General features: G+C 65.7%; 52 protein-coding genes and 2 tRNA genes (1 of these 54 cut by a window edge). 21 read left to right on the top strand and 33 right to left on the bottom strand.

Translation table 11 applies throughout. The annotated features are described in order from the left end of the window. The 4 genes from ACORQU_RS13685 to uvrB form a co-directional block, all read right to left on the bottom strand. Positions 1-1,552: the 5' portion of a type IV secretory system conjugative DNA transfer family protein gene (locus ACORQU_RS13685; protein WP_491645131.1), read on the bottom strand. Its footprint begins 86 nt before the window's first position; 1,552 of the gene's 1,638 nt are visible here — the first part of the coding sequence; its start codon is at positions 1,550-1,552; its stop codon lies off the left edge, out of view. Positions 1,553-1,629: 77 nt separating this feature from the next. Further along, entirely contained in the window at positions 1,630-1,899 is a 270-nt protein-coding gene (locus ACORQU_RS13680; protein ID WP_491641657.1) for a hypothetical protein, read from the bottom strand. A 229-nt stretch (positions 1,900-2,128) separates the two neighbouring features. Then, a tRNA-Val gene (locus ACORQU_RS13675) sits at positions 2,129-2,203 on the bottom strand. A gap of 104 nt (positions 2,204-2,307) precedes the next feature. After that, positions 2,308-4,326 (bottom strand): excinuclease ABC subunit UvrB, encoded by a 2,019-nt coding sequence (uvrB, locus tag ACORQU_RS13670; RefSeq protein WP_491641656.1) that lies wholly within the window; start codon positions 4,324-4,326, stop codon positions 2,308-2,310. Between the two features lie 175 nt (positions 4,327-4,501). On the opposite strand from uvrB, the gene ACORQU_RS13665 reads away from it, so the two are divergent. After that, positions 4,502-5,053, top strand: a complete 552-nt coding sequence (locus ACORQU_RS13665) for a GspH/FimT family pseudopilin (RefSeq protein WP_491641655.1) — start codon at positions 4,502-4,504, stop codon at positions 5,051-5,053. 78 nt (positions 5,054-5,131) lie between these two features. On the opposite strand, the gene ACORQU_RS13660 is transcribed toward ACORQU_RS13665, so the two are convergent. The 12 genes from ACORQU_RS13660 to grxD form a co-directional block, all read right to left on the bottom strand. Next, positions 5,132-5,208, bottom strand: a tRNA-Asn gene (locus ACORQU_RS13660). Positions 5,209-5,274: 66 nt separating this feature from the next. After that, positions 5,275-5,757, bottom strand: a complete 483-nt coding sequence (locus ACORQU_RS13655) for a type IV pilin protein (protein WP_491641654.1) — start codon at positions 5,755-5,757, stop codon at positions 5,275-5,277. After that, entirely contained in the window at positions 5,754-10,943 is a 5,190-nt protein-coding gene (locus ACORQU_RS13650) for a pilus assembly protein (RefSeq protein WP_491641653.1), read from the bottom strand. Before ACORQU_RS13650 ends, ACORQU_RS13655 begins: the two co-directional genes overlap by 4 nt. Before the next feature lie 11 nt (positions 10,944-10,954). Continuing rightward, complete coding sequence (locus ACORQU_RS13645) at positions 10,955-11,437, bottom strand: pilus assembly PilX family protein (RefSeq protein WP_271646715.1); 483 nt, start codon at positions 11,435-11,437, stop codon at positions 10,955-10,957. Positions 11,438-11,439: 2 nt separating this feature from the next. After that, positions 11,440-12,753, bottom strand: coding sequence for a PilW family protein (locus ACORQU_RS13640; RefSeq protein WP_491641652.1), 1,314 nt, complete (start codon positions 12,751-12,753; stop codon positions 11,440-11,442). Next, positions 12,750-13,223, bottom strand: coding sequence for a type IV pilus modification protein PilV (pilV, locus tag ACORQU_RS13635; protein ID WP_271646717.1), 474 nt, complete (start codon positions 13,221-13,223; stop codon positions 12,750-12,752). The genes ACORQU_RS13640 and pilV overlap by 4 nt, the downstream gene beginning before the upstream one ends. A gap of 8 nt (positions 13,224-13,231) precedes the next feature. Further along, positions 13,232-13,747, bottom strand: coding sequence for a GspH/FimT family pseudopilin (locus tag ACORQU_RS13630; RefSeq protein WP_271646718.1), 516 nt, complete (start codon positions 13,745-13,747; stop codon positions 13,232-13,234). Between the two features lie 168 nt (positions 13,748-13,915). Further along, on the bottom strand, positions 13,916-15,298 hold the full coding sequence (gene ppnN / locus ACORQU_RS13625) for a nucleotide 5'-monophosphate nucleosidase PpnN (protein WP_491641651.1): 1,383 nt from the start codon (positions 15,296-15,298) through the stop codon (positions 13,916-13,918). A 140-nt stretch (positions 15,299-15,438) separates the two neighbouring features. After that, on the bottom strand, positions 15,439-18,651 hold the full coding sequence (locus tag ACORQU_RS13620; protein WP_491641649.1) for a TonB-dependent receptor: 3,213 nt from the start codon (positions 18,649-18,651) through the stop codon (positions 15,439-15,441). Positions 18,652-19,193: 542 nt separating this feature from the next. Next, positions 19,194-19,787 (bottom strand): MarC family protein, encoded by a 594-nt coding sequence (locus tag ACORQU_RS13615; protein ID WP_491641648.1) that lies wholly within the window; start codon positions 19,785-19,787, stop codon positions 19,194-19,196. Further along, positions 19,784-20,524 (bottom strand): SDR family NAD(P)-dependent oxidoreductase, encoded by a 741-nt coding sequence (locus tag ACORQU_RS13610; protein ID WP_491645129.1) that lies wholly within the window; start codon positions 20,522-20,524, stop codon positions 19,784-19,786. The genes ACORQU_RS13615 and ACORQU_RS13610 overlap by 4 nt, the downstream gene beginning before the upstream one ends. Before the next feature lie 2 nt (positions 20,525-20,526). After that, positions 20,527-20,847: a Grx4 family monothiol glutaredoxin gene (grxD, locus tag ACORQU_RS13605; RefSeq protein ID WP_271646722.1), complete on the bottom strand. Its 321-nt coding sequence runs from the start codon at positions 20,845-20,847 to the stop codon at positions 20,527-20,529. 147 nt (positions 20,848-20,994) lie between these two features. On the opposite strand from grxD, the gene ACORQU_RS13600 reads away from it, so the two are divergent. Beyond that, positions 20,995-21,573 (top strand): superoxide dismutase, encoded by a 579-nt coding sequence (locus tag ACORQU_RS13600; RefSeq protein ID WP_271646723.1) that lies wholly within the window; start codon positions 20,995-20,997, stop codon positions 21,571-21,573. Positions 21,574-21,663: 90 nt separating this feature from the next. Here ACORQU_RS13600 and ACORQU_RS13595 read toward each other — a convergent pair whose 3' ends face one another. Continuing rightward, a complete protein-coding gene (locus ACORQU_RS13595; RefSeq protein ID WP_491641647.1) occupies positions 21,664-22,833 on the bottom strand; it encodes a 5-(carboxyamino)imidazole ribonucleotide synthase in 1,170 nt (389 codons plus the stop codon). Continuing rightward, positions 22,830-23,333: a 5-(carboxyamino)imidazole ribonucleotide mutase gene (purE, locus tag ACORQU_RS13590; RefSeq protein WP_491645126.1), complete on the bottom strand. Its 504-nt coding sequence runs from the start codon at positions 23,331-23,333 to the stop codon at positions 22,830-22,832. The genes ACORQU_RS13595 and purE overlap by 4 nt, the downstream gene beginning before the upstream one ends. A 58-nt stretch (positions 23,334-23,391) precedes the next feature. On the opposite strand from purE, the gene ACORQU_RS13585 reads away from it, so the two are divergent. From ACORQU_RS13585 to ACORQU_RS13570, 4 genes are all read left to right on the top strand, one after another. Continuing rightward, positions 23,392-23,658, top strand: coding sequence for a Trm112 family protein (locus ACORQU_RS13585; protein ID WP_271646726.1), 267 nt, complete (start codon positions 23,392-23,394; stop codon positions 23,656-23,658). Further along, a complete protein-coding gene (nadC, locus tag ACORQU_RS13580) occupies positions 23,655-24,515 on the top strand; it encodes a carboxylating nicotinate-nucleotide diphosphorylase (protein ID WP_491641646.1) in 861 nt (286 codons plus the stop codon). Before ACORQU_RS13585 ends, nadC begins: the two co-directional genes overlap by 4 nt. 68 nt (positions 24,516-24,583) lie before the next feature. Then, positions 24,584-25,606, top strand: a complete 1,023-nt coding sequence (locus tag ACORQU_RS13575) for a DUF2272 domain-containing protein (RefSeq protein WP_491641645.1) — start codon at positions 24,584-24,586, stop codon at positions 25,604-25,606. A gap of 57 nt (positions 25,607-25,663) precedes the next feature. Beyond that, entirely contained in the window at positions 25,664-25,996 is a 333-nt protein-coding gene (locus ACORQU_RS13570; RefSeq protein WP_271646729.1) for a DUF3301 domain-containing protein, read from the top strand. 28 nt (positions 25,997-26,024) lie between these two features. Here the strand turns inward: ACORQU_RS13570 and ACORQU_RS13565 are convergent, their stop codons facing one another. The 7 genes from ACORQU_RS13565 to ACORQU_RS13535 form a co-directional block, all read right to left on the bottom strand. After that, on the bottom strand, positions 26,025-26,282 hold the full coding sequence (locus ACORQU_RS13565) for a hypothetical protein (RefSeq protein WP_491641644.1): 258 nt from the start codon (positions 26,280-26,282) through the stop codon (positions 26,025-26,027). 48 nt (positions 26,283-26,330) lie between these two features. Continuing rightward, the gene (locus ACORQU_RS13560; RefSeq protein WP_491641643.1) at positions 26,331-26,777 is read right to left on the bottom strand and encodes a ClpXP protease specificity-enhancing factor; all 447 of its coding nucleotides are present in this window, start codon (positions 26,775-26,777) and stop codon (positions 26,331-26,333) included. An 80-nt stretch (positions 26,778-26,857) separates the two neighbouring features. Further along, the gene (locus tag ACORQU_RS13555; protein ID WP_491641641.1) at positions 26,858-27,475 is read right to left on the bottom strand and encodes a glutathione S-transferase N-terminal domain-containing protein; all 618 of its coding nucleotides are present in this window, start codon (positions 27,473-27,475) and stop codon (positions 26,858-26,860) included. Between the two features lie 173 nt (positions 27,476-27,648). Beyond that, complete coding sequence (locus ACORQU_RS13550; protein ID WP_491641640.1) at positions 27,649-28,395, bottom strand: cytochrome c1; 747 nt, start codon at positions 28,393-28,395, stop codon at positions 27,649-27,651. After that, complete coding sequence (locus ACORQU_RS13545; RefSeq protein WP_491641639.1) at positions 28,388-29,653, bottom strand: cytochrome b; 1,266 nt, start codon at positions 29,651-29,653, stop codon at positions 28,388-28,390. The genes ACORQU_RS13550 and ACORQU_RS13545 overlap by 8 nt, the downstream gene beginning before the upstream one ends. Further along, positions 29,653-30,273 carry a ubiquinol-cytochrome c reductase iron-sulfur subunit gene (petA, locus tag ACORQU_RS13540; protein WP_271646735.1) on the bottom strand — a complete coding sequence of 207 codons (621 nt, stop codon included), beginning with the start codon at positions 30,271-30,273 and terminating at the stop codon, positions 29,653-29,655. Before petA ends, ACORQU_RS13545 begins: the two co-directional genes overlap by 1 nt. A gap of 185 nt (positions 30,274-30,458) precedes the next feature. Next, positions 30,459-31,352 (bottom strand): lytic transglycosylase domain-containing protein, encoded by an 894-nt coding sequence (locus tag ACORQU_RS13535; protein WP_491641638.1) that lies wholly within the window; start codon positions 31,350-31,352, stop codon positions 30,459-30,461. A 238-nt stretch (positions 31,353-31,590) separates the two neighbouring features. Here ACORQU_RS13535 and miaB point away from each other — a divergent pair, with 238 nt between their 5' ends. The 3 genes from miaB to ACORQU_RS13520 all read left to right on the top strand — a co-directional run bounded on the left by miaB (position 31,591) and on the right by ACORQU_RS13520 (position 34,961). Continuing rightward, positions 31,591-33,024, top strand: a complete 1,434-nt coding sequence (miaB, locus tag ACORQU_RS13530) for a tRNA (N6-isopentenyl adenosine(37)-C2)-methylthiotransferase MiaB (protein WP_491641637.1) — start codon at positions 31,591-31,593, stop codon at positions 33,022-33,024. Continuing rightward, positions 33,021-33,839: a shikimate 5-dehydrogenase gene (locus ACORQU_RS13525; protein WP_491641636.1), complete on the top strand. Its 819-nt coding sequence runs from the start codon at positions 33,021-33,023 to the stop codon at positions 33,837-33,839. The genes miaB and ACORQU_RS13525 overlap by 4 nt, the downstream gene beginning before the upstream one ends. 249 nt (positions 33,840-34,088) lie before the next feature. After that, a complete protein-coding gene (locus ACORQU_RS13520; RefSeq protein WP_491641635.1) occupies positions 34,089-34,961 on the top strand; it encodes a CPBP family intramembrane glutamic endopeptidase in 873 nt (290 codons plus the stop codon). Between the two features lie 29 nt (positions 34,962-34,990). On the opposite strand, the gene ACORQU_RS13515 is transcribed toward ACORQU_RS13520, so the two are convergent. Then, on the bottom strand, positions 34,991-35,806 hold the full coding sequence (locus ACORQU_RS13515) for a helix-turn-helix domain-containing protein (RefSeq protein ID WP_491641634.1): 816 nt from the start codon (positions 35,804-35,806) through the stop codon (positions 34,991-34,993). Between the two features lie 85 nt (positions 35,807-35,891). On the opposite strand from ACORQU_RS13515, the gene ACORQU_RS13510 reads away from it, so the two are divergent. The 9 genes from ACORQU_RS13510 to ACORQU_RS13470 all read left to right on the top strand — a co-directional run bounded on the left by ACORQU_RS13510 (position 35,892) and on the right by ACORQU_RS13470 (position 45,534). Further along, positions 35,892-37,298 carry an FAD-binding oxidoreductase gene (locus ACORQU_RS13510; RefSeq protein WP_491641633.1) on the top strand — a complete coding sequence of 469 codons (1,407 nt, stop codon included), beginning with the start codon at positions 35,892-35,894 and terminating at the stop codon, positions 37,296-37,298. Between the two features lie 7 nt (positions 37,299-37,305). Beyond that, the gene (locus ACORQU_RS13505) at positions 37,306-38,217 is read left to right on the top strand and encodes a class I SAM-dependent methyltransferase (RefSeq protein ID WP_491641632.1); all 912 of its coding nucleotides are present in this window, start codon (positions 37,306-37,308) and stop codon (positions 38,215-38,217) included. 7 nt (positions 38,218-38,224) lie between these two features. Next, positions 38,225-39,205 (top strand): PhoH family protein, encoded by a 981-nt coding sequence (locus tag ACORQU_RS13500; RefSeq protein WP_491641631.1) that lies wholly within the window; start codon positions 38,225-38,227, stop codon positions 39,203-39,205. Between the two features lie 12 nt (positions 39,206-39,217). Next, complete coding sequence (gene ybeY, locus ACORQU_RS13495) at positions 39,218-39,715, top strand: rRNA maturation RNase YbeY (protein ID WP_491641629.1); 498 nt, start codon at positions 39,218-39,220, stop codon at positions 39,713-39,715. After that, on the top strand, positions 39,712-40,344 hold the full coding sequence (locus ACORQU_RS13490) for a hypothetical protein (RefSeq protein WP_271646745.1): 633 nt from the start codon (positions 39,712-39,714) through the stop codon (positions 40,342-40,344). Before ybeY ends, ACORQU_RS13490 begins: the two co-directional genes overlap by 4 nt. A gap of 79 nt (positions 40,345-40,423) precedes the next feature. Next, positions 40,424-41,284, top strand: coding sequence for a CorC family transporter (locus tag ACORQU_RS13485; protein WP_271646746.1), 861 nt, complete (start codon positions 40,424-40,426; stop codon positions 41,282-41,284). Continuing rightward, entirely contained in the window at positions 41,284-42,474 is a 1,191-nt protein-coding gene (locus ACORQU_RS13480; RefSeq protein ID WP_491641628.1) for a lipoprotein N-acyltransferase Lnb domain-containing protein, read from the top strand. The genes ACORQU_RS13485 and ACORQU_RS13480 overlap by 1 nt, the downstream gene beginning before the upstream one ends. 46 nt (positions 42,475-42,520) lie before the next feature. Further along, complete coding sequence (locus tag ACORQU_RS13475; protein WP_491641627.1) at positions 42,521-44,539, top strand: glycoside hydrolase family 97 protein; 2,019 nt, start codon at positions 42,521-42,523, stop codon at positions 44,537-44,539. A 71-nt stretch (positions 44,540-44,610) separates the two neighbouring features. Next, entirely contained in the window at positions 44,611-45,534 is a 924-nt protein-coding gene (locus ACORQU_RS13470; protein ID WP_491641626.1) for a peptidylprolyl isomerase, read from the top strand. Here the strand turns inward: ACORQU_RS13470 and ACORQU_RS13465 are convergent, their stop codons facing one another. After that, on the bottom strand, positions 45,535-46,437 hold the full coding sequence (locus tag ACORQU_RS13465; RefSeq protein ID WP_491641625.1) for a DMT family transporter: 903 nt from the start codon (positions 46,435-46,437) through the stop codon (positions 45,535-45,537). A 201-nt stretch (positions 46,438-46,638) separates the two neighbouring features. On the opposite strand from ACORQU_RS13465, the gene ACORQU_RS13460 reads away from it, so the two are divergent. After that, positions 46,639-47,616 (top strand): LysR substrate-binding domain-containing protein, encoded by a 978-nt coding sequence (locus ACORQU_RS13460; RefSeq protein WP_491641624.1) that lies wholly within the window; start codon positions 46,639-46,641, stop codon positions 47,614-47,616. Here ACORQU_RS13460 and ACORQU_RS13455 read toward each other — a convergent pair. Continuing rightward, a complete protein-coding gene (locus ACORQU_RS13455) occupies positions 47,613-47,960 on the bottom strand; it encodes a GFA family protein (RefSeq protein ID WP_491641623.1) in 348 nt (115 codons plus the stop codon). The genes ACORQU_RS13460 and ACORQU_RS13455 overlap by 4 nt on opposite strands. A gap of 102 nt (positions 47,961-48,062) precedes the next feature. Between ACORQU_RS13455 and ACORQU_RS13450 the strand changes: the two genes are divergently transcribed. Beyond that, positions 48,063-49,877 (top strand): DUF885 domain-containing protein, encoded by a 1,815-nt coding sequence (locus ACORQU_RS13450; protein WP_491641622.1) that lies wholly within the window; start codon positions 48,063-48,065, stop codon positions 49,875-49,877. 18 nt (positions 49,878-49,895) lie between these two features. On the opposite strand, the gene ACORQU_RS13445 is transcribed toward ACORQU_RS13450, so the two are convergent. The 5 genes from ACORQU_RS13445 to ACORQU_RS13425 all read right to left on the bottom strand — a co-directional run bounded on the left by ACORQU_RS13445 (position 49,896) and on the right by ACORQU_RS13425 (position 55,986). After that, positions 49,896-51,119, bottom strand: coding sequence for a putative bifunctional diguanylate cyclase/phosphodiesterase (locus tag ACORQU_RS13445; RefSeq protein ID WP_491641621.1), 1,224 nt, complete (start codon positions 51,117-51,119; stop codon positions 49,896-49,898). 48 nt (positions 51,120-51,167) lie between these two features. After that, positions 51,168-52,400, bottom strand: coding sequence for an HD-GYP domain-containing protein (locus tag ACORQU_RS13440; protein ID WP_491641620.1), 1,233 nt, complete (start codon positions 52,398-52,400; stop codon positions 51,168-51,170). A gap of 127 nt (positions 52,401-52,527) precedes the next feature. Further along, a complete protein-coding gene (locus ACORQU_RS13435) occupies positions 52,528-54,369 on the bottom strand; it encodes an ABC transporter ATP-binding protein (RefSeq protein WP_491641618.1) in 1,842 nt (613 codons plus the stop codon). A 70-nt stretch (positions 54,370-54,439) separates the two neighbouring features. Next, the gene (rraA, locus tag ACORQU_RS13430; RefSeq protein ID WP_491641617.1) at positions 54,440-54,931 is read right to left on the bottom strand and encodes a ribonuclease E activity regulator RraA; all 492 of its coding nucleotides are present in this window, start codon (positions 54,929-54,931) and stop codon (positions 54,440-54,442) included. Between the two features lie 17 nt (positions 54,932-54,948). After that, the gene (locus ACORQU_RS13425; protein ID WP_491641616.1) at positions 54,949-55,986 is read right to left on the bottom strand and encodes a lipid A deacylase LpxR family protein; all 1,038 of its coding nucleotides are present in this window, start codon (positions 55,984-55,986) and stop codon (positions 54,949-54,951) included. Positions 55,987-56,131: 145 nt separating this feature from the next. Between ACORQU_RS13425 and ACORQU_RS13420 the strand changes: the two genes are divergently transcribed. Then, positions 56,132-56,986 (top strand): DUF72 domain-containing protein, encoded by an 855-nt coding sequence (locus ACORQU_RS13420; protein ID WP_491641615.1) that lies wholly within the window; start codon positions 56,132-56,134, stop codon positions 56,984-56,986. The last annotated feature ends 141 nt before the right edge of the window (positions 56,987-57,127 follow it).

Raw genomic sequence — 57,127 nt, 5'->3', positions numbered from 1 at the left:
TCACCGGATGCGGGATGCCTTCGTACATGAAGACCTCGGCGTCAAACCCCATGGCCTTGAGTTCCTGCGGCAGCATCAGTGCGCGCCGCTCCTCTGAGATGCTGCGCGTGGTGTCGCGCCCGCGCGTGATGTTGCGTCGCTTGTAGGTGGTGTAGCCCAGCATCTCGGAGTAGTCATTTGCATCCTGCTGCTCGCGCGGGGCATAGAGGATCTGCAGCGCATGATTGGTGATGATCGTGCGCGAAACATCCTTGCCATAGGTGGCGTCCAGTTGCGCCATCGACTGGATGATGGGCAGCAGGCGGATGTTGTAGCCGGCCATGTAGGACACCGCGGTGGCGATGATGTCGACCTTGCCGATGGCGGTGAACTCGTCCATCAGCAGGAGGCATTGATACTTCAGTTCCGGATTGCTCTGCGGCAGTTCACGGGTATTGAGATTGATGATCTGGCTGAAGAAAAGATTGATGATCAGCCGGCTCTCGGCCAGCTTGTTGGGCTGGATGCCGATGTAGATGCTCATCTTCTTCTTGCGCAGATCGGTGAGCAGGAAATCGTCCGCCGAGGTCGCCGCATCCAGCACGGGATTGATCCAGGCGTTGAGCGGCTCCTTGAGCGTACCCATGATCGAGGCGAACGTCTCGTCAGCCTGGGAGAGAAGATTGGAGAACGCCGAGCGCGCGTTGTCGCTCAGGAACTTGCGGCCTGCGAGCCCCCGCAGATAAGCCTTCAGTTCGGTCCCATCGCCGGACGAAAGACGATAGATGCGTCCCAGCGTCGGCGCACCGGAGGAGAACGGGAATCCCGTGGCCAGCTCGTCGTCGCGGTTCTCGAACAGGAACAGCGCGAAGGCCATGAAGGCATTGCGTGCCTGGCTGACCCAGAATTTCTGGTCCTCGGCGCCGTCGGGATAGAGCATCGCGGCGATGCTCATCAGGTCCGAGACGCGGAACGCGGGATCGGAGGAAACGTAGGTCAGCGGATTCCAACGGTGTGTGCGACGGTCCTCGGCGAAAGGATTGAAGAGAAAGACCTCCTGCCCTTGCGACTTGCGCCAACCGCTGGTGAGATCGAAATTCTCCTGCTTGATGTCCAGCACCACCACCGACTCGGCATACTCGAGCAGGTTGGGAATGACCACGCCCACGCCCTTGCCCGACCGGGTCGGCGCGGCCAGGATTACGAACTGCTGCCCCGGCAACCGCACCAGCTTGCCGCCGAACTTGCCCACGATGATCCCGTTGGCCGACGGCTTGAGCATGTCGTGCTTGGCGAGGTCCCCAGCGGTGGCAAAGCGTGCATCGCCGTGGAGGGATTTTTTCTTCGGCTTGAATACAAGCACAAGCGTCAGCGCGTAGACGAGCAAGACGCCGCCAAAGCCAATGTAGCCACCGGCCTTGATCCTGCCGACATAGGGTTGATAACGCGCATCACCCAGCGCCTGCACGTACTGGAGATAGGTATTCCAGTGCAGCGGCGCCCTGACCTTGATCAGGAGCATGGTGGCGTAGCCGGACAGATAGAGCCCTGCGGCCAGCGCCAGAACAGTCAGGACGCCAGCGAAGACGAGTTTCCCCTTGGTCAAGCGATTTCCTCCTTGAAACCGACCCGGGCGGGCCGGCGCAGCAGTCAGCGGGTGGGACCTGAGCGCTTGGGACGCACGGAGCGGCGTCGGCTTGGACGCGCGTCATCTGCGCGCTCCGGTTGCAGATCCTCGAGCAATTGCTCCATGTAGAGCCGCGCCTCTTCGAGCGAAGGCTCGTCGCGCAGCTTGGCGCCGGAGTCGGTGACCACGGCGTACCCGATCACTTCGTCGGGGGCATAGGCGGGGTCCGCGTCGCGTGTCAGGGCGACAACCTGATAGCCATGCTTCTGCAGAATCGTGTGGCGGTATTCCACCCTGGCGTTCCTTCACCGGTGCGACGACACGATCCTAAGCCATCCGGGTGCGCGCCGGCCACCTTGATGCGGCAGACCGGAAGGGGAACTGCCCATACTCCGCAGCCGGCCGCTTCGAAACGGCCATCTCTTCGCGCTCCGCACCAAGACCGTCTTGCCCAAATCCAGACGCAAAAAAGCCGGGCAATGCCCGGCTTTTCTTGTCCCACCTGCCCCGCCAAGGGAAAGGTGGTGGGCGGTACAGGGTTCGAACCTGTGACCCCTACCATGTCAAGGTAGTGCTCTACCGCTGAGCTAACCGCCCGTCGCAATCGAATTGCGCCCTCGTTGGGAGGGCGCGCATCATACCACCCCTTCCGCCGGACGGGAACGGGCCCGTTCGAATTTTCTGCCGTGGCCGCCTTACCCCTAGACCGAGAGGCTCACGGCCTTGAGCTTGCCGATCTCATCGCGCAACCGGGCGGCGTCCTCGAACTCCAGGTCGCGGGCGTGCTGGTACATCCGGGTCTCCAGTTCCTTGAGCTTTGCGGCGATCTGCGACTGACTCAACGCGCCGTAGTTCTCGGCCGGCTCTGCGACCCTGCGCCCCTTGCCGCGCTTGGGGGTCTCGTCGTTGGCCGCGTCGCGCGCGCCTTCCATGATGTCCATGATCGGGCGTGCCACCGACTTGGGCACGATGCCGTGCTCGATGTTGTACTCCTCCTGCTTCTGCCGGCGGCGGTCGGTCTCCTCGATCGCGGCCTTCATGGACGGTGTGAGCCGGTCGGCATAGAGAATCGCCTTGCCGCGCAGGTTGCGCGCAGCGCGGCCGATGGTCTGGATCAGCGAGCCGGTCGAGCGCAGGAAGCCCTCCTTGTCCGCATCCAGGATCGCCACCAGTGACACCTCCGGCATGTCCAGGCCCTCGCGCAGCAGGTTGATGCCGACCAGCACATCGAACTTGCCCAGGCGCAGGTCGCGGATGATCTCCACGCGTTCGACCGTGTCGATATCCGAGTGCAGGTAGCGCACCTTGACGCCGTGCTCGCCCAGGTACTCGGTCAGGTTCTCGGCCATGCGCTTGGTCAGCGTGGTGACCAGGACCCGATCGCCCCAGCCGATCCGCTCGGTGATCTGCGACAGCAAGTCGTCGACCTGGGTGCCGACCGGCCGGATTTCGACCTCGGGGTCGGTCAGGCCGGTCGGGCGCACCACCAGTTCGGTGATCTCGCCATCGGATTCACGCAGTTCGTAAGGACCCGGCGTGGCCGAGACATAGATGCTGCGAGGCGAACGCGCCTCCCACTCCTCGAAGCGCAGCGGGCGGTTGTCCAGCGCGGACGGCAGGCGGAACCCGAACTCCACCAGCGTTTCCTTGCGCGAGCGGTCGCCCTTATACATCGCGCCGATCTGCGGAATGGTCACATGCGACTCGTCGATGACCAGCAGCGCATCGGCGGGCAGGTAGTCGAACAGCGTCGGCGGCGGCTCGCCCGGCCCCTTGCCGGTCAGGTGCCGCGAATAGTTCTCGATGCCTGAACAGAACCCGACCTCGGCCATCATCTCCAAATCGAACTGGGTGCGCTGGGCTAGGCGCTGGGCTTCGACCAGCTTGTTCTGGGCGTAGAGCTGGTCCAGCCGCTCCTTCAGTTCCAGCTTGATGCTGTCCACGGCGCTCAGGGTGCGCTCGCGCGTGGTGGCGTAGTGCGTCTTGGGGTAGATCGTGAAGCGCGGCACCTTGCGCAGGGTCTCGCCGGTCAACGGATCGAACAGGGTCAGCTGCTCGACCTCGCCATCGAACAGCTCGATCCGCAGCGCCTCCACGTCGTTTTCTGCCGGATGCACGTCGATCACCTCGCCGCGCACGCGGAAGGCGCCGCGCTGCAGTTCGTACTCGTTACGCGTGTACTGCAGGTCGGTCAGGTGGCGGATCAGCTGGCGCTGATCGATGTGCTCGCCCTTGGACAGGATTAGGCGCAGGGAGAGATAGTCTTCCGGCGCGCCCAGGCCGTAGATCGCCGAGACGGTGGCCACCACCAGCGCATCACGCCGAGACAGCAGGGTCTTGGTCGCCGCCAGGCGCATCTGCTCGATGTGCTCGTTGATCGAGCTGTCCTTCTCGATGAACGTGTCCGAGGCCGCCACGTAGGCCTCCGGCTGGTAGTAGTCGTAGTAGCTGACGAAGTACTCCACCGCGTTGTGCGGGAAGAACGACTTAAACTCGCCGTAGAGCTGCGCGGCCAGGGTCTTGTTGGGCGCCATGACCAGGGTCGGCTTCTGGATGCGCTCGACCACGTTGGCGATGGTGTAGGTCTTGCCCGAGCCGGTCACGCCCAGCAGGGTCTGCTTGGCCAAGCCGGACTCGAAATTCTCGGTCAGCCGGTCGATGGCCGCGGGCTGGTCGCCCGCGGGGGAGTACGGGGAAACGAGCTGGAAACGTTCAGTCATGGGACCTGCCTTGCACGAGCGAAAAGTATAGACCCGGGCCAGGTGAGGCCCGGATGCAGGGATTTCCTACCCCTAGATGCGGCCTGTCCGACAGCCAGGCACGGAGGCTGCCGATGCCCCGCGCTGGGCCTGCCGGCCACACTCATTCACACCACCACGGACAAAGGATTGCCCGATGAACAGAACCCGCCGCGCCGCAAAGCACACTCGCTGCCGAGGCTTTACGCTCCTGGAAGCCAGCATCGTTGTGACCCTGGTCAGCCTCGGGGTCGCCGTTGCCATCCCTTCCTATCACGGCCTACTCCAGCGACAGCGGGAAAGCGCCACGACTAATCTGATTACATCGTTCATGGCGTCCGCCCGGAGCACGGCGATCAGCTACCACACCCCGACCGTGGTGTGCCCGTACGACGGCCAGAAAGGCTGCCGCGCCGATAGCGACTGGACGCAAGGCTGGATGATGTTCTACGACCCGGACGGCAATCGTCAGCCCGATCTTCCGGATGAGATTCTTCGCGTAGAACATGCCCCTCGCGATGCCGACCTTCGAATCGTCTCCACCAGCGGCAGACCGCGCGCCACCTTCCTGGCCAATGGCAGTGCGGCGGGCAGCAACCTCACAATTCGCCTGTGCCAGGGCAGCACTACCCGCGCGGCCGTGATCGTCAATCGCAGCGGACGCGCCAGGGTCGAGCGCGCGCCGGATGACGGGGCGTGCGCGGATTGAGGTCGAAACAGGTCCCGTCCGGTCCGGGACAAGCCGCACAAAAAAAGGCCTGCATTGCCGCAGGCCTTTTCCTGAATCTGGCGCCCGAAGTTGGACTCGAACCAACGACCCCCTGATTAACAGTCAAGTGCTCTAACCGGCTGAGCTATTCGGGCGGGGGCGCAAATTGTAGACGGTCGCCAGATGTTCGGCAACCGTCCGATTGCATCGGCGAATCGCGGTCAGAAGCAATCCGGGTTGTTGGCCGTCCCGCTCGCGCCCGAACCACGCGCGCCAGCCTGGTTCAGGGTCAGCGTGCCGCAGCTGTCCTTGTTCTGGCCCTGCGTCGTGGTCGGTGTGGCGGTGAGCGTGTAGGTGTTCGCCGCCTGGTTAGAGATGGCGATGGTGTATTGCGCGGTCCCCGTTCTGGGAGATTGGTTTGTCAGCCCATTGACCGCCGCCATGCTGGTGCCATACGAGTTGTTGACTGTGTGATATCGCTCGAGAATCTGCGCCGATTCCACCAGATCCGCCTTGGCCTGCGCGCGTCGCGACTTACGCACCTGGTTCTGGTAGGAGGGATACGCGATAGCGGCGAGAATGGCCACAACCGCAACGACGATCATGAGCTCGACCAAGGTGAAGCCCTTCTCGCGGCCTAGTTGCCGCCCCTCCCCAGTGACAGTACGGATCTCGCCAGTCGCTACTTGGTGTCGCACTTTCATCGCAATTGTCTCCAGGACTGCCTTCCACAGACGCGCTGGATAGTCAGCGACTGGGTCGGATTGATTGGATCGACCACCACCTCGCTGCATGTGCCCGTTGGCGAATCAGGGACGCAGTCAGGATCGGCCGGGTTGCAGTAGGTGGGCAACGTTGGGCTGGGCTGGGTCACGCCTACTCCCTGGCTGGGCGCACCACTCCCCGACGACACACCGCCGGTGCTGCCGCTTCCCACGGGCGTATTGTCAGGTGCGACCGCCACTTGGCCAAGCGCGGCCGCGCCGGAGAGCGGATTCAGCCCGTAGAGCCAGTTGGTGCCGCCTGGCACACAGTCCGAACCGACGCTGGGAATGTAGGTCGGGAAATAGATCTTGCCGCTCTGGATACGCGGATTGCCGATCATCCGCTCGCCGGTGAGCACGTACTTTCCGTTGGTGTCCTTGACCGCCAGATCCATGTACCAGCCCCGCTGCGCAAGGAAATTGACCGCATTGCTCGACACACTGCGCGTCGGTGGCGTGGTGTTGTCATCCGACAGAATCTGCTGCTGAGCAAGGACCCCGCGTCCGGTGACCGTTGACGACCCGTTGTCCCAGATTCCGTACACCGTCTGCAGATCCGTCGTGTTGTTGTCCCCCGTGGCGAAATACCGGCCTGTCCCGAAATAGACCATGTAGCCGCCGTTCGGCCCCACCGACAGCTCGAGCCCGCCCGTGATCGGCTGGCGATTGCCGCTGGGATCCTTGGCGGTGAACAGGGCATTGCCGCTGTAAGCCACATTCCAGGACGCCGCTGTGGCGCCACTGAGGTCGAACTTCCACACGTTGCCCTGCAGATCGCCGCCATAGACACTGTCCACCAGGCCATCGCCGTTGGTGTCGGCCACTGCGATATTGCCCAGCCCGTTCATCGCATTGGTGTTGAGCAGATCCGAGACCTTCCAGTTGGGCTTGACCCTGGCTAGTACCGCGCCGGATTCCACGTCGACCACGAACAGCACCGGGTCCCCGTTGGTACTGTTATACCCATTGCCAAACAGCGCCACCCATTTCCCGTTATCCAGCGGAACGACGACCGGCTGCCCCATAACCAGACCGATATCGGCGGCAACCGCGGGGGTGCTGCTCTTGTCGTTGACCTCCCAGAGCACGTCGTTGGCACCGAACGAATCCGGATTGGTCACGTTGAGACCAAAAGCGCCCTTCTGGCCCGCACCGAGTCCTCCGACCAGGACGGTTCCCCAATTGCCGGTCGTGGCCATCAGGGCGTCGGCGACGGTCAATTTTCCGTCGACGTAGTAGCGATGTGAATAGCTGCGATTGGCCAGGTAACCGAGCCCGGTCAGACGCGTGCGTCCCAGCAGCGAGTTGGGAACATAGGCAAAGGATTCGACACCCGCATCATTGAAGGCATGCAACATACCGTCGTTGGCGCCTACGAAGGCATATTCGCGCTTCGAAGCCTTGCCGTTCACGTAGCTGGTGTAAGCCGTGCGCTGCGCGGCGCTCAACCCACCGGCTGAAGACCAGCCGAAGTCGGAGCGTTTGCTTGAGACCACCGGCGCGGAGTTGATGATGTCTCCCATGATGCTGCTGCGCGTCCGGTAAGGCGCAGAATTGAGGGTCGTACCTTGCGCCGTCTTGTCGCCACGCAAATATTTCACGATCGAATCGGCCGACATGCCGCTACCGAAGTCGACGTTGAATTCCCCTTCGGTGGGGTAGCCCAGCTGCGCCAGCACTTCAGCTCGCGACGATCCGAGGTTGGTAGCGCGGAACTCCTTGACGACGGTTCCCCTGTTGGCCGAGGCGACCGGCGCCAACGCCGTATAGATCTTCCGCGCATCCACACCGGCTGAAGTGCTCGGAAGGAGCGCAGCCGCCGACCAGAGCTGCGTACCAAGCAAGCCGGCAGAGGTGAGCCGGAATGCCTTGAGGTCGCCGATCCAGTCGACGCCATTGGGGCTGGCATAGGAGGGCAAGACCGCGAAGGAGTTGGACGACACCTGCGCACCGGCAATCGCCAGTGAGCCGCTGTTCGCTGAGTCAGCTTGGATAGTGTCAAACGCCTTTTCCAGCTGCGGACGCAGATAAAGCGGATTGGTCACCAGGAAGTAGTTATCGGGGGTGCCGTTACCGTCCGCGTCCCATTGCGCCGCACTCGTGATCACGCCATTTTTTCCGGTATCGGCAAAACCACCGAATTTTGCGGCATACCACAGCGGGTCTTGCAACTGAACCGCCGTCGATGTCGCAGAAGGCGTAAAGGTTCTGGACGCATTCAGCGTCAAACCCGCATTGCAGGGCGCAGTCCCCGTCGCCCCGGGCGTCGCACAACCGCCCGCATCGACGCCCGCTGGCGTATTGAGGGCGTAAACAGACGTGTTTTGCGCACTGTCAGAATCACGCACCTCCAGATAGACGCCGTCCTTGGTTGTGCCCGAGATCACATAACCCAGGTTTTGGTTCGCACTGCCGGCCGCATATTCGGAGGTGAGATTGACGGTGACCGTCTTGTCGGCATTTTGGGTAACGACATAGCGCACGATAGCATCCATATCGAAGTCGTTACCCTGCTCCACATCCTCATAGCTGATGCGGAAAGATGCGTAGGGACGACCGCCGTTGACGTCATCCTTGGTTGTACCGTTCAGATTTTCGATCTGCTCGATATACAGCGCCACGATGGTGTTGGTCGGTTTGCGCGTGTCGCCGCCGAAGGTGCCGCTGACCGTCTTGCCGAACGGCAGGATGGTGATGTTGCCAAACTGAAACTTGGGTAGCGGCGAAGCCAATGCAATCGCATAGGTGTTGATCTTCTGATCACCCGCTGCGGCACTGACGTCATTGACATGACCATAGCGCGCCACGCTCGCCGAATAATACGTGCCGTTTTTGGTTGGTTCTTCCGGCGACAGGCCGCGGATATTGCCAAACGAGGTGGCGAGCTTGGGCGTCGGCGCGCCGTCGGTGACGCCACCCACGTCGCCGATGAACACATTGCGGCTGCCGCCGAACTGCTGGTTCCAGATCTCCTGTCCCTCTGCTGCCGCAGAGAACGCCTTCAGGGTCGAAGGCGTATCGCCAGTGGTTGCGTTCGCGTTGAAGGCGCTGCCCGGTAGGTCTCCATCGTAACTCGGATTGATGTCGCTAATGATGGTCTGATACGGCTTGGCGCAGAACGGATAGCCACCGTTCTTGCGATAGGGATCTACCCAGCTCGGGCTCGGCAGGCCCATTGCGACCTCTTCCGCAGCTCCATTGGAGCTGGCCGGACTGTTGGCGAAGCGCGGCGTCGGTGTGGAAGCACCGGCGAAGTAGCGCATCGACTCATACAACATCTCCGCAATCGGATTGCCCCACATGCGGCAGTTGCCGTTGCTGATCGGGTTCGCGGACCCGCCACAGTTCCCTTTGCCGTTGCCCCAGTTGAACGCAGTATCCGAGTTGTAGTTGTTGGTGACGCTACCACCGTAGGCGCCACCAATCATGCGCAGACTGCTGATGGTCTTGGCGATACCAACGACGCTATTGAACTGCCCCGTCGTCGGATTAATTTCATCCGAAAAACTTCCGATATTCCTCCTCAGCACACCGCCTTCGATGTTGTTAGGCTGGGAGCCGGTGATCAGACCGAAATACATCCGGTTCTCTTCGCCGTAGTCATGCAGGATGCCCGTGGGCTTGTAGTTGCCATTGGGATACGCCTTGCACGTATCGTCCCGCACGGCGGCATTGTTGGTGCAGACCTGCACGCGCACCCGGTAATCCTGACGCGTTACAGGATCAGTGGACGGCGTCAGATTGTAGGTGGCGATTGAGAGCGAGCCATCCACAAAGCCGGCCGTCGGGTTGAGCGGACCGCCGTTGTATACCGGAACGATCGTCCAGTTGCTCCAGCCGCCGCCCCCGAGCGCGGTCCGTTCACGCCGGAAACGTAGATAGAACGCTTCACCACCAGCCGCCTCCTCCATTCGGAAGCGGATGGTATAGCTTTTGCCCTGACCCAGATTCAAGATGCCAGTTGAATAATTCTGGCAGTTGCAGGCGCCATGACCTCCGTAGTAGCCAGCCTGACCAACAACATTGTTCCCATTAAGGATCTGCACGTCGACCGCGTCATCGCCATCCACGGCGAATTCGTACCGGCCAGTTTCTAATAGGCCAGTCTGCAAGGTATTGAAAGTACCCTGCATGATGGTCAGAAAATTGTCGTTGGCGCCGTAAGGATTGCAGTTACTTGCGCAGTTGATCGTGCTGCTCGAAATAACGCCACTGCCGAACTGATACGCTGGTTTGGCGTAATTAGTTTCCATCGTATCAAATGCTGCACGATCACCGGGATGACCCGGATAGGCCTGCGGTGTGCCGGCGCTTGTGCAGTCCACACGCTGGTTACTGCTGTTGAAGCATTTATTGCCGGCAACCGGGGCCTCGATGGAGAGCCAGTTGTAGACACGAGTGGATGTATTTTGCAGCACGCGGAACAGCGGGCCGTTGTAGCCGGAACTGGCGAAATCCTGGGTGGTGGTGATCGCAAACAGATGGTACTTACCCGAGCTTGGCAGTCCAAGCGGTGCGTACTTGCGGATGTCATACCCGTCGCGGTCGATGCTCTGGTATTCCTTGCCCCAGCTGTGGCCGTCCTGCGGGAAGAACGAACCCTCCAGCACTGTCTTGTCGGCATCATCCACCGCGCGGTAGCCGCCATAGAGCACCTTGCGCAGGGCATCCATGCGGGAAGTGGTCAAGTAATTGAGGAAGTCACCGCTCCAGTAGGTGCCGCCACAGGTCTTGTCCGCGGTGTAGGACTGGGGGACAAACTGCCCGGACGCGCTCTCGCCCGTGGTGCCGGACCAGGCATAGCAGACATACGAATTGAAGTACCCGTAGTAATCAATCTTGTACTTTGACTCGCCTTCGGCGGGGTTTGGCTTGAGAACGTAGCCGCGGTAACCGACGTCCAGGATGCCGTCGCCATCCAGGTCGGAGGTATCGTTGTAAGCCGAGAAGTAGATCTTGTGGTCCTTGCCCATCACCAGCATGTTCAGTGGCGGCAATGCAGTCTTGGTGAACAAGGGCGCCTGGGCTACGGGAAGCTGGGTGGGCGTGGCCTGGGTCAGGGCCTTGCCGACGAAGACCAGCAATCCGAGCAGCAGCAGCGCAGGCAGGAGATGGCGGATGCGCATGACGTGTGCCTTCAGGGCTTGATGAAGATGGTGTCGACCGCAGCGGCCGAACTGGAATCGGCCACCGAGTCGCGGTCGCGACTGAACGCCGTCGTGCGGAACATATTGCATAGTTCCTTGTCGGCGCCTGCCTTGGCGCTGCATTGCGCGGTGCAAATGCTGATGTTGACCGTGCGTGTATCGCTCACTGTCGTCGCCGGAATTGCGTTGGCCCATACAGTGGGATCGACCGGGTTGGCACAGTCTTCATATGCGTAGGAGGTGCCATTGGTGATGTCGGCCTCACGCTGGCGAATATTCCCCTCAGCGCGTTGAAACGCCATGTTGGCGGACTGGAAGTTCGCAGACATGCGCTCCTGCATGGTTGCAACCTGCATCCCGACGATTCCGATCAGGGCCAGCAGAATGAGCATGATCAAGGCGATGTACAGCGCCGCACCGGATTGCGCACGACGTGGGGCCATGATGCGAGAATGGCGCTTGGGAGAGGTCATGATCAATTTCCGAACAGCCGATTGCGCAGGGCGATGGTGGTGTCATAGCCATGCCGGTAGTTACCGTCGGCCGGTGTATTCATCGTCACCCCCATGACATTGATCGCTTGGACCGGCTGGCCGACGACCGCCCGGTCGTTTGTTCCCCGGATCAAGAGGCCCAGCTGGACGCTCCCAACTCGTCGCCAACGCTTGGCGCTGGTGATTCCGGCCGCTGTATTCGGCAGCGGAGTTCCGATATCAGCCGCCGAAGCGGTCTTGTTGATCAACCCGCTGGCAAAGGCAGCTGTGAGCGCCGCAGAGTCCTCTCCGTAACGCAACTGCATCGATTCCACGCCTTCAACCATTTCTTCCTGCACCGCCTGCAATGCCCCCCCCGCCGGCGCCGTCCAGCGCACGCGATACAGCGACGGGACATTCGTCGTCGGATTAAGTGCGACGAAATAGGCCATGGTTTCGGCCCGATATAGCCAGGTCTGATTTGGCGCGTATGAATAGTTCTCCGTCACCAAGGCGTTATCGCTGGCAACCGTATAGCCGAGCGCCGTCTGGTTGAGCCCAGTGACGTTGACATTCATGGAGGTGTTGCCGGGTGCGGCAGACGCCTGGAACACCGAAGTGGCTCCGCAGTTGCCGATCGCGAATAGGCCGGCCGATCCGCCTGTGGCGACCTTGCTGCTGTCGGCGGCACTTTCACTGGGGTAGCCCAGGGCGGAATTCCCGGTCGTGGTGACCGCCATTGATGTCACCGTGGTCTGGATCGGCGACATGTAGCGCAGGACGATGATGTCACTGCCACGAATGGGCTTGGGATTGATGGAGTTGTCGGTGAGCGCCGTTGGGAGCGCAGGCGTCCAATCCCCCGCGCCGCCCGCCGCCGGCGTGGTGGCCACGGTCAGAATGTCGTCGGGCGAGGTATTGTTTGCCTCGAAGCCTTGGATCGAAATATCGAAGCGCAACGGAAATGCCAAGCTAGAGGCATCGTTGGCCTCGCGCTGGGCGCTGGTCATGAACAAGGAGCGAATATTGCCCCCCGTGATCTTCCCAGCGGCATCGGTCGAATACAGCGACTGATCGTTGACGCAACCGGCATGACCCGCCATGCGGATATCCCGCTGCAGGAAATCCAGGGAGAAGCGCGCATTTTCCTGGTTGCGGGCAACGCCCTGCGACAGTCTGTAAGCGGCGCTGGATGCGCTGAAGACCTGCACTAACCCCAGGATCAGGATCAGGCCGATGGTGATGGCGATCATCAGTTCGATGAGCGACAAGCCGGCCTGATGGCGACGCAACGCGGGCATGGTCCTGGACGTCATAGGCGGCTCTTCAGCTCGATCTGGCTCTTTTGCTTAGCGGCATCCTGCTCCCAGTAAGCGTCCGTCCAACGCAAGGTGACCGTGACCTCACCGTCCGCGGCCAGCGCAACCTGGGCGTCCCCATCAGGAAAGGCGCGACGCACCTCGCAGCGCCAACGGGCGATGATCTCGTTCGGTGTCGCGCTGGATGTCCGCTTACAGGCGTCTTCGGTGCCCGTGATGCTACCGAAGCTGCCGTAGGTGATGCCGTTGTAATAGGAGGCCTGCGAGCGCTGGGTGCGCATCATATCGACCAGTTCATAGGCCAGGTTGGTCGCGATCGTGCGGTCCTGCGCGCTCTTGGTGAAGCGCACGCTCATGGTCTGCAGCATTGCGAAACCCAGCAGGCCCAGCCCCATGATGAGCACGGCGATCATCACCTCGATCAGGGTGAAACCGGCATGCCCGCGACGCCCGATGCGCCTGCGCAATGAGTGGCTCATGGGCAATTCCCCTTCTGTGACCGCACCTGTCCGGTACTGGTCATTGTGATGGTGTTCCTCAGCTGCTGGCCGGCGGGGCACGGATTGCTTGCAAGCACCATGGCACCGGCCGCGGTGGACGGAACGCCTCGCGCGTCAAAGCGCAGTGGCTTGACGCCGACCGTGACGCTGATGGCGCCACTGTTGGCGAAATAGCTGATCACGGTTTCGCCTGCATCAAGTACCCCGTTGCGATTGGGGTCACTCCACACCAGCCAGCCCGCGTTCCAGTCATTGCCGCAGGCAGTGCCGTTGGCGCTAGGACACATGCCGGCGGCTAGCGTGCTCTTGATGGCCTCGCTACGGGCCATCGCGATGGCCGCCGTGAACTGGTTGCTGGTCGTGGCCAGACGATTGGACCGCAGTGTGTTTTGGAAACTGGGCAACCCAATGGCCAGCAGCACCGCCGCAATGGCGACCACGACCATCAGCTCAAGCAGCGTGAAGCCGCGCAATTTGAAAGAACGCCCCATCCCCAGATCCCTGTATGCCCATTCCGGCTCATACAGCCTACCCGGGCATCACCGTGCGACACAGGCCGGTTCGATGAACGGTAGCAAACCCGGGACGGACGCACGGGCGCTTCGCCGAGACGTCGCCCCCCCCCTTCCGAGAAACGCGGCGACGCCAGGCAGGCCGGGTCAGGTCACTACGCGATAGCAAGGCTTGTAGTCGCCGGCGATCTTCATGCGTCGCTGGGCGACGAAGGCCTGCAGCAGTGCGTCGAGAGCCGCCATGATATCGGGATCGCCATGGATCTCGAACGGGCCGTGTTCCTCGATCCGGCGCATGCCGTCTTCCTTCACATTGCCGGCGACGATGCCCGAAAACGCACGGCGCAGGTCGGCCGCGATGGCGTGCGGGGCGCGCCCGTGGTGCAGGTCGAGTTGGGCCATGGCCTCGTGGCTGGGCACGAACGGCTGCTGGAACGCCAGCGGGATATCGATCGCCCAGTTGAAGTAATAGGCATCCTTGACCGCCTTGCGATGCTCACGGACCTTGGAGATCCCCTCCCTCATGACCTGGGAGACCGCCACCGGATCGCCCACGATGATCTGGTACCGCGACGCGGCGGCCTCGCCCAGGGTCATGCGGATGAACTTGTCGATCTGCTCGAAATAAGGCGCGGCCACCACCGGCCCGGTGAGCACCAGCGGGAATGGCAGGTCGGCGTTTTCCTCGCGCAGCAGGATGCCCAGCAGGTACAGGATCTCTTCTGCGGTGCCCACCCCGCCCGGGAAGACGATGATGCCGTGCCCGATGCGGACGAAGGCCTCCAGACGCTTCTCGATGTCCGGCATGATGACCAGGTGGTTGACGATCGGATTGGGCGATTCGGCCGCGATGATCCCCGGCTCGGTGATCCCGATGTAGCGCGTCTGCTTCTGGCGCTGTTTGGCGTGGCCAATCGTGGCACCCTTCATCGGCCCCTTCATGGCGCCGGGTCCGCAGCCGGTACAGATGTCCATCCCGCGCAGGCCGAGCTCATAGCCGACCTCCTTGGTGTAGAGGTACTCCTCGCGGGAAATCGAATGCCCCCCCCAGCACACCACCAGGTTCGGCTCGGCGGGCTTGAGGATGCGCGCGTTGCGCAGCTGCCCAAACACCGCATCGGTGATCCCCGCCGAAGTCTCCAGGTCGGCCGCGTACTCCTCGCCCAGTTCGATGGCCATGTAGGCCAGGTCACGCACCACGGCGAACAGCAACTCGGCGACGCCACGGATGATTTCGCCATCGACGAAGGCCATGGCCGGCGCATTGACCAGCTCGATCCGCACGCCGCGGTCGCGCTGCAGCACCTGGATGTCGAAATCCGGGTACAGATCCCGCGCGGCACGCGGGTCGTCGGAGGCACTGCCGCTGGTCAGCACGGCCAGCGCGCAGCGCCGCAGGAGCTCATGCATGCCTCCGGCGGAGGCATCGCGCAGGCGCGCCACTTCGGTCCGGGAGAGGACATCGAGCCCGCCGCGTGGATAGATTCGGGTACTCACTACCGGGAGCGCCCGGGCTGCCGCTTCAGTCATCTGCGTGTTCCTGATTCTTCTCTTTGTCTGACAGATGACTTTAGCGCAGGCTGGCATTGTCGGATATGTCGCCACCGCCAGACGCAAGAACGGCCGGGTCTCCCCGGCCGTTCGTCTTGCGATCCAGCGTGGCGCCGAGCTTAGAACTCGTAGCGGAAGCCCACCTGGGCCGACCACTGCGAGATGCCCTGATCGAAGCCATCGGCGTCGCCGTTGGCCACGGTCGGCTCGTCGGCGCTGCTGAAGTTGTACACATACTTGCCGTCGGAGATGCCCACCAGACGTGCAACGCGCGCGTCAGCGTAGAAGCCGTAGTCGATCACGTGGCCCCAGTCCTTGTTGATCAGGTTGCCGACGTTCTGGATGTCCAGCCACACCTGTGCCTTGTGCCCCTTCATGAAGCCCGGGATTTCCTGGCTGATGCGCAGGTCGAAGGTGTTCACCCAGCTTGAGCGGAAGCCGTTGGCAGGCGCATAGCGGCCCTTGTACTTGGCAAGGTCCGGGTGCTCTTCAAGCCATGCGTAGAACTTCTGCTCCATCGCCGGATCGGCCACATAGGCACCGTTGGTGATGGACCCGAACAACACATCGCCCTGACCGGACGGCACGTAGAACAGATCGTTGTTGCTGCGGTTGTCGCCGTTGGCGTCGCCGTTGAAGACGTAGCTGTAAGGACGGCCGCTGCGGCCTTCGTACACCAGACCGACCTGGGTCTGGTAGTCACCGAAGAACTTGTGGTTCCAGTTCAACGAGCCAGAGAAGCGATCGTGGATCTCGTAACGCGAGGTCTTGGCCACGTCTTCGCCGGAGTTGAAGCTGTACTGGTAGGTATAGCCGGAACTGGCCGTCGAGCTGGTCAGCGGACCGACTTCCTCGGCGTCGGTGTAGGTGTAGCCCAGGCTCCAGGACCAGTCGCTGTTCGCAGTCCAGGGCTTGGTCAGCGAGACGGTGAACTGGTTGGTCTTGCCCTTGCTGGTGTTGTCGATCAGGTACACATAGCCGAAGTCGCGATCACGGTCATAGCGCGAGCTGGTGAAGGCGGCCTGATTGGGATTCCAATACAGGGTGCGGCCGTCCGGACCTGTGAATCCTGGGCCCAGGTTGAGGCTGCGGTAATACAGCCCGTTCTTGACCTTGGTCATCAACAGCTCGGCCGAGGCAACGATGCCGTACCAAGGGGTCTCATGGTCAATCGCCAGGTTGGCCTTCCAGGTGGACGGCAACTTGAAGTCCTTGCCCGACGTGAAGTTGGCATCGAACACGGTCGAGGACGGGTCGGTCGGTCGCGGCTGGTTGAGCCCGTCGCCGCTGAATGGCAGCGTGGTGTAATCCGGGCCGTCCCCGCTTAGGCTCTCGAAGTAGGCGATGTAGTTCGCCGCACCCGCGTTCGCGTAGCTGTTGCCCACCCACACCGACGGGGCAGCACCCTGGAACAGGCCCACGCCGCCGCGCAGCTGGGTCGGACGCTCGCTCTCGAAGTTGTAGTTGAAGCCGAAGCGCGGCTGGATCAGGAACGCATCGTCAAACACCTGGGTGTTGTCGTATCCGAAGGTCTCCTGCACGCCCGGAGCCACTGGCGGTCTGGGGCTGGTGCTCGGCTTGTCCGCACGCAGGCCAAAGGTCAAGGTGAGGTTGTTCGTCGCATACCACGTGTCCTGCACGAACAGGCCCAGGTTCTTGTCGTGGAAGTCAGCGGCGATCGAATTGGGCGCGGTCTCCGCATGGAGCGCGTAGGTGCTCCAGCGACCGGCCTCGAAGTTGTCCAGGCCGTAGAAGGTATAGACGCCGTAGGACTGCTGGCCGAAGTAGTTGTAGATGTCATTGTCGCTGTACTGGGCACCGAACTTGATGTCGTGGTCGCCCAGGGTCAGCGTGCCCGCCCCATAGTAGTCCCAGGTCTTGGTTTCCAGGACATTGTTCTGCGAGAACTGCTCGGTCCCCAGGTAGATCGAGTCGCCGGAGGGCGAGGTCAGGGTCTCGTCACCACCGAAGAAGATCTGCACGCTCGGTGCAGTGGTCGGCGTGTTGCGAACCGCCGAATAGTCGCGATACGAGACCTTGAACTCAGTGGAGAAGTTGTCGCTCCAGTCGGAGAACAGCTGGCCGACATAGCTTTCCACCGTCTTGTCGTGCTGGTACCAGTAGGAGCTCAGCGAGATGCCGCTGTTGCTGATGCCATTGATGCGCAGCTTGCTCTGGTCTAGCTTGCTGTAACGGAAGTTGGCACGGTGGTTTTCGCTGATGTTCCAGTCCAGCTTCAACGCGTACTCTTCCAGATCGGTGTCGCCATTGCTGTCCAGCGTTCCGGCATCGATGCCGTAGCCGGCGGCGATGCTCTGCGCACGCGCGATCTGATCCATGGTGATCCCGCCATCGCCCAGCGGCGTGGTGCTCGGATCAAAGCCCGGGGCCTTCTGTTTGAACTTCTCGTAGTTGGCGAAGAAGAACAGCTTGTCCTTGACGATCGGGCCGCCGAAGGTGGCACCGTAGGTCTTCTCCGAATCGAAGCCGTTGAACTTCTCGCCTTCCGGATCGTCGCCGAACCAGCTGCCATCGCGCATGTAGCCATAGATGGAGCCGTGGAACTCGTTGGTGCCCGACTTGGTGACGGCGTTGACCGTGGCGCCGGTGGCGCTGGTCAGACTGACGTCATAGTTGGACAGGTCGATGTCGATGGCCTCGATGGCCTCCATGGACACCGGCTGGCGGCGGGTCGGCATGTTGTTGCCTTCCAGGCCGAAGGTATCGCTGGCCGAGACACCGTCGATGTTGATCGAGTTGTAGCGCGGGTTCTGACCACCGGCCGAGATCATGCCCGACGCGCGATCGACGAACGCAACGCGCGGATCCAGACGCATGAAATCCTGGATGTTGCCGCCGATCGAGGGCAGGTCCTCGATCTTCTGCTGGTCCACGCTGGTACCGGAACCCATCTTGGTCGCACTGAAGACGTCCGAACCGCCGGCATAGCCGATGGCCTGGACCGACTCCAGATTGGTCACATCACCGGTCAGCGATGCATCGACCGTGTTGACCTGGTTCAGGGTCAGGTAGACGCCGTCCTCGGTCTTGGTGCCTTCACCGGGCTTGGTGATGGTGACCGTGTACGGGCCGCCCACGCGCAGGCCGCGGGCGGTGTAGCGGCCGCTGGCATCGGTGGTGGCGCGGCTGACCGTTCCGGATTCCACGTGGGTGATGGTCACCTCGGCGCCGGAGACGGGTGCACCACCCGGACCGATGACCGTACCGCCGACGCCAGCGGAAGTGCTCTGCGCCATGGCGGGGGCGGTGGCCAGTACGGCCAGGAGGCCAAGGGCCAGTTTGGAAGTCCGGATACGGCGATGTTGGGTCATTGCGTCTGCCTCGAAGGTTTGGGCGGTCAGAAAAAAATCGTGCTGGCCGGCCACGCTTCTGGCGTGGCTCTCATGGACTTGCTAGTGATGTGCCCCTGGAACGCGTGACAGGCACGACTGTCACGGGTTAACGACAGGTTAACACGTTAAAGCCAAGTTGTGACGGCTTCGTGACGATTTTTCGCAACGCAACATACGGCATCCGATCGAGCAGAAAATTCCTGCCCAATCATGACGTTACGGAAAAATAAAGCCAGGCGCGGCGTGCCGTTCGCGCGTGCGCTGCATGCCTTTCGACGAATGCTGTGACAGAGCTGCCATCAGAGGATCGGCCCCTGCGGGAAGCGTGCCCCCACCGGCTTGACCCTCGTTGCGTGCGCGATGACGCATGGAAAGGAAGCTGACGTTTGAAGCCACGTGCGGCGAAAGTCGACCCGCTTCAGGGGCAGCTTCGGAGGCGGGCCGCTCCACCTGTGTAACGCCACACCCTGATCGTCAGCCTGCACGCTCGGATCTGGACCGCAAGGCGCGGCGACTGAATGTCAGGAGAGCGCTTCGAGATAAGTCCCGATGCCATCGAGCAGCATCTGCACGGAGATCGCCACCAGCAGCATGCCCATCAGGCGCTCGATCGCGGTCAGCGCGCGCATGCCCAGCCATTTGTAGACCAGGGTGGCCGAAAACAGGATCACCGCCGTTCCCAGCCAGGCGATGCCCAGGGCCAGGCTCCAGCCGAGCAGACGCTCGGGCTCGTTGCTGCCCATCAGCATTACCGCGGCCATGCCGGACGGACCGGCCACCAGCGGGATGGCCAGCGGGACGATGAAGGGCTCGCCGCCCGGGATCTCACCCATCAGGCCTTCCGGCCTGGGGAAGATCATGCGGATGCCGATCAGGAACAGCACGATGCCGCCTGCGATCTGCACCGACTCCTGGCGCAGGTGCATCCACTCCAGGAAGTACTTGCCGCCCCACAAAAAGCCCATCAGCACCACCAGCGCGATCAACATTTCGCGCAGCAGCACGATGCGCTGACGTTCGGGCGGCAGCGGGCGCAGCACCGACAGGAACACCGGGATATTGCCCAGCGGGTCGAGGATGAGGAACAGCAGCAGGGCCGCGGAGAGGATGGTCATGCGAGGGGGTTCCAGACCTGGCCGCGCCGGGAGGCGCCGTCAGGCGATAACAGGGTGACGCAGTGGCGTGCGTAATCGCCGGCATCGGCCAGCGCCGGGTCGGCATCTTCGGCGTAGGCCCGGGCGCGCAGCATCGTGCGCATGGGCCCGGGCTGCAGCGCGGCCACGCGCACCGGGCTGGTGGCCAGTTCCTCGTGCAGCATGTGCACCAGCCCACGTAGTCCCTGCTGGGCCAGACCGTAGCCGCCCCAATAGGCGTGTGCGATGCGCCGCGGGTCGTCCAGCGCGAAGACCAGTGAACTGTCGGGCACGGCGCGCAGGAGTGGCAGGCAGGCCTGGCTGAGCCACCAGGCCGCGGTGAGGTTGACGTGGATGGCCCGGGCAAATGCGGCCGGATCAGTGTGCTCCAGCGGGGTCAACCCGCGGAACTCGGCCGCGCAGTGCAGCACGCCATCCAGCCGACCCAGCTGCGAGGCGATGCGCTGCGCCAGTTCGGCGTAGTCGTCGGGGGCGGCCCCTTCCAGGTCCAGCGGGTACATGACCGGCTCCGGCCCTAGCGCCGCGCAGACGTCATAGACGCGATTGAGCTTGGGGGGCCGGCGCCCGAGCAGGATGACGGTCGCACCGGCCTGGGTGCAGGCCTTGGCCGCCGCCTCGCCCAGCCCCCCATGCGCGCCGGTGATCAGGACAACGCGCCCGGCGAGAACCTGTGCCGCGCGCGTAGGCACCTCCAGCAATGTCACTGCGGCAGCGCCTCGGCGACGATCCGCGCCAGTTCGCCGGACTCGTGCAGCTCCAGCGTGATGTCGCAGCCGCCGATCAGCTCCCCATGGATGAACAACTGCGGGAAGGTGGGCCAGTTGGAGAAGCGCGGCAGGTTGGCACGCATCTCTGGCTCTTCGAGCACGTTGATCGCGCGCAGGCGGTCGGCGCCGGCTTCGAGCAGGGCCTTGACCGCGCGGCTGGAATATCCGCACATGGGAAATTCCGGCGTGCCCTTCATGAAAAGCACCATCGGATGGGTGTCCAGTTCCGCCTGGATACGTTCCAGCACCGGCATGTTGCGTTCTCCTGCTTTGACAGCATGCAAACTGTCGTCGAGTAAACTCACCGGCGCTTTCCATCGCCGCCGCCAGCGCCCAATTGTAAGCCTTCGCGCCCCGCTGCCGGCATTCGACTTCACCGCCAAGCCTCAAGGAATTCCGCCATGGCCATCGAACTCCCCGCCCTGCCGTACGACCGTACCGCCCTGGAACCGCACATTTCCGGCGAGACCATCGATTTCCATTACGGCAAGCACCACAAGACCTACGTGGACAACCTCAACAAGATGATCGAAGGCACCGAGTTCGCCTCGATGCCGCTGGAAGAGATCATCAAGAAGTCCCAGGGCGGCATGTTCAACAACGCTGCCCAGATCTGGAACCACACCTTCTACTGGAACTGCCTGTCGCCCAAGGGCGGCGGCGAGCCGACCGGCAAGCTGGCCGAGCTGATCAAGGCCGCCTTTGGTGACTTCGAGAAGTTCAAGGAAGAGTTCACCAAGACCGCCGTCGGCACTTTCGGCTCCGGCTGGGGCTGGCTGGTGCAGAAGAAGGACGGCAGCGTCGGCCTGGTGAGCACCTCCAACGCGGCCACCCCGCTGACCGGCGAGGACAAGCCGCTGCTGACCTGCGATGTTTGGGAACACGCCTACTACATCGACTACCGCAACGCCCGTCCGAAGTATGTCGAGTCCTTCTGGGCCTTGGTGAACTGGGACTTCGTGGCCAAGCAGCTGGCCTGATCGTCACCATCGCAGCAACGGAAAAGGCCGGGGCGACCCGGCCTTTTTCATGCGCTTTGCTTCCGTTGCTTTCGTTGCTCCTGCCGCACGTCAGTCAGCATCAACGCAACCGGATCCCACGCCGGACAGCACCGCCACCACGGGCTGGACCTGGGCCTGACGCGACAGGGCTTCACCCGCTGCCGCAACGGCCGACGACAAGGCCTGTGGCGTGTCGGCACGCAGCGTCGCGTGCCCGACCTTGCGTCCGGCGCGCGGCGACTTGCCGTAGTCGTGCCAGTGGCCGCCTGGCTGGGCCAGCACGCCGTTGGCATCGGGCATTTCGCCCAACCAATTGAGCATGCAGGCATGGCCACGCATGGCCAGCGCGCCCAGCGGCAGGCCGAGCACCGCGCGCAGGTGCGCCTCGAACTGCGAGACCTCCGCCCCTTCGATGGTCCAGTGGCCGGAGTTGTGCACACGCGGCGCCATCTCGTTGGCCAGCAGGGTCTCGCCCTGGCAGAACAGTTCCAGCGCGAACACCCCGACATAGTCGATCGCCTCGGCGACGCGACGGGCGTAGTCGATGGCCTGGGCCTGCACGGCCTGGCTGGCCTGCGCCGGGGCCAGGCTGGCCGACAGCACGCCGTCGACATGCCAGTTCTGGGTCAGCGGAAAGGCCTTGAATTCGCCATCGCGGCCACGCACGGCCACCACCGAGACCTCACGGTCGAACGCGACGAAGCCCTCGAGGATCAAGCCAACGGTCGAGGCCTGAGCGCCCAGCGCATCCCATGCCGCCTGCGCATCGGCAGGTGACTTGATCCGGAACTGGCCCTTGCCGTCGTAGCCGAAACGACGCGTCTTGAGGATGCACGGCGTGCGGATCTCGACCAGCGCCGCGTCCAGGTCCTCGCGAGAATCGATCGTGGCGAACGCTGGTACGGGGATCCCCAATTCCCGGAACAGAGTCTTCTCCGACAACCGGTCCTGGGCCACGCCCAGCGCGCGCGGGTTGGGATACACCGGCACGCGCTCGGCCAGCCATTGCGCGCTGCTGGCCGGCACGTTCTCGAAGTCGAAGGTCACCACGTCGACCTTGGACGCGAACTCCGCCAGCGCCGCTTCGTCGTCGAACCCGCCCACCTGCAGCGGCGCGCACTGGCCGGCGCAGGATTCGGCCGAAGGATCGACCACGAGGAACTTCAGGCCCAGCGGGACGCCCGCCAGTGCCAGCATGCGGGCCAGCTGCCCGCCGCCCAGGATGCCGACCGTGGTCATGAGCGCGGATCGTCCCGGTCCATTACGTCCTGTGTCTGCCTGGCACGGAAGGTGTCCAGTGCCTGCGCCACGTCCGGCTCATGCGGCGCCAACATCGCGGCGGCAAACAGCGCGGCATTGGCCGCACCGGCGTTGCCGATGGCGAAGGTCGCCACCGGGATGCCGGCCGGCATCTGCACGATGGATAGCAGCGAATCCATGCCATTGAGCGCCTTGGACTGCACCGGCACGCCCAGCACCGGCACGGCGGTCTTGGCGGCGATCATGCCCGGCAGGTGCGCGGCGCCACCGGCGCCGGCGATGATCGCGCGCAGGCCGCGCCCAGCGGCCGCTTCGGCATACGAGAACAGCACGTCCGGCGTGCGATGCGCCGAAACGACTTTCACTTCGTAGGCGACACCGAGCGCATCAAGCTTCTGCGCGGCGTGCTGCATGGTCTCCCAATCCGAACGCGAGCCCATCACGATGCCCACGTGCGGCGCTGACTGGTTGGCGGTCATTGGCCGTCCACGGCTGCAAAACGATATTCTAGCGATCTTGATCGCCAACGGACCTTCCATGGACCGCAAACTGCTCGACATCCTGTGCTGCCCCGTCTCGCGCCAACCGCTGGGACCGCTGGAGGCACGCGGCCTGGACGCGCTCAACCGCGCCATCACCGCCGGCACGCTCAAGCGCATCGACGACACCGCGCAGGCCGAGCCGCTGAAAGAAGCCCTGGTCACCCGCGACCGCAAGACCGTGTACCGGGTCGAGGACGGCATCCCGGTGCTGCTGCCCGAGGAAGGCCTGGCCACCGTGCAGGTCGCCGACTTCCCGGCGTGAACACCGCCGCGGCCCCGCTGCCACCGCCCGAGGCGGCGATCCTGGACGATGTCCGCCGCGCCCTGGCCGAGGATCTCGGGCCCGGTGATGTCACCGCCGCGCTGCTGCCCGACAACGCCGATGCCGCCTACCTGCTGTGCAAGCAAGAAGCGGTGATCTGCGGGCGGCCATGGTTCGATGCCTGCCACCAGCTGCTCGAACCCGACGTCGCCATCGATTGGCGCGTGAGCGAAGGCCAGCGCGTGGCCGCCGGCACCGTGCTGGCGACGCTGCAGGGCCGCTCGCGCACACTGGTCAGCGCCGAGCGCACCTCGCTCAACTTCCTGCAGACCCTCAGCGGCGCGGCCACGACCACGGCCGCCTATGTCGATGCCGTGCGCGGCACCGGCACGCGCATCCTCGACACCCGCAAGACCATTCCCGGCCTGCGCCTGGCGCTGAAGTACGCGGTGCGCTGCGGTGGCGGCGACAACCACCGCATCGGCCTGTTCGACATGGTCATGCTCAAGGAGAACCATGTCCGCGCCGCCGGCGGCATCGCCGCCGCCATGCGGGCCGCGCGTGCCCTGCACCCTGACCTGCCGCTGGTGGTCGAGGTCGAATCGCTGGACGAGCTGCGCCAAGCGCTGACCCTGGACTGCACCCGGATCATGCTCGACGACTTCAGCCCCGAACTGCGCCGCGAAGCGGTGCGCATCGCCGCCGGCCGCGTGCCGCTGGAAGTCTCCGGCATGGTCGACCTGAGCACGGTGCGCGCTGTCGCCGAAGACGGCGTGGACTGCATTTCCATCGGCGCATTGACCAAACACATCCAGGCCGTGGACCTGTCGCTGAAACTGGGACCGCCGCCCGCCTGATTTCACGGGCGCTGGGCAGCGAGTCTGCGAGCGTGAAGCGCATCGCACGCAGGGGATGAGCTCACACGATGGATCGACGCCGGTTGGCCGCCCTGACCCTGGGCCTGCTCATGCTGGGAAGCGGGCCCGCCGCGGCCGTCGAGGTCTGCGATGCCCCGCCCCGCTACGGCCTGGGCCAGGCGGCGATCAACATCGTGCGCGCCGCCTGCGAGGAGCACCGCCTGTGGGGGCGCCCCTTCTTCGATCCGCAAGGCCACGTTGCCAGCCTGGGCGTGACCGAGGCCGAACACGAAGACCTGACCGATCATGGCGTGATCGCCTGGCAACGCGTGGCCCGCTACTGGCGCGAGAGCGGCACGCTGGCCCAGATCGGCGGCGAGCCCGGTGCCGCCAGCTGCTGGGCCACGCCCGGCAATCGCGCGACCGACAGCGACTGCCGGGCGTTCGTGGTGGACACGCCGTGGTCGGCGGCCTTCGTCTCCTGGATCATGACCCGCGCCGGCATTGCCAACTTCTTCCGATCGCCGCGCCACATCGACTACATCCGCGCCGCATGGCGTGATACGACGGGAGCCGGGCCGTATCGCTATGCCGACCCCGCCACGGAGAAACCCGCCCCCGGCGACCTGCTCTGTTTCATCCGTGGCCGCGACCAGGCGTTGGGCTACGCCGGGCTGACGGCTGCGCTGGCCGGTCCGGGCCCTGTCCCGTCAGAGTCGCACTGCGAGATCGTGGTCGCGGCCAACCTGGGGGGCGACCGTACCCTGCACCTGATTGGCGGCAACGTGCTCAACACGGTGATGATGCGGGCCCTGCCGCTGGATCGCGGCGGGCACGTGATCCTGCCGGCTCCGCTGACGCCCATCCCCGACAGCGGCGGCGCCCTGCCGCCGGACCGTCAATGCCTGCCCTCGCAGCCGGATCAGTGCGACTTCAACCGGCAAGACTGGGCCGTGCTGTTGCAGCTGCGACCACAGAGGATACCCGTCACCGAGGCGCCGCCCGGCCCGGAAATTCCAACGGCTCCCGCTGGAGGGGAGCCCATGCCGGCCGCCCCGGTGACACCGGCCGAGACCGTCACGCCCCCTTGAAATCCGGGGCGACGTCCACGTCTGCCACACCCCGCCGTCAGCCGGTAAAGTCGCGCGATGGAACCCATCCTCCTGCTGATCGCCGCCGGTGCCGTGTTCGGCTGGTGGAATGCCGCCCGCGCCGCGGCCGAACGCGCCACCGAAGTCGGCCGCAATGCCTGCTCGGCCGCAGGCGTCCTGTGGCTGGACCAGAGCGTGCATGCCGCTGGCGTGCGTTTGCGCCGCCGCGAGGACGGACGCCTGGGCCTGGAGCGCAGTTTCCGCTTCGACTATTCCTACGACGGTGCCGAACGCCATACCGGACGCTTGGTCCTGCACGGGGACCGGCTGGTGTCGTTCGTCGGCCCGGCGCGACCAGACAACACCGCGGAGTTCAGGACCCTGCACTGACCGGCGCCAGCAGCTGACGGCGCAGGGCTCAGCGCGATTGGTCGCCACCCCAGTGCCAGCCGGGCTTTTCACCTTTCCAGCGGCAGACCAGGATCAGGACCACCGTGGCAACAGCAACGCACGCATAGGACGCCATCGGATGCCGGGCGGGCGGGAGCAATGCTCCGCAGGCCAGCAGGGCACCGACGTAGAGCGCCAGCGTCACCCAGCCCTGCCATGCCACCGGCAACCCCCATCCCCAACCATATCGCTTGGCGGGAAACCAGACCCTGCGATCTGCACGCATGGCCGAACTCCTTGCTGTCATGCCGGCGCGCCCTACACGGACCGCGGCTTACTTGACGACCCGCAAGTGCGGGCGCTTGGCCGGTGGCGGTGCATCGTCATCTGGGGCGGGCGCGTCGGGCGTCGGCGGTTCGTCATCGTCCGAAGGACCACCCGGCCCGGCCCCGATGTCCTCGGGCAGGGCCATGCCCTGCCCGGTCTCGCGCGCATAGATCGCCAGCACCGCGGAGATCGGGACGTTCACCGGATAGCTGACGCCGCCGAAGCGGGCGCTGAAGCTTACTGTGAGGTTATCGATCACCAGGTGCGCCACGGCCCGCTGGGCGATGTTCAGCACCACGCGCCCTTCCTTCACGGCACTGGCGGGCACCTGCACACCCGACTGCGTGGCATCCACCAGCAGGTGCGGGGTCATGTCGTTGTCGGCGATCCATTCGGCCAGGGCCCGCAGCAGGTACGGACGATGGCTGGTCATCTGAGGGACGTCTTCGGTCATGGGGCCAGTTTAACCGGCCCGGCCGCAGGAGACCGTCGTTTTACGTCATGCGCGACCCACAACGGATCGCCGCCAACGGCTCAGGCCGGCAGTTCGCGCAGCTTGCGCTCCTGCTCGGTCAGGCTGCGGGCGAATCCCGGGTTGCGGAAGATCCGGTTGCCATAGTCCTCGATGACCTTGCCATCCTTCGGCAGGCCCACGTCCAGCGACTGCAGGCGCCAGATGATCGGGGCCATCGCGCAATCGGCCAGGCTCATCTCGGGATTGAGGAAGAACTTGCTGGCCTTGAACAGCGGCACCGAGGCGGTCAGCAATTCCTTGAGGCGCTTGCGGCCGGCATCGGCCTGGGCCTTGTTGCCCAACTGGATGGCCTGCACCTGCGGCACCCAATCCACCTCGATGCGCAGCATCGCCAGGCGCAGGCGCGCGCGCGACAGCGGATCGACCGGCATCAGCGGCGGATGCGGATAGCGCTCGTCGAGGTACTCGCTGACCACCGAGGCGGCGTAGAGCGTCAGGTCGCGCTCGACCAGGGTCGGCACCGAATGGTAGGGATTGAGATCGATCAGATCCTCGGGCGGATTCTGCGGATCGACCGGAACCAGATCGTAACTGACGCCCTTGGCGGCCAGTACCAACCGCACGCGGTGGCACAACACGTCATCGACGGAGGAAAACAGCGTCAGGGTGTTTCGCATGCGGGCACTCGTAACCTTTATCAGACCGATCCAGCGGCCGGACTCCCGGCCGCGCCACTGCTCAGGCTGGGTGCCTGGCTGCGCGTGCCGGACGAGCCGGTTTCACGCGACGTACTCGAACATAACAGCTGCCCACGGATTTGCGCACCCCTGCAGGAGCCCGCGCACCAGCCTCAATGGACGTCCTTCCAGAATTCCTTCTTCAACAGGTAGGCCAACAAGGTCAGCGCCACTAGGAACAGGATCACCCACACGCCCATGCTCTGACGCTTGAGCGCGGCCGGCTCGCTGGCGTACTGCAGGAAATTGGTGATGTCGCGAACGCTGCGGTCGAATTCGGCCGGGCTCTCGGTGCCCGGCGACGCCAGCCTCAAGGCCTCGACCGGCTTCTCCTTGGTCTGCGGATCCTCCGGCCCGTACTCGGCATGCTGCAGGCCCTGCAGCTCCCACAGCGGGTTGGGCATGGAGGCGTTGGGGAACAGCTTGTTGTTCCACCCAAGCGGGCGCGACTCGTCCAGGTAGAAGGACTTGAGGTAGGTGTAGATCCAGTCGGCCCCCCGCACGCGCGCGATCAGGCTCAGGTCCGGCGGCATCTTGCCGAACCACTTGGCCGCCCCGTCATGCGGCATCGCCACCTGCACCTGCTGGCCCACGGGCGCGCTGGTGAAGTTGAGGTTGTCCATCACCTGGTCCTCGGTCAGGCCCAGGTCCGAGGCCATGCGCGAGTAGCGCAGGTACTTGAGCGAGTGACAGCCCGAGCAGTACCCCATGAACAGCTTGGCGCCACGTTGCAGCGAAGCCGTATCGCCCAGGTCGTTGCCCGCCTGCTGGGTGGCTCCACCCTCGGCCGCCAGCAGCGATGCACTCATGAGCAGGCCGGCGACCAGCGCGGCCAGCTGCGGGAAGAAGCGCTTAGTCATGCGTACTCACCCGCTCGGGCACCGGCTTGGTGCGTTCCAGTCCAAAGAACGTATAGACCCACAGGAAAATGAAGAACCCAAAGTAGCAGCAGGTCAGCACGCGCCCGATGTAGGTCTCCATGATGTCCGTGCCGGGACCCGAGCCGATCTTGCCCAGGTAGATGAAGCTGAAGGCGAACACGCCCAGCGCGATCTTGTAGGCCAGCCCGCGGTAGCGGATGGAGCGGACCTTGCCGCGATCCAGCCAGGGCACGGTGAACAGGATGGCGATGGCCGAGAACATGACCAGCACGCCGCCCAGCTTGTTGGGCACCACGCGCAACATCGCGTAGTAGGGCGTGTAATACCAGACCGGCTTGATGTGCTCGGGCGTCACCAGGCGGTTGGCCTCGGTGAAGTTGTCATGCTCCAGGAACAGGCCGCCGAAGGCCGGCGCGAAGAAGATGATGAACGCCCCGATCACCAGCAGGAAGCCCACGCCCACCAGATCCTTGGCCGTGTAATACGGGTGGAAGGGGATGGTGTCGATCGGCGCCAGCTTGCTCCAGCGGTTGCCTTTGGGCCCGTGCTTGGTGTCCACGCCCTGCGGATTGTTGGAGCCCACCTCGTGCAGCGCGCCCAGGTGCAGCACCACCAGCAGCAACAGGACCAGCGGCAGCGCGATCACGTGCAGGGCGAAGAAGCGATTGAGCGTGGCGTCACTGGGCAGGTAGTCGCCCATGATCCATTCGGTCAGCCCCTGCCCGATCACCGGGATGGCGCCGAACAGCGAGATGATCACCTTGGCGCCCCAGAAGGACATCTGACCCCAGGGCAGCACATAGCCCATGAAGGCCTCGGCCATCAGCACCAGGTAGATCAGCATCCCCAGGATCCACACCAGCTCGCGTGGCTTCTGGTAGCTGCCGTACATCAGCCCGCGGAACATGTGCAGGTAGACCACGATGAAGAACAGCGAGGCGCCGGTGCTGTGCATGTACCGGATCAGCCAGCCCCACTCGACATCGCGCATGATGTACTCGACCGAGGCGAAGGCCTCGGCCGCGCTGGTCTTGTAGTTCATCGTCAGGAAGATGCCGGTGACGATCTGGTTGACCAGGATCAACAGGGCCAGCGAGCCCATGTAGTACCAGAAGTTGAAGTTCTTCGGCGCGTAGTACTCGCTCATGTGCTTGCGGTACATGGGCATCAGCCCCGGCGCACGCGCGTTGAGCCAGTCGAAGGCGCCGGTCGCCGCCCGCGAGATCACGTTGGACATCAGGCAGCTCCTTCCGGATCGACGCCAATGATGATGGTGTTGTCGTCCTGGTAGTGGTGCGGTGGCACCAGCAGGTTGATCGGCGCCGGCACGCCCTGGAACACCCGCCCGGACATGTCGAAGCGCGATTTATGGCAGGGGCAGAAGTAGCCGCCCTTCCATTCCGGATCGAACGGCTCGGGCCTGATCTCGGCGATGATCTCCGGCGAGCAACCCAGGTGGGTACACAGGCCCACCAGGACCGAGATCTCCGGCTTGATCGAACGCAGCTCGGGATTGCCCTTGAGCACGTAGGCCGGCTGCTGGTCCTTGTTCTCCGACTCCGGGTCGCGCAGACGCGGATCCAGCGTCGGCAGCGCGTCCAGGATCGCCTTGGACCGCTTGACCACCCAGATGGGCTGGCCGCGCCATTCCAGGACCATGCGCTGGCCCTCCTGCAGCCCGGTGATGTCGGCGGTCACTGGCGCACCGGCCAGCTTGGCTCGGGCACTGGGGTTCCACGATTTGATGAACGGGACGGCGAGGAATCCTGCACCCACGGCACCGACGACTGCGGTGGTGGCCGTCAGGAACCGGCGGCGCCCCGCATCCACGGGCATTGAGACCTCGTCATTGGCCATCCGTTACTCCGCGAAGCGTCTTGAGGTAGCTGTCTGGCTGCCTGGATGGGGCCTGTAAAAGACCGTCATCGCAAGAGCGCGGCCGAGTCTAACTGAATAAAAAATTGCGTCACAACAAACCCTTTTCCATCAATGACTTGCAACTTCAATCGTCGACTCGAAGTGTATTGCAGTGCAGCAGCCGTTCAGCGAGCGCCCACCGTTCCCAGGTTGGATCGGTAGCGCGTGGCCAGGACACCAACGCGCTGCACGTAAAGCTGGGTCTCGGCATACGGTGGCACCCCACCGTTGCGGTCGACCGCCCCCTCGCCCGCGTTGTAACCGGCCGCGGCCAGGGTCAGGTCGCCGTTGTAACGCTTGAGCAGGAAAGCCAGGTACTTCACCCCGCCGCGGATGTTCTGGGCCGCGTCGTAGGCATCGGCGACCCCGAAACGGGCCGCCGTCGCGGGCATGAGCTGCATCAGGCCCATCGCCCCGGCATGCGAGAGCGCCAGGGGGTTGAACGAGGACTCAGCGTGGATGATGGCCCGCACGATGGCCTCTTCCACGCCGTATTCGCGGGCCGCCGCGGCGATCTCGCTCTCATAGGCCACGGTGTTGAGCCGCACCGCGCCGAAATCCACGCCCGGGTTGCCGCAGGCGTAGCAAGTCTCGATATAGCTGTAATGGATCGTGCGCAGGTTGCTGACCGCCACACCGCGCGGCCTGGCGCTGGTGTAGTTGCGTACGCCGTCCTTGATGAACGAGTAGACCTGCCCGCTGACCACCCGCTGCGGATGCGCGGCGGCGGGTTTGGGCGCCACGGCCACGGCTGCCGGTGCAATCGTGCTCGTGGGAGCCGACTCCACCTTGGGCGCGGCCTTGGGTGATGGCGCCGGTGGCGGTGCGGAAACGCGCGCCGCCTTGCGGTTCGGCGCGGGGCGGTACTGGCTGACGACCGTGCAACGGGTCCCGGCGATGCGCTTGCTGACGTAGGCCGGCACGCCATCGGCGCCGACGCACTTGTACAGAGTGCCGGCGCTGGCCGGCAGCGCGACCAGCGATGCGGCGATCATCCCCAGTCGCAGCCATCCCCTCATGGCGCGAAGTGTCCCAGCTTATCAAGGACTTAACAAGCGATTCATCTGGAATTTCGCGCTGACTTTCGGGAAGCGCATCCCGCAACCGGGCCTGTCGGAAGTTCCGCGCCCGGAAGCGCGGGAGCGCTGTTGGCCAAGGCCGCTTCCACGCCGTCCACCCGGCGCGAAGACCTCACCCGACCGCTCGCAACCCGATAAACTAGGCGGCTTTCCCGCCCACCCGACTGGATTAAGCGCCATGACCGGGACGCCAGACGTCACCACGCCCTTCGCAGGCGACACCCCCCTCGTGCCCCTGCCCGGCCAGCGCAAGCCGCCGGCCAACGTGCGCGGCAAGCTGTACATCAAGACCCACGGTTGCCAGATGAACGAGTACGACTCGGCCAAGATGGCCGACGTGCTGGCCGACGCCGAGGGCCTGGAGTTGACCGACAGGCCCGAAGAGGCCGACGTCATCCTGGTCAATACCTGCTCGATCCGCGAGAAGGCGCAGGAAAAGGTCTTCAGCCAGCTCGGCCGCTGGAAGGAATTCAAGACCGGCGGGCGCGAGGTCATCATCGGCGTGGGCGGCTGCGTGGCCTCGCAGGAGGGCGAAGCCATCGTCAAGCGCGCCCCTTACGTGGACCTGGTGTTCGGCCCACAGACCCTGCACCGCCTGCCCGAGCTGATCCGCGCGCGCCGCGAGCAGAACAAGCCGCAGGTCGACATCAGCTTCCCGGAGATCGAGAAGTTCGACGCCCTGCCGCAGCCGCGTGCCGAGGGCCCCTCGGCGTTCGTCTCGATCATGGAAGGCTGCAGCAAGTACTGCAGCTTCTGCGTGGTGCCCTACACCCGCGGCACCGAAGTCAGTCGTCCGTTTGAGGACGTATTGGTGGAAGTGGCGCAGTTGGCCGCCCAGGGCGTGCGCGAGATCAACCTGCTCGGCCAGAACGTCAATGCCTATCGCGGTCCGTATGGCGAGGACGGCGAAGTGGCCGACCTGGGCATGCTGATCCGCACGATCGCCGAAATCGACGGTGTGGGCCGCATCCGCTTCACCACCTCACATCCGCTGGAATTTTCCGACTCGCTGGTTGATGCCTACCGCGATGTGCCGCAGCTGGCCAACTACCTGCACCTGCCGGTGCAGGCCGGCAGCGATCGCATCCTCAGCGCGATGAAGCGTGGCTACACCGCACTGGAATTCAAGTCCAAGATCCGCAAGCTGCGCGCGGTGCGCCCGGACATCTCGATCAGCTCGGACTTCATCGTCGGCTTCCCCGGTGAGACCGATGCGGATTTCGAGAAGACCATGAAGCTGATCGAGGACGTGGGCTTCGACCAGAGCTTTTCCTTCATCTACTCGCGCCGCCCCGGCACGCCGGCGGCCGACCTGGAGGACACCACCAGCGACGCGGACAAGCACGCCCGCCTGTCGCGCCTGCAGGCCCGCATCAATGCGTTTGCCGCGAACATCTCGCAGAAGATGGTTGGCAGCGTGCAGACCGTGCTGGTCGAAGGGCCGTCGCGCAAGAATCCCAACGAGCTGACCGGCAAGACCGAGAACATGCGCTCGGTGAACTTCCCGGCGCCGGCGCGGCTGATCGGCCAGTTCGTCGACGTAGTGATCACCGAGGCGCTGAGCAACTCGCTGCGGGGTCGGGTGGTCACGCCGCTGGACGACGCCGCGTGACCGCGCGCATCAACCGCGACACCCGCCTGTGCATGTCCCTGTCGGCACGGCCGGGCAACTTCGGCACGCGCTTCCAGAACTATCTCTACGAGGCGCTGGGCCTGGACTACGTCTACAAGGCGTTTTCCACCACCGACCTGGCCGGCGCGATCACCGGCATCCGCGCCCTGGACATCCGCGGCTGCGCGGTGTCCATGCCGTTCAAGGAGGCCTGCATTGCGCTGATCGACGGCCTGGAGCCGTCCGCGGCGGCGATCGACTCGGTCAACACCATCGTCAATACCGGCGGCGTGCTGCGTGGGCACAACACCGATTACGCCGCCGTAGCCTCGCTGATCGCCGACAGCGGACTGTCCACCCGCACATGCGTCGCCCTGCGCGGCAGCGGCGGCATGGGCAAGGCCGTGGCCTGCGCCCTGCGCGATGCCGGCTTTGCCGACGGCACCATCGTGGCCCGCAACGCCGTGGCCGGGCAGCGCCTGGCGCGCCAGGCCGGCTGGGCGTGGGCCGCCGACATGGGCGGCGTGTCAGCGGGCCTGCTGGTCAACGTCACTCCGGTCGGCATGGACGGAGGACCGGAAGCGGGCCAGTTGGCCTTCACCGAGGCCGAGGTGGCCGCCGCCGACCTGATCTTCGACGTGGTCGCCATCCCGGTGGAAACCCCGCTGATCCGTCTGGCGCGTGCGCTGGGCAAGCCGGTGATCACCGGCGGCCAGGTGATCGTGCTGCAGGCGGTGGAGCAGTTCGTGCTGTACACCGGCGTATGCCCGGACCAGGCCCTGATCGCCAAGGCCGCCGCGCACGCGCTGGCCTGAGACTCGACGCACTCGATCAAACCCTCATCCAGCGTTGCACGCAGGGCCTGCACGGGCAGGCATCGGTCGCCCGATGCTGACGAAGGTCTCCGTGCCGATCAGCACATGCCTGCGGCACTGCGACCGCACAGACTCGGCGACAACGCCTCTCGGCCAGCTGCCACGCCGCCATGCTCACGCAGGCGGCCATTTGCCCTGACGCCCCTGATGGCATCAAAAGCGAACTTCCCCCCTGGTGTTGCCTGATCCATGAAACCGCATTCCCCGTTCCGCGAGGTGGGTTGGTTCCTCGTCTGGCTGGCTGCACTGAGCGCCCCGACATGCGCTTTCATCGTCCACCTGGGCAGCCAGCCGCCGATGATGTCGCGAATGCTCATGTGGTGCCCGGGCACCGCGGCATTGCTCGCCTGCCTGACCTGCCGGCGTGACCCACGCACGCTTGGCTGGCACTGGCCTGCTGGCCGCTTCATGGCCCTGGCCTACTTCCTGCCGTGGCTGTATGCGATCCCGGTCTACGTGCTCACGTGGTGGATGCTCCCGGGCGCCTTTGATTGGCAGCTCTATGCCTCGCCACTGGCCGAGCAGTACCACGTTGCCTCACATCCGGATGCCTTTGCAGCGCTGTTTGGCATCCCGACCACGATGACCTTGCTCGTGATCAGCACATCCGCCTGGGCGCTGGGCGAGGAGATTGGCTGGCGCGGCTTCCTGGCGCCACGGCTCTACCCACGATTGGGGCTGGCCGGCACCAGCGTGGCCAGCGGGCTGCTCTGGGCCGTCTGGCATTACCCCAGCCTGCTGGGCGCCGACTACAACGCCGGCACGCCCCCAGTCTATGCCGTGGGATGCTTCACGGCGCTGGTGGTGGCCCTGTCTTTCATGATGACCTGGCTACGCATGGCGTCCGGCAGCATATGGCCTTGCGTCATGCTGCACGCAGCGCATAACACGCTGATCCAAGCGGTATTGGACAGCATGACCGCCGAGCACGGAACTGCCGCCTATGTCACCACTGAATTCGGCGCCGGCACTGCACTGGCCGCTTGGGTCATCGTGGCCGCACTGCTCGCAAGGACTCGTGCCAAACGCACATCTGTGCTCCAAGCCAGGTCTGTGCGCTGATCGCCTGGGCCGCCGCGCACGCGGACGGATCAGCGCCTGGCGCGCATCCGCGGCACGGGTGCGGACGACACGCCCTCCGCGCGCAGGCTGTCCACCAGCGAGAACACCCAGGGCCGCAGCGCCACCAGCATGCCGACGCTGCGCCGACGCTCCGGCGGCAGGCTGACATCCAGTTCGGCGGCTTCCTTGAAGTCGGCCACCAGCTTGTCCAGCTTGCGCCGCAGCGTGGCGGCTGAGGCCTCGCCCAGTTCGCGGATCTCCAGCGCGAAATGCGCCTGCGCCGCGGCGAAATCGTCCTTCAGGAATTCATGACTGGCCATCTGCAGGTAGCGCTGGCGCACCGGGCCGTCGTCGCGCCAGGAGAAATCGCGCGGCACCCGCAGGCGCACGTGGTCACCGGGCAGCAGCTCCAGCAGCCGCAACCGGTCCAGTTGCGCGAGCAGCCGCACCAGTTCGGTCGGCTTGAGCCCGTAGCCTTCGCCGATGGCCGCGGTGCGCCAGCCCTGGCACAGCAGGTGGAACACCGTCATCAACCGCGGCTCGGCGGCCAGCGCGTGCTCCTGGTGCAAGGTGAGGTGGCGGCGCGATTCCCGCGTGCCCCGGGCACTGCGCGCTAGGTCGAAGAAATCGACGTCCAACACCTCGCAGATCTGCTCCAAGCGGGTCAGGTCCATGCGGCCACTGGACAGCACGCGCTTGATCGTCGGCTCGGACACGCCCAGTGCAGCGGCCAGGTCGGCGTAGCGCCAGCCCCGCTCCTTGAGCAGGCGTTTGAGCGCAATCAGCAGGCGTTCGCGGTCGGCCATGGCGATGGAGGCTCGATGCAGAAAGACGGCAGGGATCATATTCCGATACTTGATGGGCCGTGATTGCGCGTGGCGATGCCCGGGCACGACGGTGGACGCTCCTCTCGCGACCAAGTCCGCGCCCATGTCCGCCCTGCCCGCCTCCGCGCCGCCACCGGCCCAGTTGCTCAACGATGTCCACGCCCGTCTCAACCCCACCCGCGCACGCGTGCTACGGCCCGCCAATGCGGCCGAGGCCTGCGAGACCGTCCGCGCCAGCGCGCGGGCTGGCCTGCCGCTGATCGCCGCCGGCGCCCGCCACGCCATGGGCGGACAACAGTTCCTCAGCGACGGCCAGGTGCTGGACACCTCGGCGCTGGCGCGGGTGATCGCCTTCGACAACGCCCGCGGCCTGGTCACGGTCGAAGCCGGCATCCGCTGGCCAGCGCTGCTGGCCTGGCTGGCAGCGTGCCCGGACAACACAGCGGGCTGGACGATCCGCCAGAAACAGACCGGCGCGGACGACTTCAGCCTGGGCGGTGCGCTGGCGGCCAACGTGCACGGACGCGGCCTGTGCCTGGCCCCCTTCGTGGAAGACGTGGAAGACCTGGTGCTGGTCGACGCCGACGGCCACTGCGTGCAGAGCAGTCGCAGCCAGCGCCCGGACCTGTTCGCCCTGGTCGCAGGCGGCTACGGGCTGTTCGGTCTGGTGGTGCAGCTGACCCTGCGCCTGACCCCAAGACGGACCCTGCGCCGCCAGGTCTCGCTGGCGCGCGTGGGCGGGCTGCAGCGCGCGTTCGAGGACGCGATCGCCCAGGGCTGCACGTTTGGCGATTTCCAGTTCGCGATCGATCCGCGCAGCGAGGATTTCCTCGACCTGGGCGTGCTGTCCTGCTATCGCCCGGTCGAGGGTGTCGAGCCCGACGCACCGCGCCACCTGCAGGCCGAGGACTTCGCGCGACTGCTGTTGCTGGCGCATCACGCCCCCTCCCGGGCCTTCGACGAATACGCCGATTTCTACCTGGCCACCGACGGCCAGCACTACGCCAGCGATGCCCAGCAGAGCGGCGTGTACCTGGATGGCTATCACGCAGCGGTCGATCGCAGCCTGGGCCACTGCGGATCGGAAATGATCACCGAGCTGTACGTGCCGCGCGGCGCGCTGGCCGGCTTCATGGGACGCGCCGCCGACAGCCTGCGCCGCCACCACGCGCAGCCCATCTACGGCACCGTGCGCCTGATCGAGCGCGACCCGACCAGCGTGCTGGCCTGGGCGCGACAGGACTGGGCCTGCGTGGTGTTCAACCTGCACGTGCAGCACGGCCCGGCCGGCGTGCAGACCGCCGCGGTCGCGTTCCGCGCCTTGATCGACGACGCCTTGTGGTTTGGTGGCAGCTATTACCTGACCTATCACCGCTGGGCCACCCGCGAACAGGTGCAGGCCGCGCATCCGCGCTTCGCGGAATTCCTGCGCGCCAAGCGTGCGCTCGATCCGCAGGAACGCTGGCAAAGCGACTGGTATCGCCATCACCTGGCCCTGGTGGGGCGCTGAGGTGCGCATGTCGACCTCGCTGCTGCTGGCCGCCGCCGCCGTGCGCCAGGCCCGCACGGACCCCACGCCGGACGCCCAACACAACGCCGCACTGGCCCGTGCCTGCCTGGAGCGTGCAGGCAAGACCGGGCGGCACCTGCTGCGTGCGGTCGACACCGCGCTGGGGCGCGGCCTGCTGCGCCTTGTCGAGGCCGGCTGCCTGCCCGGTCTCGGCGCGCACTACGCCTGGCGCAAGCGCCGGATCGGTCAGTGGGCCGCGCAGGCCTGCGCCGACGGCGTGCGCCAGGTGTTGATCCTGGGCGCGGGCCTGGACGGGCTGTCGCAACGGCTGCTGGCTCAGACGCCCGCATTGCGCGTGTTCGAGTTCGACCGCGCCGACACGCTGGCGATCAAGCGCGACGCCCTGCGGGCATTGGGCCTGGACGATCCACGCCTGCACCTGTGCCCAGGCGAATTGGGCAAGGTGCCGCTGGCATGCTGGCAACGCGGCCTGCCTGGCGTCGTGCCTGAACAGGCCACGCTGGTGATCGCCGAGGGCGTGCTGATGTACCTGCCGCTGGAGGCGGCGCAGACGCTGCTGCGCCAGCTCGCCCGGGCCCTGCCCGATGCGCGCCTGATCGCCACCGCCATGGATCTGCGACCCGATGGCGCGCCCGGTTTCGCCCGCCAGCGGCCCTGGGTGCGCACCTGGCTGGGGCGGCGCGGCGAGCCCTTCCGCTGGGGCGCGCCGCGCCAGGCCTTGCCCGGCCTGCTGGGCCACGGTGGCGTGCGCCTGGCCGCGATCGCCGAGCCCGGTGACCCAGACGATCCCGACCCCGCACCGGGTGAATGGGTGTTCCGCGGAGACCTGACGCATCCGCACCACAGCGTTCCGGCCGCCCCCGCACACGCCCGACTCAGGGCGCCCGCGCTACCCTAGGCGGTCTATGACCAAGCACCATCACGATTTCACCCTCGACCCCTACGACACCGAGCAACTGGCCAACCTGGCCGGGCCATTCGACGCGCACCTGCGCCAGATCGAATTGAAGCTGGGCGTGGAAATCTCCAACCGCGGCAACGTGTTTCGCGTGGAAGGCCCGGAAAAGGCCGCGCGCGCCACCGAGCAGTTGCTGCGCGCGCTCTATGCCGAGGCGGCCACCGAGGTCTTCGACGCCGATGCCATTCATTTGCGCATGAACGAGGCCAACCTGGAGCACCTGGCCAGCGACGGCTACGCGCCGCAAGAAGTGGCGATCAAGGTAAAGCGCGGCACCGTGCGCGGGCGCGGCCCCAACCAGGCCGCCTACCTGCACGCCATCGCCACTCACGACATCAATTTCGGCATCGGCCCGGCCGGCACCGGCAAGACCTTCCTGGCCGTGGCCATGGCCGTGGAGGCGTTGAACGAGGCCCGCGTGCAACGCCTGATCCTGGTGCGCCCGGCGGTGGAGGCCGGCGAGAAACTGGGCTTCCTGCCCGGCGACCTGAGCCAGAAGGTCGATCCCTACCTACGCCCGCTCTACGACGCGCTGTACGAGATGCTGGGCGTGGAAAAAGTCGCCAAGCTTCTGGAGAAGAACGTCATCGAGATCGCGCCACTGGCCTACATGCGCGGGCGCACGCTCAACGATGCGTTCGTGATCCTGGACGAGGCACAGAACACCACCATCGAGCAGATGAAGATGTTCCTGACCCGCATCGGCTTCGGCAGTACCGCGGTGGTCACCGGCGACATGAGCCAGACCGACCTGCCCAAGCACATCCGCTCCGGTCTCAAGGACGCCACCGAGGTATTGCGCGGCGTGGAGGGCGTGTCCTTCAGCTTCTTCGGCGCGCGCGACGTGGTGCGCCATCCGCTGGTGGCGCGCATCGTGCGGGCTTACGATGCGCGCGATGACAAGTCCGGCGATGCCGATCCGGTGTGAGTTGAGTTCGACATGACCCAAGGTCCCATCCATCTGCAGGTCGCGGTCAGCTACGCGCTGCCACGCGCCGGCCTGCCCGCCGCGGTGTCTTTTCGCAAATGGGTCGCCGCCGCGCTCAAGGGCCGCATCCGTGAGGCCGACCTGGCCATCCGCATCGTGGATGCCAAGGAAGGGCGTTCGCTCAATCGCCACTACCGCGGCAAGGACTACGCGACCAACGTGCTGTCCTTCCCCGGCGAGATGGACCCGGAAATCAAGCTGCCCAAGGGGGTGACCCTGCCCTTGTTGGGCGACCTGGTGATCTGCGCGCCGGTGGTGGCGCGCGAGGCCCGCGACCAGGACAAAGCACTGGCCGCGCACTACGCCCACCTGACCGTGCACGGCACCCTGCACCTGCTGGGCTGGGATCACGAGGACGACAAGGAAGCCGAGGCCATGGAACAGCTGGAACGCGAGATCCTGGCCGAGTTGGGCATCGACGACCCCTACGCGTCCGAGAACGAGGCATGACCGTGCGGGTCAATGCCGCCTGCGTGGCGGCCGCTCTGATCCTGTGCTCCGGCCTGGCGTCGGCCAGCGCACCCGCACCCACCCCCGCGGACACCGCTGACAAGACGGCAGCGCCTGCCGCGCCCGACCTGCCGGCCCTGATCGAGTGCCGCCGGGAGATCGCCGATTTCCTCAAGCTCGACCCGGCCGTGCACGATCCACTCAAGGCCGTGGCCCTGGGCTGGAAGCCGCTGCCGCAGGTCAACCCGTTCATGACCGAATTCGAGCTGACCGCGCCGATCACGGTGTTCGGCCACCCGACCCGCCACATCGCCTTTTCCGGCGACAGCGTCATGGCGATCCTGGACCTGCCCGACCCGCGCCCGCTGGCCCATCAACTCCAGTTGGAGACCGGGATCGACACGCCCGCCAAGGCGATCTTCGGCAAGCAGCTGCGCGCGACCGAGCGGTTCGATCCGGACAGCGGCCAGACCCTCATCCAGGCGATCATCCTCAACGTCTCCAACGTGGCCACCCACCCGGGCAAGACCCTGGTCGGCTGCAGCTACAACCTGGACACCGAAGGTCCGGAACCGGAGCCCGCCAGCCCGCCTCCGGCAGCGGCCAACGCCGTGCCAAACGCCGACTGAGACCCTCGACCGGACGTCAAAACCGTTCTGCTAGACTGCCGGCCACGCCCGCTGTTTGACGGGTGCCTTCACCCCACCAATGTCAGAAGACGACAGTACAACCGCGTCGGAACTTCCCGAAAAACGGCGCAGCTGGCTCGACCGTTTGAGCCATGCGTTCTCAGGCGAGCCTGAATCCCGCGAGGACCTGCTCGCGCTGCTGCGCGATGCCCAGCACAACGGCCTGCTGGAGGCCGATACCTTCACGATGATGGAAGGCGCCATGTCGGTCGCCGAACTCACCGTGGGCGATGTGATGGTCTCCCGCTCGCAGATGGTATCGCTGGCGCAGGACACCCCCTTCGTGGAACTCATGCACCAGGTGGTCGAATCCGGCCACTCGCGCTTCCCGGTGCATGGGGACAACAAGGACGAGATCCTGGGCATCCTGCTGGCCAAGGATCTGCTGCGCGGGGTGGTCGACAAGGGACCGCAGAGCGTGCGCGAACTGCTGCGCCCGGCGGTGCTGATCCCCGAGTCGAAGAAGCTCAACGTCCTGCTCAAGGAATTCCGGCTCTCGCGCAACCACATGGCCATCGTGGTGGACGAGTACGGCGGCGTGGCCGGCCTGGTCACCATCGAGGACGTGCTGGAACAGATCGTCGGCGAGATCGACGACGAGCACGACGAGGCCGAGGACGAAGCCTCGCTGATCGCCGCGCAGGCCGATGGCCAATACGTGGTCGATGCGCTGACCCCCATCGAGGACTTCAACGAGCGCTTCGGCGCCGACTTCCCCGATGACGAATATGACACGGTCGGCGGCCTGGTCACCGACGCGATCGGCCACCTGCCCGAAACGGGCGAGGAACTGACGCTGGGACGTTTCGAGTTCCGCGTGGCCCGCGCGGACGGGCGTCGCGTGCACGCCTTCCACGTCGGCATCCTGTCAGACACCTGATGCGGCGACTGCATGCCCTGCTGGCACGCATCGCGTGCGCGCTGCTGCTGGCGCTGCTGGCCGGCACGGCGGTGGCCGCGCCGCGCATCGGGGTGATGACGATGCAGCCGGGCGAGGTGTTCTTCGAGCGCTTCGGGCACGACGCGTTGGTGGTGGCCGATCCGCAGACCGGTCAGGCGACCTCGTACAACTTCGGCTTCTTCGACCCGGACGAGCCCGGTTTCCTGGGCCGCTTCATTGACGGCAAGATGATGTACTACCTGGTCGCGCTGCCGCTGCAGCAGGACCTGCAGACCTATCGCGAGGAGGGCCGCGGGGTCTCGATCCAGTGGCTGGACCTGACGCCCGAGCAGGCCGATGCACTGGCCTATTCGCTAGCCTGGCGCGCGCAGCCGCAGAACGCGCGTTATCCCTACGACTACTTCACCAGCAATTGCGCTACCCAGGTCCGCGATGCGATCGACGCGGTGATGCGCGGCGCGTTGAAGAAACAACTGGCCGGGCGCTCGCGCGGCAATACCTACCGCAGCGAAGCCGTGCGTCTGGCCTCGCCGGCGTGGTGGATGTGGATTGGCTTCGACCTGGGCTTCGGCCCGTACGCCGACCAGCAGCTCTCGCGCTGGACCGAGTCGTTCGTGCCCATGCGCCTGGCCCAGGCCCTGGCCCAGGTAAAGAACACCGAAGGCCGGCCGCTGGTCCAACAGACCCAGCAGCTGTTGCCGCACCGCATCGCCCCCGAGCCGCCGGAAACCGCGCGACGCTGGTGGCCGTGGCTGTGCATCGGGGTGGCAATCACCATCGCACTGGTCGCCCTGGGGCGCCGCCACCGGCGCGCGGTGGCGGCCTTCGCCCTGCCGTTCTGGCTGCTGTGCACGCTGGCCGGCGCGTTGATGCTGTTCATCTGGTTCGGCTCGGGCCATGTAGCCGGCTGGGCCAACCGCAACCTGCTGCTGTTCAACCCGCTGTGCGTGCTGTTGCTGTGGCCGGCGGTGCAGCTGCTGCGTGGGCGCCCGCTGCGGCGCTGGCAGGGCTGGCTGCTGCGGGCGGTGGCGGTGATCGCGGTGCTGGCGTGGATGCTGCACTGGTTTCCGTTTGGCCAGCAGAACAACGTGGCCTGGGTCGTGCTGATGCTGCCAATCCATCTGGCGATTGCATACGTATTCACTGGGCAACGCGGCTTGTCGCGCTGATCCACGCGGGCGAGCATGCCGGTCCACTCCAGCCGGACCACCCGTCATGCTGCGTCTGTTGACCGCCCTGTTGCTGTTCTGTTCGCCGCTGGCCGCCTGGGCGGTCGTGCACGTCGACTCGCCTGGCAAGGTACTTTCAGTCCAAGTCGACACTGATCCTGACGGCCGGCCCAGCTACATGGTGCTGCGCCACGGCAAGCCCCTCATTGCGCCCTCGCGGCTGGGCTTCCTCCTGGTCGACGCGCCCAAGCTGGACCGCAACCTGGTGCTGGGCACGCCGGTCACGCGCACGTTCGATCAGACCTGGGAGCAGCCCTGGGGCGAGCGCCGCGTCATCCGCAATCACTACAACGAGCTGCGCGTCACCCTGACCGAGAAAGTCGCACCCGCGCGCCATTTCGACGTGGTGTTCCGCGTCTACGACGATGGCGTGGGCCTGCGCTACGACGTCCCCGATCAGCCGGACCTCAAGGACGTGCGCATCGGCCAGGAGCTGACCGAGTTCAACATCGCCGACAAGGCCACCGCGTGGTGGATTCCGGCCTTCGAATGGAACCGCGCCGAATATCTCTACCACCGCACGCCGGTGGAGGAGATCGGCGATGCGCAGACCCCACTGACGTTGCGTACGACCGCCGGCCTCCACCTGTCCATCCACGAGGCCGCCCTGGTCGACTATGCCGGCATGAACCTCACCCGCGTGGAGGGGCGGCGCCTGCGCGCGGCGCTGACGCCGGGCAGTGGCGGCCAAGCGCCGGTCGAGCGGACCGCGCCCTTCCATACCCCGTGGCGCACGCTGCAGGTGGGCGAACGCGCCGGCGACCTGGTCGAATCCAGCCTGATCCTCAACCTCAACGAGCCCAACACGCTCGGCGACTTGTCCTGGTTCAAGCCGATGAAATACGTCGGGGTGTGGTGGGAAATGCACCTGGACAAGAAGACCTGGGCCTCCGGGCCCAAGCACGGGGCGACCACCGCCAACGTGATGCGCCATATCGACTTCGCGGCCAAACATCATCTTGGCGGGGTGCTGGTGGAAGGCTGGAACCTGGGCTGGGACGGTGACTGGTTCGGCAACGGCGAGGACTTCGACTTCCTCAAGGCCTACCCCGACTACGACCTGCGCAAGCTGGCCGCTTATGCCAAGTCCAAGGGTGTGCATCTGATTGCGCACAACGAGACCTCGGGCAACGCGGCCCACTACGAGACCCAGCTCGAAGACGCCTTCGCGCTATACCAGTCGCTGGGCATCGATGCAGTCAAGACCGGTTACGTGGCCGATGCGGGCCAGGCCAAGGTGATCGGCCGCGACGGCAAGCGCCACTACGCCTGGCACGAAGGCCAGGACATGGTCCGCCACTACCAGCATGTGGTCGATGTGGCCGCGCAGCACCACATCGCGGTGGATGCGCACGAACCGGTCAAGGCCACCGGCCTGCGCCGCACCTATCCCAACTTCGTGGCCCGTGAAGGCGCGCGCGGCATGGAATACAACGCCTGGGGCAACCCCGGCAATCCGCCCGAGCACGAGGAGAATCTGGTCTTCACCCGCCTGCTGGCCGGGCCGATGGACTTCACGCCGGGCATCTTCAAGATGCAGACCAGGCCCGGTTCGCACGTGTCCACCACGCTAGCCAAGCAGCTGGCGCTGTACGTGACGATCTACAGTCCGATCCAGATGGCCGCCGACCTGCTGGACCACTACGAAGCCAATCCAAAGCCCTTCAAGTTCATCGAAGACGTGGCCGTGGACTGGGATGAAACCCGCGTGCTCAACGGCGAGGTCGGCGACTACGTCACCATCGTGCGCAAGGCGCGCGGCGGCGAGGACTGGTTCCTGGGTTCGATCACCGACGAGCAGCCGCGCACGCTGGAAACCAAGCTCGACTTCCTCACCCCGGGCAAGCGCTACACCGCGCAGATCTACCGCGACGGCCCGGATGCGGACTGGGCGAAGAACCCCGAGGCGATCGTGATCGAGCAGCGCGAGGTCACCAGCGCCGACACCCTCACGCTCAAGCTCGCCCCTGGCGGCGGACAGGCGATCCGCTTCAAGGCCGAGTAGGCGCCCGGCTGGCGCGCGGTGGATCGCCCGGTCAGAATCGGGCGATCTTCGTTCATCACCGCGAGTCGTCCATGCCTGCACCCGCCCGCCTGACCGCTGCCCTCCTGCTGGCCCTGCTACCGGCCTTCGCCGTGACCGCGGCCGACGCGGCGGGCAAGCCCTACCGCAGTGCGCAGCAGATCCTGGACGCCTCGCCGGACAGCGCCTGGCGCAAGCTGGATCCGGATCGCACGCTGTACATGGACCTGGACACCGGGCGGGTGGTGATCGAACTGGCGCCGCAATTCGCGCCCGAGCACGTCGGCAACATCCGCACGCTGGCACATGAGCACTTCTGGGACGGCACCAGCATCTACCGCGCGCAGGACAACTTCGTGGTGCAGTTCGGTGACGTCGATGGCGAGGACCCCGCCGAGGCCAAGTCGCTGGGCTCGGCCAAGACTCATCTGCCAGCCGAGTTCCATCGCTCGGCCAAGGGGCTGGATTTCCAGAAGCTGCCCGACAGCGACGGCTGGGCCAAGGAAGTCGGCTTCGTCGATGGCTTCCCGGTCGGGCGCACCGGTCCGGACGGCACGGCGTGGCTGGCGCACTGCTACGGCACGCTGGGCGCGGGCCGCAACAACGCCGACGACAGCAGCATCGGCGCCGAGTTGTACGTGACCATCGGCCAGTCGCCACGTCAGTTGGACGACAACATCACCGTGGTCGGCCGCGTGGTGAAGGGCATGGAACTGCTGAGCACGATCAAACGCGGCCCTGAGCCGATGGGCTTCTACACCGACCCGGCGCAGCGCACCCCGATCAAGTCGATCCGCCTGGCCAGCGACGTGCCGGTGGCCGAGCGCACGCCGCTGGAACTGCTGCGCACTGACAGCCAGACCTTCCGCGAAGTGGCCGAATCCAAGCGCAACCGCGTGGACGATTTCTACAAGCGCCCGGCCGGGCACATCGACCTGTGCAACGTGCCGCTGCCGGTGCGCACGCCCAAGGACTGATCAGCGCCTTGCCGCGCGCTGGCTGACCGCCACGCTGCCCAGGATCAGCGCGCCGGCCACCAGCATCGGCAGTGTGACCGCCTCACCCAGCAGGGCCCAGGCGAACAGCGCGCCGAACAACGGCACCAGATAGGTCACCGTCGAGGCGGTGGCCGCGCCGACACGGTGAATCAGCCGGTAGTACAGCAGGAAGGCCAGGCCGGTGCAGACCACGCCCAGCGCCGTCACGCTGGCCCATGCGCCGGCGGACACCGCATGCGTGGGCCAGTGCGTCGCGGCCCACGGCGCCAGCAACAGGGCCGCGCTGCCCAGCGTGGCGGCGGCCGAGGCCGCCGGCGGCAGGCCCTGCATGTGCCGACGCACCAGGTTCACACCCACCCCGTACAGCAGCGCGGCCGTGGCACCGGCCAGCACCGCGCCGCCGACACTCGCGCCACCGGCCTTGCCCAGCGCCAGTACCACCACGCCAACGAAGCCGGTCAGCAACGCCAGCGCGCGTCGCGTACCGATCTTCTCCCCGAAGAACAGGGAGCCGACCAGCGCGGCGAACAGCACGGTCATCGCGTTGCAGATCGCACCGATGGCGGCCGGCGAACGCTGCGCGGCCCAGGCGAACAGCAGAAACGGCACCGCCGAGTTGATCAGCCCGATCAGGGCCAGCAACGGCCAGCGGCGGGTCGGGAACTGGGCGCGCGCCTTCCACAGGAACGGGGCCAGCACCAGCGCGCCCAGCGCCAGGCGTACTTCCACCAATGCCGCGGCCCCGAACTCGCTGGCGGCGATGCGCATGAAGAGAAAGGAGCAGCCCCAGATCGCGCCGAGCACGGTGAGGTCGATGGGGGTACGCCAGTCGCGGGTCGCGACCGGGCTCAGGCTGGGAGCGGCAGGCGTGGGCGTGGACATGGGGCATCGGCGGGAGTGGGGAAAGGCGCAGTGCGGCGGGACGGCAGCGACGCGCCAGGGCCGGCAACAGCGTGCGCGGACCGAGCGTGCCGTGCTCGCCGTTTCCGGACATCACAGGACAATGGCTATCCTCTGTCCGGCGTGAAACGCCCACAAGCGCGTAGTATCGCGCCCTGCCACAAATCTGGTTTGTGTCTTGCCATGCACCTGCGCCCGACCCTGCTGCCTTCGCTCGGCGTGTTCGCCGCCGCCGCGCGCCACCAGAACCTGGCTCATGCAGCCGAGGAATTGCACCTGACCGCCAGCGCGGTCAGCCACCATGTCCGCAAGCTCGAGCGCCTGCTCGAAGTCAGCCTGTTCCAGCGCCATGCGCGCGGCGTGACCCTCACCCCGGAAGGCCGCCAACTGGCTGATGCCGCCACCGCCGCGCTGGCCGACGTGGCCGCGGTGGCCGGCGCGCTCCATCCGCAGACCGACGTGGTGCCACTGCGCGTGACCACGCTGCATTCGCTGGCCTACAGCTGGCTGGTCCCGCGCCTGCCGCGCTTTTGCGCCGCACATCCTCAGGTGCGCGTGGAATTCGATTCCAGCCCCGCGCTGGCACGGCTGGATGAGGGCGGGTTCGATCTGGGCATCCGCTATGGCATCGGGCACTGGCCGGGACTGACCGCGCATCACCTGATGGACGACGCACTGTTCCCGGTCGCCTCGCCCGCCCTGCCCGGCGTGGACGCCGTCGACACGCCCTCGCGCATCACCACCCTGCCGATGCTCGCCGACCTTGGACCGCAGGGCTGGCGCGAATGGTTCCGCGAAGCCGGCGTGCACGGCGCGCAGCTGCCCACGCCGCACGTGTTCACCGACAGCACCGACGTCATGCGCGCGGCGGTCTACGGGCTGGGCGCGGCCCTGGCCCGCAAACACATCGCCGCGCCTTACCTGGCGCGCTACGAGCTGGTGCGCCTGCCCGGCCCGGACCTGCGCGCCCGCTATGCCTACTACGCCGTGCACGCCGCGCACCGCACGCTCTCGCCCGCGGGACAGTTGTTCCTGGACTGGCTCAAGGACCAGGCCCGCGACGAGCGCGCGCCGATGCCGGCCGTACCCGATGCGCTGCTGGGGCGCACGCGCCTGAGCGGTGAACGCGCCCGACCGCTGCGTGCCGACAATGTGCCCTAGACGGCCGCGCCGTCGTAGGAAACGACTTTCAAGGCCTCCAGGTCGAGTGCTGGGACGCAGCGCAGGTTCACCGCGATCATTGCCTCGCCATCCGGGCCGACGCCCTCGCCGTAGGGCGCCACGCCGCACACGCCGCAGAAGTGGTGCTGCAGCCGATGCGTGTTGAACGTGTAGGTGCGCAGGGCCGACGGGTCGACCTGCAGCACGACCGCCGCACGCGGCGCGAACCACAACAGCGCACCACGACGGCGGCACAGCGAGCAGTTGCAGTCGATGGCCTGGTCGATCTGACCCTCGAAGGTAAAGGCAAGAGCACCGCAGTGACAGCTGGCAGCATGGTCCATGGCACGGCTCCTGGCGGGTAGACCGGGCGAGCATAGGCCAAACCCCTGGCCGGCGTGTTCGATGCTCTATGCTCGACAGCCTTGCCACCCGGATCTCCCAACATGCGCCACCGCCTGCTCGCCGTCGCTGTCCTCGCCTCGCTCGCCGCCTGCCAACCGGCGCAGGCACCGACCGAAGGCGCCAAGTCCGACGTCGACACCCCGACCATGACCGGGACCGCCAAGGCCGACGTGAAGTTCGCCGACCTATCCAAGCGTGCGGTCGATGGCTGGATGCAGCTTTCGCCGGTTTCGGCCACGCAGGTGGGCGACCACCGCTACGATCACCAGCTCGACGACCTGTCCGCACAGGGTCGGCAGAAGGCCCTGCAGTTCAACCAGAACCTGTTGGCCGAGCTGGACGGCATCGACGTGCACGGCCTGTCGCGCGAGAACCAGGTCGATGCGGCCATCCTGCGCAACCAGCTGCAGTACCAGATCTGGGATGCGCAGACCCTGCAGTCCTGGGCCTGGGATCCGCAGGTCTATACCGGCCTGGCCGGAGGCGCCCTGTACGGCCTGATGGCGCGCGACTTCGCGCCACTGCCGCAGCGCCTGCAAGCGGCCATCGCGCGCATGGAGCAACTCCCGGCCCTGTTCGCCCAGGAGCGCGAGAACCTGGACCTGGCGCGCGTGCCCAAGATCCATGCCCAGACCGTCTCCAAGCAGAACCAGGGCGTGATGGGCATCGTCGCCCAGTTCATCACCCCGCACGCCAGCGAACTCTCCGAAACCGACCAGGCGCGCCTGGCCAAGGCCACCGCCGCGCTCAAGCAAGCCGTCGACGCCCAGCAGGCGTGGATCGACGGCACCCTGGTGCCCAACGCACAGGGCGACTTCCGCATCGGCGCGGACCAGTACGATCAGAAGCTCAAGTTCGCCCTGGTGTCCTCGCTGTCGCGGCAGGAGATTCGTCAGCGTGCAGAGGCTGAGATCAAGCGCGTGCGCGCCGAGATGTACGGCATCGCCCGCACCGTGCTGAAGGACAAACCTGGCGCGCCGGCCCTGCCCGAGGCGCCCAGTGACAACCAGCAGCAGGCCGCCATCGAAGCCGCCCTGGAGCTGACCTACGCCGACAAGCCGGCGCGCGATGCGGTGGTGGACACGGCCAAGGCCGCACTGGCCGAATCGACGGCCTTCGTGAAGGCCAAGGATCTGGTTACCCTGCCCGACGCGCCGGTCAAGATCATTCTGATGCCCGAGTTCCAGCGCGGCGTGGCGGTGGCCTACTGCGATTCGCCCGGCCCGCTGGACAAGGACCTGGACACCTTTTATGCGGTCTCGCCGATTCCGGGCGACTGGAACGCAAGCCAGGTCGATTCATTCCTGCGCGAATACAACAACCGCATGATCAAGCTGCTCTCCATTCATGAGGGCACGCCGGGCCATTACCTGGAAGGCTGGCATTCGGCCAAGTTCCCCTCCACGCTGCGCGCGGTGCTGCGTTCCGGGATGTTTGCTGAGGGCTGGGCGGTCTACACCGAGCACATGATGAGCGAGCAGGGCTACCAGGCCGACGACCCGCTGTACAAGCTGACCCAACTCAAGTTCTACCTGCGCACCATCTCCAACGCGATCCTGGACCAGGGCGTGCACGTGGATGGCTGGAGCAAGGAACAGGCCATGCACCTGATGGTCCATGACGCGTTCCAGCAGACCAGCGAGGCCGAGGGCAAATGGGTGCGTGCGCAGTTGTCCAGCGCGCAGCTGCCGACCTATTTCGTCGGCGTGCAGGAGATGCTGGACACGCGCAAGGCGGTGGAGGCCAAGCAGGGCAAACAGTTCAACCTCAAGGCCTACCACGACCAGTTGCTGTCCTACGGCGCCCCGCCGGTGCGCTTCGCGCGGGAGCTGATGCTGGATCAGCCCATCGAGTAAGCCGGCACGGCGTCGGCTTCAGCCGGCGCCGAACTCGGCGAGCGCCTGTGCCGCGGGCGCCGGCTTGCCGGGGTAGTAGCCCTGCCCCAGGTCGCACCCCATGTCGCGCAGGCGATTCCACAGGACCGTGTTCTCGATGCCCTCGGCTACGGTCACCGCCTCCAGGCTGTGCGCCATGCGGATCATCGATTCCACCAGCTTACAGGTGCGTGGGTTGTGCTCCATGTCGCGCACGAAGCTGACATCCAGCTTCAGCTCATCGACATGGAAATGGCGGAAATAGGACAGCGACGAGTAGCCAGTGCCGAAGTCGTCCACCGCGATGCGCAGGCCGCTTTCGCGTAACTCGGTCAGGCGCTTGCCGATCAGCTGGGGACTGTCGATGAAGACGGTCTCGGTGAGTTCAAGGACGACCTGTTCGGGGCGCACGTTCCAGATTCGCAGCGCCGCAGCGATCTGGTCGACGAAGCCTTCTGCCATCAGGGCGATGGGCGAGATGTTGATGCCGCACTGCAGGGTCGGCGTGTTGCGAAACGCCGGTGCGCAATGCCGCAGGGTGGCATTGACGCTCCAGCGGGTCAGCTCCTCGATCAGACCGGTCTTCTCCGCCGCGCCGATGAACAGCTCCGGGCTGACGAAGCCCAACACCGGATCGTGCCAACGGGCCAGCGACTCGTAGCCGCACAAGATGCCGCTGTCCATGCCGAAGATGGGCTGCAGGTAGACCTGCAAGCGATTGGTGGTGATGGCCTGGTAAAGGTCCCCGTAGACCACCTGGGGTTGGGCCTGACCCCGATAGGCCGCGGCGCGCTCGGGCAGGCGCGCCGCCTCCTGGCAGGCCACGTCCGCCTGGCGACACAGCTGGTCGGGGCATTGCGCAGCGCTGGCCATGCACAGCCCGACCGACACGATGGCGCGTGCCGAACGACCTTGCGCCTCAAGCGGATGCATGAACGCGCGGGCGACCTTGGAGGCGGCGAGCATGGCGTGATTGAGGTCGCGTAGTCCCGGCAGCACCACCGCGAAGTCGCACTCGCCAATCTGGACCGCTTCGTCCACCGCGCGCAGGCATTCGCGCAGCCGCACCTCGAAGGCGTCGACCAGCGCTTTGCCCGCCTCGTAGCCGAACACCGCCTCGAACTCGCGCAGGCGCTGCATGCGGACCATCAGCAGCGCCCCCGCCGGTTGTCCGGGCAGCGCCACGCGCTCAATGGTCTGGAAGAGGTGCACGCGATTGAGCATGTTGATCAGTCCTCCCTGCAGCGTCCGGTCGTGCACCCGACCGCCGACTCAGAGATAGAGCTCCCTGGGGTCCAGCCCGTAGGTACCCGCACGCAGGCCCCGGCGGATGCTGATCTGACGATCGTCGTAGGCTCCCCAGGTATCGCGCAGATCCATTGGCTCGAACATGGACCGCAGCTGCTTGTCCGCGTCGGTCAACAGCATCACCCGCGGGAACAGGCGCCGCACCGGATTCTGCGCCAGCACGATGGCCACCTCGCCGGTGGACAGCTCGACCAGCGTGCCGGTCGGATAGGCGCCCAGGCACTGCACGAACTGTTCGACCAGATCCGCCTGATACAGCGCACCGCGCTGGCGATACAGCACCTGCAGCGCGTCGTAGCGCGATATCGCTTCGCGATAAGGGCGCGCGCTGGTCATCGCATCGTAGGAATCGACGATGCCGGCGATGCGCCCGAACAGCGGGATCTCGTCCGCCACCAGCCCCTTAGGGTAGCCCGAGCCGTCCTCGCGTTCATGGTGGGTCACGATCATCTGCCGCACCAGGGGATTGTCTGCGCCGGACTCGTCGTAGAAGCGCACGCTATGCATCAGGTGCTCACGCACCAGCGCCATCTCGACCGGATCCAGGCTCCGGTTGCTCTCGAGCAGATCTTCCGGGATGACGGTCTTGCCGATATCCAGCAGCAGGCCTGCGGTCGCCAGATCGCGTAGGGCCTCGTCGGGCAAGCCAAGATGGCGGCCGAAGGTCGCCATGAAGCCACAGCAGTTCACCGCATGGCTGTAGGTATAGCTGTCGTGATTGCGCAGGGTCTCCAGCCAGAAAAAGGCATCGGGATTGCGCACGATACTGTCCACCACTGGCGTAATGGCTTCTGCCACCGCTTCCTCGTCCAGGCCGCCTCCGCCTCGCAGTGCGCTGACAATCTCGTGCGCGACGCGGTGGGCGTTGTTCAGCGCCTCGCTGGCCCTCGGGAGTTCTTCCTCGACATGGGACAGGACGGGCCTGGGATTTGCGGCGATCGCCGCCAACGTGGGCACCGCGTAGGCTTCACGTTTGGGCTTGGGCTTGCGGAGGGCACGCCGCGCGAAGCTGTCGCTCTTGACGATATCCACCGTGACTGTGGTGCACCACTGGGCCAGGGTAGCGATGTCCGCCTGGGACTCCACCAGGAAGCCCTGCAGCAGGAACGGCGTGCCCACCCAGTCACGGTCGAGCTTGCAGACATACATGCCCGGGCGCAGGTCGGCGACCAGCAGTTCATGCTCTTCGATCAGCATCGGCGCCCCACGTTCATCGCGTTCACCAGCAGCCTGCGCTGCCCTCCCCTGTTACGACATCTTCTCCCACACCTTTCCTTCTGCAATCCGTGAAGGTGTTGGCTCCCGCCCCGGTCGCGGCCCTCGCTCAAGCATCCGCTCCTGCAGCAACGAAGCCACCGCTCTGGCGCTTCCACAACCTCGCGTAAAGTCCGTTACGCGCCACCAGTTCGGCATGGGTCCCGGTTTCCACGATCCTGCCCTGGTCCATCACCACCAATCGGTCCATCCGCGCGATGGTGGACAGGCGGTGCGCGATGGCCACCACGGTCTTGTCCTGCATGAGCGCCTCCAGACTCTCCTGGATAGCGGCCTCCACGTCGGAATCTAAAGCCGAGGTCGCCTCATCCAAAAGGAGAATAGGCGCGTCCTTGAGCAGCACCCGGGCGATGGCAATGCGCTGGCGCTGCCCCCCGGATAGCTTGACCCCACGCTCGCCCACATGCGCTTCCAGGCCGCGGCGTCCTTCGCTGTCCACCAACGTCTCGATGAAGCCTTGCGCCCGGGCCTGTGCCAGTGCGAGGCCGATCTGCTCCGGCGTTGCATCCGGGCGTCCATAAAGCAGGTTGTCCAGGATCGAGCGGTGCAGCAGCGAGGTGTCCTGGGTCACCACCCCGATCTGGCCGCGCAGGCTGGTCTGGGTGACCATGGCGATGTCCTGCCCGTCGATCAGGATCCGCCCCGCCTCCAGGTCGTACAGGCGCAGTAGCACGTTGACCAGTGTGGACTTGCCCGCGCCGGAAGGGCCCACCAGGCCGATCTTCTCGCCCGGGCGGATGTCCAGGTCCAGCCCGGCGATCACCCCGCCCCGCTTGCCGTAGTGGAAGTGGATCCCCTCGAAGCGGATCGCACCATGTGGGGCCTGCAGCGCCGTCGCGCCAGGTTGGTCGGTCACCGCCTGCGGCCGGGCCACGGTCTCCATGCCGTCCTGGACCGTGCCGATGTCCTCGAACAGCCCGTTGACCACCCACATGATCCAACCGGACATGTTCTCGATGCGGATCACCAGCCCGGTGGACAGGGCGATGGCGCCCACGGTGATCGCGCCACGCTGCCACAACCACACGCCCAGGCCTGCTGTCAGGGTGATCATTAGGCCGTTGAGCACGGCGATGGTCACATCCATGGCGGTGGTCATGCGGGTCATGCGCCGGACCTTGGACAGGTTCTCGCGCACGGCCTCGGCCACGTACAGATCCTCGCGTTGTTCGTGCGGGAACAGCTTGAGCGTGGCGATATTCGTGTAACCGTCCACCACCCGCCCCATCAATTGTGACTTGGATTCCGACGCGCGCCAGGAGCGCTCCTTGATCCGTGGCACGAACACCGCCAGCGCCGCCACGTAGGCCACCAGCCAACCGATCAACGGCAGCATCAGGCGCCAGTCGGCCTGGGCGAACAGGAACAGCGCACTGCCGGTATAGACCGCCACGTACCACAGCGCGTCCACGATCTGCACCGCCGACTCCCGCAGCGAGGCCCCGGTGAGCATGATTCGGTTGGCGATACGACCGGCGTAGTCGTTCTGGAAGAACGCCAGGCTCTGGCGCACCACGTAGCGGTGCTGCTGCCAGCGGATGCGCGCGGTCAGCGACGGGGTCACCGCTTGATGCATCAGCAGGTCGCCCAGCGCCATCAGCACCGGCCGCAGCACCAGGGCCACGGCGGCCATGCCCAGCAGGTGCAGTCCATGGCGCTGGAAGAAGCCGGCCGCATGTTCGGCCTTGGCCAGGTCCACCAGCTTGCCGAGGAAATCGAACAGCGCCACTTCCACCAGCGCCACGGCAAAGCCGACCACGCACATGGCCATCAGGACCCAGCCGGCCTGGCGCAGATAGTGGGTATAGAACCGGAGCAGGCCGCGCGGTGGCGTACCCACGTCCGGCGGATCGAACACGTCGATCAGCGATTCGAACCAGCGAAAGATCATGCGTCGTGCACCCTATGTCGTCGCGCAGTATCGCCCCGGCGACGACAAGGCCGCGTGCGCGGCGGTGCATTCAGGCCGTATCAGTCAAGGCCTGCGAAGCGACGATGACGCCATTGGCATCGGCGTAGAGCCAGTGACCGGGCGTGAACTCGACGCCGGCAAAGCGCACCGGCACGTCGACCTCGCCCAGGCCTCGCTTTTCTGTCTTCATCGGCGCGGCGGCCAGCGCCTTCACCCCGAGCGGCAGGTTGCACAGCACCTGCACGTCGCGCACCGCGCCGTGGATGAGCAGGCCCGCCCAGCCATTGGCCACGGCCTGCTCGGCCAGCATGTCGCCCAGCAGGGCGCGGCGCACCGAGCCGGCCCCGTCCACGACCAGTACCCGGCCGGTGCCTTCGGCGGCCACCAGCTCGCGCACGCGCGAGTTGTCCTCCAAGCAGCGCACGGTGACGATGCGCCCGCAGAACATCGTCGCCCCGCCGAAATCCATAAAGCGCGGCTCGACGACCTGGACCTCGGGATGGGCGTCACAGAGGTCCGGGGTGGTCCAACTGGGATGCATGCGCAGGTCCGTTGGGACTAGAGGGCGTAGCTGACGGTGAAGCTGCCGAAGACCGGCGGCTCGTCCTGACCATCGAACTCACGGGTCGAATAGTAGCGGGCCAGGGCGAACTTCCAGCGTCCCTTCATGACCGCCACACCATACCCCGCGTAGGCCACATAGCGCCGCTTGTCCACGCTGTGGCTGTCCTTCCAGGTGTTGCCGTCCAGGGTGATGTCGCGACCAACCCAGCGGCCGTCGGCGGTCAGGAAGCCGTGGATGCGGAACACTCCGCCCGGCTCGGTCTGGCTACGCGGGGCGGTGTTCTCGCCGGCCGGACGCAGCGGTGTGCTGCCGAAATCATCGGGCAGATAGCGACCGAACCGCAGCTCCGCACCGCCGTTGACGAAGGTCTTGTAATTGCCCAGCGCACCGCCGGCATGGGTGATCGCATCCCAGGTCCACTTGCCCTGGCCCCAGGCGTAGCGATACATGCGCTCATGCTGGAGCATGAAGACCGGCTCGTCGCGCAGCTGGTTGTTCCAGCCCTCGAACTTGTCGTCGCCCAACACGCTGTGGACCGCGTTCTGGACCTCCTCGCCGCGTGCCGAGGGGCCAACCCAGCCGAGCTTGAGCAGCGTCGTGCGCAGGCTGTCGCCCTTGCGCGCGTTGTAGCCGAACCCGACCAGCAACGCCGCCGCGTATGGGCGGTCATCCTCGATGAGGTCCTTGCGGGTGTAGTCGGACGGTGTATAGATCTCCTGGCCCAGGGTGAAGACCATGTTCTGCTGGTCGAAGCCTTCGGGCTGGATCCAGGTCAGGTAGCGGTTCACCAGACGCGCCATGCGCGGCAGGCACGGGTCGTCGGTGTAGTTCTTCAGATTGGGCGAGACCAGCGAGAGCTGGACGCCATTGGTGTAGCCCTCGTCCTGATCCTGACCGCCGAATAGATCATTGTCGACGCGGAAGTTGACGGTGGGCGGAAGTTCGGTCCGGGTGGGGCAGCCTTCCGTTTCCGCTGCGTGCGCGCTGCCGCACGCGGCTGCTGCCAGCAGCAGCCATCCTGCTCTTGCCATGGGGTGTCCCAGAGGGTGGTTGGGGTGGCGCAAATCATGAACCGTCCAGTATTGAAATCCATGTGAAGACGGCGCCACGATTCAGTGCCGGCGCGTGTCGGTATCCTGCCCGCCCGCGCTCACGCGTGCTTCCCAGGCCCTTGCCATGCCCGCGACTCGCAGACCCACTCCCGGCGACGACCTCTTTGATGCTCGCCCCACGGGTGGTGCCGGCATCCGGGTCGGCATCGGTGGCTGGGTGTTCGCGCCATGGCGCGACAACTTCTACCCGGCCGGACTGGTCCAGCGACTGGAGCTGGACTATGCCAGCCGCCATGTCACCGCGATCGAAATCAACGGCACCTTCTACGGCACCCAGCAGCCCGCGACCTACGCCAAATGGCGCGATGCCACGCCGGCGGGCTTCATGTTCTCGGCCAAGGCGCCCAAGCGCATCACCCAGGCGCGCAGGCTGAGCGGCACGCGCACGCAGGTGGAGGATTTCATCGGCGGCATCAGCGCGTTGGGCGACAAGCTCGGTCCGTTGGTGTGGCAGTTCGAATCCGGGCGCCGGATTGATGCGGAGGAATTTGCCGGCTTCCTCGACCTGCTGCCCAAGCGCGCCGCTGATCGTCCGCTGCGCCACGTGCTGGACGTGCGCGATCCGGCTTTCATCACGTCTGCGTTTCTGGAACTGGCACGCCAGCACGGCATGGGCACGGTCTTTTCCGAATCCACCGAGTACCCGTCCTTCGCCGACCTCACCAGTGACTTCGTCTACGCCCGGCTGATGGCCAGCCGCAGCGATGAACGCCATGGTTATCCGGACAGCGAGCTGGACGCCTGGGCCCGCCGCGCACGGGCGTGGCGGCGTGGCGAAGACCTCGCCGAGCTGCCGCATGTCGGCCCTACCCCCGCGCCGAAGCAGCCACGCGAGGTCTTCGTGTACTTCATCTCCGCGGCCAAGGAGCGCAACCCCGCCGCGGCCATGGCCCTGCTCCAGCGCCTGCAGGCTGCCTAGCGTCGGCGCAGGCGATCCAGGCCAGCAACTCCTGGGTCGATCACCACGCACACTCCCGTCATCACCGACGCGTTGCGGGCCACGCTCGGCGCGCCATGGGCACTTACGTCCCCAGATGGATACGGATTCTCGCGGACCACG

This window comes from Pseudoxanthomonas sp. JC1303, from assembly GCF_058448525.1.
The sequence above is the reverse complement of the archived record's forward strand: the minus strand, read 5'-3'. Positions and strand labels throughout refer to the sequence as shown.

Coding starts and splice junctions, on each gene's coding strand:
- uvrB (WP_491641656.1), bottom strand. CDS start 4,326: ATGACTGAACGTTTCCAGCTCGTTTCCCCGTACTCCCCCGCGGGCGAC.
- ACORQU_RS13665 (WP_491641655.1), top strand. CDS start 4,502: ATGAACAGAACCCGCCGCGCCGCAAAGCACACTCGCTGCCGAGGCTTT.
- ACORQU_RS13655 (WP_491641654.1), bottom strand. CDS start 5,757: ATGAAAGTGCGACACCAAGTAGCGACTGGCGAGATCCGTACTGTCACT.
- ACORQU_RS13650 (WP_491641653.1), bottom strand. CDS start 10,943: ATGCGCATCCGCCATCTCCTGCCTGCGCTGCTGCTGCTCGGATTGCTG.
- ACORQU_RS13645 (WP_271646715.1), bottom strand. CDS start 11,437: ATGACCTCTCCCAAGCGCCATTCTCGCATCATGGCCCCACGTCGTGCG.
- ACORQU_RS13640 (WP_491641652.1), bottom strand. CDS start 12,753: ATGACGTCCAGGACCATGCCCGCGTTGCGTCGCCATCAGGCCGGCTTG.
- ACORQU_RS13630 (WP_271646718.1), bottom strand. CDS start 13,747: ATGGGGCGTTCTTTCAAATTGCGCGGCTTCACGCTGCTTGAGCTGATG.
- ppnN (WP_491641651.1), bottom strand. CDS start 15,298: ATGACTGAAGCGGCAGCCCGGGCGCTCCCGGTAGTGAGTACCCGAATC.
- ACORQU_RS13620 (WP_491641649.1), bottom strand. CDS start 18,651: ATGACCCAACATCGCCGTATCCGGACTTCCAAACTGGCCCTTGGCCTC.
- ACORQU_RS13615 (WP_491641648.1), bottom strand. CDS start 19,787: ATGACCATCCTCTCCGCGGCCCTGCTGCTGTTCCTCATCCTCGACCCG.
- grxD (WP_271646722.1), bottom strand. CDS start 20,847: ATGCCGGTGCTGGAACGTATCCAGGCGGAACTGGACACCCATCCGATG.
- ACORQU_RS13600 (WP_271646723.1), top strand. CDS start 20,995: ATGGCCATCGAACTCCCCGCCCTGCCGTACGACCGTACCGCCCTGGAA.
- ACORQU_RS13595 (WP_491641647.1), bottom strand. CDS start 22,833: ATGACCACGGTCGGCATCCTGGGCGGCGGGCAGCTGGCCCGCATGCTG.
- purE (WP_491645126.1), bottom strand. CDS start 23,333: ATGACCGCCAACCAGTCAGCGCCGCACGTGGGCATCGTGATGGGCTCG.
- ACORQU_RS13585 (WP_271646726.1), top strand. CDS start 23,392: ATGGACCGCAAACTGCTCGACATCCTGTGCTGCCCCGTCTCGCGCCAA.
- ACORQU_RS13575 (WP_491641645.1), top strand. CDS start 24,584: ATGGATCGACGCCGGTTGGCCGCCCTGACCCTGGGCCTGCTCATGCTG.
- ACORQU_RS13570 (WP_271646729.1), top strand. CDS start 25,664: ATGGAACCCATCCTCCTGCTGATCGCCGCCGGTGCCGTGTTCGGCTGG.
- ACORQU_RS13565 (WP_491641644.1), bottom strand. CDS start 26,282: ATGCGTGCAGATCGCAGGGTCTGGTTTCCCGCCAAGCGATATGGTTGG.
- ACORQU_RS13560 (WP_491641643.1), bottom strand. CDS start 26,777: ATGACCGAAGACGTCCCTCAGATGACCAGCCATCGTCCGTACCTGCTG.
- ACORQU_RS13555 (WP_491641641.1), bottom strand. CDS start 27,475: ATGCGAAACACCCTGACGCTGTTTTCCTCCGTCGATGACGTGTTGTGC.
- ACORQU_RS13550 (WP_491641640.1), bottom strand. CDS start 28,395: ATGACTAAGCGCTTCTTCCCGCAGCTGGCCGCGCTGGTCGCCGGCCTG.
- ACORQU_RS13545 (WP_491641639.1), bottom strand. CDS start 29,653: ATGTCCAACGTGATCTCGCGGGCGGCGACCGGCGCCTTCGACTGGCTC.
- petA (WP_271646735.1), bottom strand. CDS start 30,273: ATGGCCAATGACGAGGTCTCAATGCCCGTGGATGCGGGGCGCCGCCGG.
- ACORQU_RS13535 (WP_491641638.1), bottom strand. CDS start 31,352: ATGAGGGGATGGCTGCGACTGGGGATGATCGCCGCATCGCTGGTCGCG.
- miaB (WP_491641637.1), top strand. CDS start 31,591: ATGACCGGGACGCCAGACGTCACCACGCCCTTCGCAGGCGACACCCCC.
- ACORQU_RS13520 (WP_491641635.1), top strand. CDS start 34,089: ATGAAACCGCATTCCCCGTTCCGCGAGGTGGGTTGGTTCCTCGTCTGG.
- ACORQU_RS13515 (WP_491641634.1), bottom strand. CDS start 35,806: ATGATCCCTGCCGTCTTTCTGCATCGAGCCTCCATCGCCATGGCCGAC.
- ACORQU_RS13510 (WP_491641633.1), top strand. CDS start 35,892: ATGTCCGCCCTGCCCGCCTCCGCGCCGCCACCGGCCCAGTTGCTCAAC.
- ACORQU_RS13505 (WP_491641632.1), top strand. CDS start 37,306: ATGTCGACCTCGCTGCTGCTGGCCGCCGCCGCCGTGCGCCAGGCCCGC.
- ACORQU_RS13500 (WP_491641631.1), top strand. CDS start 38,225: ATGACCAAGCACCATCACGATTTCACCCTCGACCCCTACGACACCGAG.
- ybeY (WP_491641629.1), top strand. CDS start 39,218: ATGACCCAAGGTCCCATCCATCTGCAGGTCGCGGTCAGCTACGCGCTG.
- ACORQU_RS13490 (WP_271646745.1), top strand. CDS start 39,712: ATGACCGTGCGGGTCAATGCCGCCTGCGTGGCGGCCGCTCTGATCCTG.
- ACORQU_RS13485 (WP_271646746.1), top strand. CDS start 40,424: ATGTCAGAAGACGACAGTACAACCGCGTCGGAACTTCCCGAAAAACGG.
- ACORQU_RS13480 (WP_491641628.1), top strand. CDS start 41,284: ATGCGGCGACTGCATGCCCTGCTGGCACGCATCGCGTGCGCGCTGCTG.
- ACORQU_RS13475 (WP_491641627.1), top strand. CDS start 42,521: ATGCTGCGTCTGTTGACCGCCCTGTTGCTGTTCTGTTCGCCGCTGGCC.
- ACORQU_RS13470 (WP_491641626.1), top strand. CDS start 44,611: ATGCCTGCACCCGCCCGCCTGACCGCTGCCCTCCTGCTGGCCCTGCTA.
- ACORQU_RS13465 (WP_491641625.1), bottom strand. CDS start 46,437: ATGTCCACGCCCACGCCTGCCGCTCCCAGCCTGAGCCCGGTCGCGACC.
- ACORQU_RS13460 (WP_491641624.1), top strand. CDS start 46,639: ATGCACCTGCGCCCGACCCTGCTGCCTTCGCTCGGCGTGTTCGCCGCC.
- ACORQU_RS13455 (WP_491641623.1), bottom strand. CDS start 47,960: ATGGACCATGCTGCCAGCTGTCACTGCGGTGCTCTTGCCTTTACCTTC.
- ACORQU_RS13450 (WP_491641622.1), top strand. CDS start 48,063: ATGCGCCACCGCCTGCTCGCCGTCGCTGTCCTCGCCTCGCTCGCCGCC.
- ACORQU_RS13445 (WP_491641621.1), bottom strand. CDS start 51,119: ATGCTCAATCGCGTGCACCTCTTCCAGACCATTGAGCGCGTGGCGCTG.
- ACORQU_RS13440 (WP_491641620.1), bottom strand. CDS start 52,400: ATGCTGATCGAAGAGCATGAACTGCTGGTCGCCGACCTGCGCCCGGGC.
- ACORQU_RS13435 (WP_491641618.1), bottom strand. CDS start 54,369: ATGATCTTTCGCTGGTTCGAATCGCTGATCGACGTGTTCGATCCGCCG.
- rraA (WP_491641617.1), bottom strand. CDS start 54,931: ATGCATCCCAGTTGGACCACCCCGGACCTCTGTGACGCCCATCCCGAG.
- ACORQU_RS13425 (WP_491641616.1), bottom strand. CDS start 55,986: ATGGCAAGAGCAGGATGGCTGCTGCTGGCAGCAGCCGCGTGCGGCAGC.
- ACORQU_RS13420 (WP_491641615.1), top strand. CDS start 56,132: ATGCCCGCGACTCGCAGACCCACTCCCGGCGACGACCTCTTTGATGCT.